This is a genomic window from Epilithonimonas sp. (genome assembly GCF_032055105.1).
Taxonomy (GTDB): Bacteria; Bacteroidota; Bacteroidia; order Flavobacteriales; family Weeksellaceae; genus Epilithonimonas.
On the sequence record NZ_DAMBRK010000013.1, the window covers coordinates 57,672 to 113,012 of the forward strand.

Genomic DNA, 55,341 nt, shown 5'->3' on the forward strand with positions numbered 1-55,341 from the left:
AATAGTTTCTAATCCAGGATATGATAACTAGATAATAGTATCTATCATAAATAAAGCCATCTCATTTTAAATGAGATGGCTTTTTATGTTAAAATGGTGATAGATGGTATTTGGATGATGTTAAAATTGTTATAATATGTAAATTATTTGTATTGGTTTGCTAGAGTGTGTTGATAACTACGTTAAAATCTACTTTTAAAAAAAAATGATAAATCTGTTAATATTTTAAATTTTTAATAAGATAAAATTACCGAATGAGGCTTATTTTTTAAGATGTACTAATCTTGTGCTAGAGTGGTTTTAAATAGGTTTTTTTAGTTTTTGTTAAGGGAGGATATCTAGATATGGGGTATTGTTAATTTGGTAATATTTTATTGCTATTTTGATGATTTATTAAAGCAAAATGCTTCAAAAATTGTGTTTAATGTAAGTTTTTAAGGAATTATTAACATTTTGTATTGCATATGTTAATAATGTTTTGCATTTTTGCTTATTGAAAAATTTGATTTGATATGAAAAAATTAACAACAAGCGTGTTGGCAGTAGTTCTTTCGTCGTCTTTTGCAATGGTTTCTGCGCAAACGGTAAAAGATACAGCGAATACGCAAGATATCGAAGGTGTAGTAGTTACGGCTTTGGGTATCAAAAGAGAAAAAAAATCTTTGGGATATGCATCTCAAGAGATAAAAGCAGATGCATTATCTGATGGAACAACTAACACGGGTAATATTGCTGCTCAATTATCAGGTAAGGTTGCTGGTCTTAATGTAACAACAAATACTAACTTTGGAGGTTCAGCTAACTTACTAATTAGAGGTATTAAAGGTGTTGGTGGTGGAAATCCATTAATTGTTATTGACGGATCTCCTGTGAATAATAATTCAACGTATGGGTCACAAATTGATTATGGTAACGCATTGTCAGATATCAATCAAGAAGACATTGAGTCCATAAACGTGTTAAAAGGAGCTGCAGCTTCTGCACTTTATGGAGAAAGAGGTTTGAACGGGGTTATCGTAATTGTTACTAAAAATGGTAAGGGTAAAGATGATGGTTCTTGGGGTGTAACATGGTCATCAACTGTGCAGGCTGGTTTTATAGATAAAAGCACTTTCCCTAAATATCAAACAAAATATGGAGCTGGTTATGATCCATCATTCACTTCTTCTGCGGCAGACGGAACACCGTATGCTAACTATACAGATGATGCATCATGGGGACCTGCATTTGATCCAAACCTTTTAGTTTATCAATGGGATTCTTTTGACCCGAGTTCTCCTAACTATGGAAAAGCAACACCTTGGGTAGCAGCAAAGAATGGGCCTATTGAGTTTTTTAACACGCCAATAACTTATACAAATACGGTTAGTTTAGAGAAAGGTCAAAAAGGTAAGAATATCTTATTTAGCTATGATAATATGACAGCTGATGGATTAATGCCTAATTCTCACATTGCAAAAAATACAATGTCATTAAAGGTAAATTATGACCTTACTGATAAATTGCATGCTTCTTTTTATTCTACATTAACACTTCAAGATACAAAAGGGAGAAATACTACTGGTTATAGTGATAACTTAGTTGGTGGCTTTAGACAATGGTGGCAAACCAATGTAGATCTTAAGGATTTGGAGCGTGCTTATCAATATGGTATCAACAATGCCACAGCTGCAAATAATTATGGAAATGTAACTTGGAACCGTACAAGTGCTGCAAACGGAGAGCCAACTTTCTGGAATAATCCATATTTCCAAGCTTATGAAAGCTACACTTCTGATAAAAGAAATAGAAGTTTTAGTTATGGGCAATTGGTTTATGATTTTAACAAAAATTTCAGCTTAACGGGTAAGGTATCTTATGATAGATCTACATTGTCTATTGAAAATAGATTGGCACAAGGTTCTCTATTGCAAGCTTTTGGCGCTTCTGGTAACAATGTAGGATCTGGTTATGCTAGACAAGATATTACTCAAACAGAGACTAACTATGATGTTTTCTTAAATTATAAGTTTAATATCACAGATAATATCAATGTAAGCGGTATTGCTGGAGGTAATATTAGAAGAAATTATTTAAATTCAATTTATGCTTCTACAGAGGGTGGATTAGTAGTTCCAGGTATTTATGCTGTAAGTAATTCAGTTTTATCGCCATTGGCGCCAGCAGAAAGATTAGAAATTTCTCAAACTAATAGTTTGTATGCCACTGCATCTGTGGATTTTTACAAGACTTTCTATTTAGATGCTACTTTTAGAAGAGATCAAAGTTCAACGCTTCCTGCAAGTGATAATTCATATTACTATCCGTCAATTACGGGATCGTTCATTGCTTCAGAGCTAATTAAGGCAGATTGGTTAAGTTTTTGGAAAATTAGAGCTAACTATGCCGAGGTGGGTGGAACAGCTCCTATATATTCTTTGATTAATACTTATACTTCTGCTGGAGTTTTCAGCAATGGAGAGTCTAGTGTAGGACTTTATAATTCTGTAACAACCAATAATAATCAAGAGCTTAAGCCACAAAGATCAAAAGAATTTGAAATTGGTACAGAAGTTCATTTCTTAAAAGATAGAATTACGTTAGATCTTGCTTATTACAAAACCAAAACTATTGATCAAATTATTGCTTTGCCAGTTTCTTCTGCAACAGGATTTACAACTCAGTACATTAATGCAGGACAAATTGATAACAAAGGTTATGAGGTTAGTTTAGGATTAGTTCCTTTCAAAACTCCAAATTTCACTTGGAATATGAACATCAACTGGTCTAAAAATGAGAACAAAGTTGTTTCATTAGCAGGAGATTCACAAAATTATTTATTAGCTTCTTTCCAAGGAGGAGTTTCCATGAATGCAAGAATTGGTGAGGCGTGGGGTACGCTAATTGGATCTGATTATGTTTACTTAGATGGTCAAAAGGTAGTTAATGCTACTACAGGTAGATATCTTAGAGAAAATAATAAAGTTATTGGTAATGCTACTCCAGATTGGATTGGTGGTATAAGAAATAGTTTTAATTATAAAGGTTTTTCACTTAGCTTCTTGATTGATGTTAGAAAAGGAGGTGATATATTTTCTCTAGATCAATATTATGGATTAGCAACTGGTTTGTATGAAGGTACAGAAAATTATAGAGAAAGTGGAGTTGTTTGGGAAGGTGTAAACCCTAATGGTCAAACTAACACAACTGTAACAGCTAACCCTTCTGCATTTGGTTCATTGGATGGTTATGCTCGTATGCCTGCTAAGAGATTTGTTTACGATGGGTCTTATGTTAAACTAAGAGAAGCTAGCATAGGTTATTCTTTACCAAAATCTTTACTTTCCGGAACTTTTGTTAACGAAGCTAAAGTGTCTATTGTAGGTAGGAACTTATGGATTATCCACAAAAATTTACCTGATGCAGATCCAGAAGCTATGGTGGGTGGAGGTCTCCGCTCTTACGGATATTCAATCGGTTCTCTTCCAACAACTAGAGATATTGGTCTAAACGTAACATTAAAATTCTAAATTATAAAAATGAAAAAGATATTTAATATATTAACAATCGGTGTTGTAGCTGCAATGAGCTTAACATCATGTGAAAGAGATTTAACCTCTTTAAATGACGATCCCAAACACCCATCTGTATTGCCATCCCAGAATCTATTGGCAATGGGGTTGCAACAGTCTTCTTATTATATGTTTACGGGAAGTGTAAATTTTAATAACTACAGATTCTTTACTCAACAATGGGCGCAGACTACCTATACAGATGAAACTACTTATAATCTAGTAACTAGAAATCAGCCAAGAAATCATTTTAACAGGATGTATGTTTATTCGATAAACAATTACAAAACTGCAAAAGTGAATCTTGAAACTGAAGCCAACTCTGCAGCTGTAAAAGCTAACAAACTTGCTTCATTAGAAATTTCTGAAATTTTTGTATGGGAGAACCTTGTAGATACTTTTGGTGATATTCCCTATAGCGAGGCTTTTAAAGCTAATGAGCAAGTATACTCACCAAAATATGATGATGCAAAAGAAATTTATGTGAGTTTATTAAGCAGGATAGATGCCGCAATAGCTACTATAAATGAGTCTAGCAACGGATATACCGACGGGGGAGATATTGTGTATTCAGGAGATATGACAAAATGGAAGCATTTTGCAAATTCTATAAAACTAAGATTAGCGATGAACTTAGCTGATGTTGATCCAGCTTTGTCAAAATCTGCAGCAGAAGCAGCTATTGCTAGTGGTGTAATTTCTAGCGAAGATGAGTCTTATGTATTCAAATTTGATGGAGGTACATTTATTAATCCTAATTACGACGATCTAGGTCCTAGAAATGATTATGTTCCTTCGGAACTTATTATCAATACTATGAATACTAATAACGACCCTAGACGTGCAGTTTGGTTTACTCAAGTAGATGGTGCTTATGTAGGAGGTGTTTTTGGAGAGCTTAACACGTTCCCAGATTTTTCTCATATGAGTGATGTCTTCAAATCATCTAGCGCTCCTGCTAACTTACTTAGCTATGTAGAAGTTTTATTTTTGAAATCTGAAGCAGCAGCAAGAGGTTATTCTGTAGGAGGAACAGCAGCAAGCTTTTATAACGCTGCTATAATTGCTTCTATGTCAGAAAACTCTGTTTCTACAGCAGATACTACAGCTTATTTAGCTGCTAATCCTTATGATGCTACTAATTGGAAGCAATCTATTGGTGTGCAGGCTTGGGTTGCAATGTTTAACAGAGGTTTTGCTGCTTGGAGTTTTTCTAGAAGATTGGATTATCCAGTTTTTGTAAATCCAGAAAACTCTCAACTTGAAGGAGTGCCTGTAAGAATGCCTTATTCTGATCAAGAATATGTACTTAATGCTCCAAACGTAACAGCTGCTGCTACAAAAATAGGTGGAGATAAAGCTATTACAAAGTTATTTTGGGATGCTAACTAATTAAAGTTATATTTCTAAAAAAAAAAGAGACTGTCGGTGGCAGTCTCTTTTTTTTATTTGTATTTTTGAGTATGTATAAGAAAGTATATTTTTTATTTTTTATTTATATAAACGTATTTGCATATGCTCAGTTAGATTTGGAGCATTGGTTTCCTCCCTATTTTAGAACTTCTCCTTATGATATTACGCAGTTGAGTGTATACATATCTACTGATAAAGAGGATAGTTTTCCCGTCAAAATATATAATAATAATACCCTAATCTCTACAATTACCGTTTCAAAGGATTCACCTGTGGAGTTTCCAGTGCCTAAAATATCTATGATAGAAGCAAGTTCTGTATTAAGGACAATGGTGCCTACAACCATGGGGTTGCACCTCACAGGGCAAAAAAGTTTTTATGCAAGTTTAAGACTTGCTGGATGCAGAAGTGGATGTAAATCCGAGATTATTGCGTCAAAAGGTAAAACTGCTTTAGGTAAAGAGTTTTTTGTAGTTAATGATCAAATTATATTGTACGGAAATAGTCCAGCGGGAAAGCATTATCAAGCTTCTATCATGGCAACAGAAGATAATACAAATATTAGTATTTCAGATTATGATTCGAATTTAATATTTATTAATGGAGATAAAAGTAATGAATTAAATATCACTTTAAATAAAGGTGAATCTTATTTACTTGTTGCAAGAAAACAGGATAATCCTAATCCGCAGGTTATTTTAGATGATTGGGATCCAAATCTAATTGGAGCAAAAATAACTTCGGATAAATCAATTATAGTTACTAATGGCAATTTCCTTAGTCAAGATTTAGGAGAAAGTGATTTCGGTGGAATTAACATGGATCAAAGTGTCCCTACAAGTAAAATTGGGAAAGAGTACTTTTTGGTCAACGGGATGACTAAGACAGAAACCGCAATGGAAAAGTCTATTATTGTTGCAACAAAAAATAATACAAAGATTTTTTTTAATAATGAAAATCAACCCTTTGCAACACTTAATGCTGGTGAACATTTTATTGGTCCCTATGGAAAACAAAAATTTATAGATGGTAATCAGCCATCATTTACAAATCCTCAAAGTTTAGTTATTCCTACACGAGGTATGTATATTAGAGCATCGGAACCAGTGTATTTATATCAACTTATAGGTGGATTCAATTTTGTAATAAAAGGACCAAGCCCCGATTTTACTTTGAGTAGTAGCGGAATGACTTTTTCATATCCTTTGGACAAAGACTATTTTCCTAATCCGTTACTAGGGTTAAAAAATATTTTAAAAATACCCTCAGTTGATAGGCTGGGAAGTATTGTTGGACAATCAAAATTATCTATAAAAACGCCAGTGGGTGCTAATGTTAAATTAAATGGATCTTTAATATCAAATAATCTATCACCTATGGTAGGAAAAGATGGATGGGGGTATTATACGGTTGTTCCAATTTCAGGTGATGTAGAAATACAGTCGGACAAAGGTTTTAATGTCGATCTCGTAGGCGGATTTGAGTATGCAGGCTATGGTAGTAGTTATACTGGTTTCTCTAATGATCCATACATTTTAGTTAATGGAAATTGCATACAGGAAAGTGTATATTTGAAATTAAGTAACCAAGATTTTATGACATTTCAATGGCAATTGGATGGCGTAGATATACCCGGAGCTAATAGTTATGATTACCACCCTTTAGTAGAAGGCAATTACCAATGTGTGGTTACTTATACAGGATTTAGTTTTACGACAACTCCCGTTTTTGTTCCCAATTGCCCATACAATGTTTATGACGTTGATATTGGAAATGTTTGCGCAAGTTTTGAAATAGATACAAAATTTACAGAAGCAGGTCATGTTTTTTCGCAACTAGAAATACTTACACAGCCTAATAATGGAATTGCAACGATTAGTGATAGGAAATTAATTGTTAAGATGACAGATTCATTCACAGGAACCGATAGATTAATTTACAAAATTACTGCCACAGATGGTTATTATGAGGTTTATAAAGCCAATTTCTTTATTCTTCCAAGTCCAATAGCAGATATAAAATCAGAAATTCAACCAAAATCTTTTCTAGACGACGTCTATTATTTTGATTTGAACTCAGCCATTAATAATGAAAATAACGAAACTTTCGATTTTTATTCAGCTTTGGATGATGCAGAAAATCAACAAAATCAACTAATTGACCATTTATCTAATTTCTCGGAGCTGCTTAATGTGGTTTACGTAAGAATCACAAATCAACATGGTTGCTATGTTATCAAAAAAGTTGATCTTGTTAGGCCCGCAGTAATCCCAGAGTCAGTAACATTACCAAACGCATTTTCACCAAATAATGATGGTTTTAATGATGTTTGGGATTACTCATTACTTAATGTTTTTCAAGATCTTGAACTTAAAGTGTATGATAGATATGGAAAGTTGCTTTTTACTCATACCAAAGATTATTTTTGGAATGGAAAAGTTAATAATATGCTTTTAACAACAGACTCATACTGGGTAGTATATTCTTATACAAATAAAGGAACAAGGGTTTCTAATAAGACAATGTGGTTACTATTAAAAAACAGATAGTTTGCTTTATAAAAAAGACCTTTTCAAAGTTGAAAAGGTCTCTTTTGTAATTTTAAAATTATTTATTATCTCCCAAATAAACCGCCACCCATTCCAGGCATATTTGGCATTTTGCTCATCATTTGCATCATTTGTTTACCTTGAGGACCTTGCATCATTTTCATCATTTTGCCCATTTGGTCAAATTGTTTCATCAAGGCATTCACCTCTTCTAGTTTTCTTCCTGCACCTTTCGCAATTCTTTGTTTTCTGGAAACATTGATGATAGAAGGTCTTCTTCTTTCGTCAGGAGTCATTGAGTGGATAATCGCCTCAATGTGTTTGAAAGCATCGTCATTGATGTCCACATCTTTGATAGCTTTTCCAACACCCGGAATCATCCCCATTAGGTCCTTCATATTACCCATTTTCTTGATTTGATTGATTTGCTTCAAGAAGTCATCAAAACCAAATTCATTCTTAGCAATTTTCTTATGAAGTTTCTTCGCTTCCTCTTCATCAAATTGTTCCTGAGCTCTCTCAACTAAGGAAACAACGTCTCCCATTCCAAGAATTCTGTCCGCCATCCTTTCCGGATAGAAAAGGTCAAGAGCTTCCATTTTTTCTCCGGTAGAGATGAATTTGATTGGTTTTTCAACCACAGAACGGATTGTTAATGCAGCTCCACCACGTGTATCACCATCCAATTTCGTAAGAACAACTCCGTCAAAATTCAAAGTGTCATTGAAGGCTTTTGCAGTATTTACCGCATCTTGCCCTGTCATCGAGTCTACTACGAAAAGTGTCTCAGTCGGTTTAATCGTTTGATGAACAGACTTGATTTCGTTCATCATTTGTTCATCAATCGCCAAACGACCAGCCGTATCCACGATGATGGTGTCAAATCCATTTGATTTTGCATAATTAATGGCATTCTCAGCAATCGCAACAGGATTTTTATTTTCTTCTTCCGTGTAAACAGGAATATTGATTTGAGTTCCAAGAACTTTCAACTGGTCAATCGCCGCAGGTCTGTAAACGTCACAAGCTACCAAAAGAGGTTTTTTGCTTCTTTTTTGTTTCAGATAGTTGGCTAATTTTCCTGAGAAAGTTGTTTTACCGGAACCTTGAAGACCGGCAATCAAAATCACAGTTGGCTTTCCGGAAAGGTTGATTCCTTCTTGAGAACCTCCCATTAGGTTTACCAATTCGTCGTGAACAATTTTCGTCATCAATTGTCCCGGCGTTAGCGATGTCAAAACGTTTTCACCAATCGCTTTATCCTGAACTCTTTTAGTAAGGTCTTTTGCAACTTTATAATTTACATCGGCATCCACCAATGCTCTTCGGATTTCCTTTACCGTTTCTGCAACGTTGATTTCCGTGATTTTTCCACGTCCGGAAATATTATGAAGCGCTTTATCTAGCTTGTCTTGTAAACTGTTGAACATAACTTTAAAAAGATATTTAAAGTTGCAAAAATAAGAAATTTTTATAGAAAAATCACGAATAGGTTGATTGATTCAAAAGTCATAAATTTGCCAATTATGCATAAACTAAAAAACTCACTACTTTGCCTTGTTTCATTTTTGATAATTGGGTTTTTCTGTACATTGTTTGTATATCAATTTGGACAAGAATATAAGATTAATAATAAACTTCAACTAGGGTTATTTTCTGTTCATCTCATTGGATTTTTGATTATTTTAGGATTTTATAATTTTACAAAGTATAAAGAAATTGGGTTTGTTTTTCTAGGATTAGTTGTTTTTAAGTTTTTTGCTGTTGCATTTTTGTTTTATCAATTCAAATCCGATTTTGTTTCTAACACGGTTGTTTACTTTGTATTCTATTGGATTTATTTGACTGTTGATATGTTTCTTGTTTTGAGGTTGTTGAAAAAACAAGATTAATATCATCTAATTAATTTTATAGGTTACTGTCGTATGTTATATTAATTTCATATTTTTGCAAAAAATTAAGAATTATCTGGCTATGAGTCTTAAAAAAATATACATCGTTATTACTGTTTTTATTTTCGGGCAAATTTTTGCGCAAACTTTGGGTGAAGAGCTTTCTGAAAAGGAAAAAAAATACAATCCGGTTCCTTTTATTATGCATCACGTTCAAGATTCGCATTCTTGGCATTTGTGGGGAGAGGGACATGATTCTTTTGGTTTTTCCTTGCCTGTGATTTTAATAGATAATGGTCTTAAGGTTTTTAGTTCAGAGAGATTTGGTCATGATGAGGAAGGAGTAGCTGAAGTTGATGGGAAGTATTATAAAATACATCACAATAAAATATATCAAACAAATGCTGCTGGTGATATAACTGAACATGATGGACATCCAACTAATAAAATGCCTATAGATTTATCTATTACAAAAGTAGTAGCACAGATGTTTGTTGCGGGGGTATTGTTGCTAATTATCGGTTTCTTAACTGCTGCTAGCTATAGAAAATCAAATATTCCTTCTGGATTGGCGAAGTTTATGGAGCCGTTGATATTGTTTGTAAGGGATGATATTGCTTTGCAAAATATAGGGTCTGTAAAATATCAAAGATATGTGCCTTATTTGGTGACTTTGTTTTTGTTTATATGGATTCTTAATATTATTGGACTTTTCCCAGGTTCTGCCAATACAACTGGTAATATTGCTTTTACTTTGGTGTTGTCAGTATTTACCTTGTTGGTAGTTAATTTGAGTGGGAAAAAGACGTATTGGATGCATATGATAGATCCATTAGGGAAAAATATGCCATTTGCAGGGAAAATATTGGTTTATATAATCTTGGTTCCTGTTGAACTTTTAGGTATTATTACAAAACCATTTGCATTAATGATTCGTCTTTTTGCTAATATGACAGCAGGGCATATCATTATCATGAGTTTGATATCTTTAATATTTATACTAGGCACGTATGCTATTACGCCTGTGTCTTTAGGATTGGCCTTGTTTATTTATGTACTAGAAGTTTTAGTCGCAGCATTACAAGCCTATATTTTTACAATGCTTACCGCGTTATTTATTGGTAGTGCCGTAGAAAGTGCTCATGATCATTAATAAAATAAAATAATTAATCTTTAAATTATAAGTTATGACAGGTAGTATCGCAGCAATCGGAGCTGGTTTAGCAGTTCTAGGAGTTGGATTAGGAATTGGTAAAATTGGTGGTTCAGCAATGGAAGGTATTGCAAGACAACCAGAGCAATCAGGTAAAATCCAAACTGCAATGATTATCGCAGCTGCTCTTATTGAAGGAGCTGGTCTTTTCGGTATCGTAGTAGCATTACTAGGAAACGGATAAGAAAATTATAAAGTATTCTGTGAACGGTTGGTTCATAGAATACTTTTTTAATAATTTATTTTTAAGAACAAATAACTAAATATTAAAATAAATAATGGATTTATTAACTCCCTCTATTGGTAATATATTTTGGACAGCAATCGTATTTTTATTTCTTGTTATATTACTAAGAAGTTTTGCTTGGAAGCCTATTTTAAAAGCGGTTAACGAAAGAGAAGTTACTATTATTGATGCTCTTAACCAGGCTAAGCTTGCAAAACAAGAAATGACTCAGCTAAAAGAAGATAATGAAAGGATTCTTCGTGAAGCTAGAGCCGAAAGAGATGGTATTCTTAAAGAAGCAAGAGAGCTTAAAGATAAAATAGTAAATGAAGCTAAAGATAACGCTAAGGTAGAAGGTGAAAAACTAATTGCTGCAGCGAGACAGTCTATCCAAAGTGAAAAATCAGCAGCAATGGCTGATATAAAGAATCAGATTGGTTCTTTGTCTGTTCTTATTGCCGAAAATATCTTAAAAGAAAAATTGGACGACAATGGTGCTCAAAACGCTTTGGTAGAAAATATTCTTAACAAATCTAACCTTAACTAATCAGGATGTTAACATCTAAAGTAGCTAAAAGATACGCACAGGGTTTATTGGATTTCACTCAGGAGTCCGGTAACACAGAAACTGTTTTCAGTGAAATGAAAGATATTGTGAAAATCATGACTTCTTCTAAAGAACTGAATCATTTTGTGAACACCCCAATCATTGATGCAAGAAAGAAAGAAGCAATTGCTTTAGAAATATTCAAAGATTTTTCTCCAGTTGCTAAAAACATTATCAGACTTGTTATCAAACAGGGAAGAGAAGGTCAGCTTAAGAATATTGCTCAAGAATTCATCAATAAAGTAGAAGATATCAAAGGTACTCAAAGAATTACTTTGGTTTCGGCAACGGCTTTGTCTCAAGATAATATTAATAAAATCATTGCTGATTCCAAAATGGTGAATGTTTCTAACTATGATTTGGAAACTATTATCAAACCAGAGATTCTTGGAGGTTATATCTTAAGAATCGGTGACCAGCAAATTGATGCTTCAGTGAGAACTAAGCTGGGCAATATCAAAAAAGAATTTCAACTTAATTAAGAAAAAACAACCATATAATGGCAGAAATAAATCCGGCAGAAGTATCAGCGATACTGAAGCAGCAATTAGCAAATTTCGATACCCAATCTAACGTAGAAGAAGTTGGTACTGTTCTTACGATAGGTGACGGTATTGCTCGTGTTTACGGTTTGGAGAACGTACAGTACGGAGAATTGGTAAAATTCGAGGCTGGAGTAGAAGGTATCGTTCTTAACCTTGAAGAAGATAATGTTGGGGTTGCACTTTTGGGTGAATCCAAATTGGTAAAAGAAGGTGATACTGTAAAAAGAACTCAAAGAATCTCTTCTATCAAAGTTGGTGAAGGAATGCTTGGTAGAGTTGTTGATACATTAGGAAACCCAATCGATGGTAAAGGACCTATCGGTGGTGACCTTTATGAGATGCCATTGGAGAGAAAAGCTCCAGGTGTTATCTTCCGTCAGCCGGTAACTGAACCATTACAAACTGGTATCGTTGCGATTGACTCAATGATTCCTGTAGGAAGAGGACAAAGAGAGTTGATTATTGGTGATAGACAAACTGGTAAAACAGTTGTGGCTATTGATACCATTATCAATCAAAGAGAATTTTATGATGCTGGACAACCAGTATATTGTATATATGTTGCAATCGGACAAAAAGCTTCGACTGTAGCTCAAATCGTTAAAACATTAGAAGACAAAGGTGCTTTGGCTTACACAGTTGTTGTAGCTGCTAACGCTTCTGACCCAGTTCCAATGCAGGTTTATTCCGCAATGGCAGGTGCATCTATCGGTGAGTTCTTCAGAGATACTGGTAGACCAGCTTTGATTGTTTATGATGATTTGTCAAAACAAGCGGTTGCTTACCGTGAGCTTTCTCTTCTATTGAGAAGACCACCGGGACGTGAGGCTTATCCAGGAGACGTTTTCTACCTACACTCAAGATTGTTGGAAAGAGCTGCGAAAGTTATCGCTGATGATACTATTGCTGCTCAGATGAACGACCTTCCAGAATCTCTTAGACCAATCGTAAAAGGAGGTGGTTCTTTAACTGCGCTTCCAATTATCGAAACTCAGGCGGGTGACGTTTCTGCATATATCCCAACAAACGTAATCTCTATTACAGACGGACAGATTTTCTTGGAGTCTGATTTATTCAACTCTGGGGTTCGTCCAGCGATTAACGTTGGTATCTCTGTATCGAGAGTAGGAGGTAATGCTCAAATTAAATCAATGAAAAAAGTGTCTGGTACTTTGAAACTAGACCAAGCTCAATATAAAGAATTGGAAGCGTTTGCTAAATTCGGTTCCGACCTGGATGCTGCAACTCTAGCAGTAATTTCTAAAGGAGAAAGAAACGTGGAGCTTCTTAAGCAGCCAGTTAACTCTCCACTTCCAGTAGAAAATCAAGTTGCTATGATTTATGCAGGAACTGAGAACTTATTGAGAAATGTTCCAATCAGAAAAGTTAAAGAATTCCAAGTGGAATATGTTGACTTCCTGAAGAACAAACACCCAGAAGTAATGTCAGCACTTAAAGCTGGTAAGATTGATGACTCAATCACAGGTACTTTGAAACAAGTTGCAACTGACCTTGCAGCGAAGTATAATTAAAAAAATTCAATGTTCAGAGTTTAATCAACGTTAAACTCTGAATTTTAAACTTTGAATATTTAGAATGGCAAACTTAAAAGAAATACGAGGCAGAATTTCATCTATATCTTCTACGATGCAGATTACAAGTGCGATGAAAATGGTTTCCGCTGCGAAACTAAAAAAAGCACAGGACGCAATCGTAATGCTGAGACCTTATTCTGAAAAACTTCAGGAGATTATAGAGAATGTAAGTGCAGCATCTGATGCAGAAAACATCTCTGAGTTCGCAGTAGAAAGAGAAGTGAAAAAAGTCCTTTTCATTACCGTAACTTCCAACAGAGGTTTGGCTGGAGCTTTCAACTCTTCTGTTATCAAAGAATTGAACACTCAATTCGCAGCTAACGAAAACGTAGAAGTTGAAGTTTTAACCATCGGTAAAAAAGCTTTTGATGCGTTGAGAAAAAACAGAACGGTTTACGAAAACCACAGTTCTCTGTTTGACAACCTTTCTTTCGACTACGTTTCAAATATGACGGGCAAAGTAATGGCGGATTTCAAAGCAGGAAAATTTGATAAAGTTTATGTTGTTTACAACAGGTTTATCAATGCTGCAACGCAGGAAGTGGTTACTGAGCAGGTTTTGCCAATTTCTGTTTCAACGGAGAAAACCACTTCTGAGGTTAACGTAGATTACATCTTCGAACCTGGAAGACAAGAGATTTTGGAAACATTGATTCCTAAATCTATCAAAACTCAAATCTTCAAAGCTGTCTTGGATTCTGTAGCATCAGAACACGGTGCAAGGATGACAGCAATGCACAAGGCAACCGATAATGCAGAAGCGCTTAGAAACGAACTAAGAATCTTCTACAACAAAGCAAGACAGGCTGCCATTACCAATGAGATATTAGAAATTGTTTCTGGAGCAGAAGCTCTTAAGAACAGTTAAGAAAAATAAGTTAAAGTTAGTAGTTAGTTATAAAAAGCATTGGAGGTCAAACTTCAGTGCTTTTTATTATTTTGGGCAGCTTAATCCGCCTTCCGCTCCCAATATTTTCACTCCACTGCGTTGCGTAAAAAGGATTTCCGCTCAAGTCGGGCTGCGAGTATTCAGCGTTTCAGTCATTTTCTCAGACTTAATACACATTACAAATTCAAATTAAAAAAAATATCTATCTTTGCAGATATTGTATATAAACACATTAAATGGACCCCGATAGTTTAGTCAAACTTCTCATTGCATTATTTTTAGTTCTTCTGAATGGCTTTTTCGTAGCCGCCGAATTCTCAATCGTCAAAGTACGATACTCCCAAATTCAGCTAAAAGCCGCCGAGGGAAACACAATGGCTAAACAAGCCGAAAACATTATCAAAAATCTTGACGCTTACTTGTCAGCAACTCAGTTAGGAATTACCCTGGCATCATTAGCACTAGGTTGGGTTGGAGAAAGCGCTTTACATCATATCATAGAATCTATTTTCCATTCATTGAATATAGAACTAGCTCAAACAACAGTAACCACAATCTCTGTAGTTTGTAGTTTCTTATTGATTACTGTGATGCATATTGTTTTTGGAGAGTTAGTTCCAAAGTCGATTGCTATTAGAAAGTCTGAAGCTACAACACTTTTCATTGCTTATCCGTTGCATTTATTTTACAATGTTTTCCGTCCATTCATTTGGTTAATGAATTCATTGTCTAACGGATTTTTGAGAGTGATTAAAATTCATCCAGCTTCGGAACACGATATTCACTCTACAGAAGAACTTCAGTTGTTGGTGAAACAATCTGCTGACAGCGGAGAAATTGAAGAGGAAAATTACGAAATCATAAAAAATGCATTTGATTTTACAGACCACAATGCAAAGCAAATTATGATTCCGAGACAAAATATCTCTTCTATCGATATCGAAGATAGCACGGAAGAAATTATTTCTCAGATAATGGACAGCGGCTATTCTCGTATTCCTGTTTATGAAGGTTCTATTGATAATATTGTAGGTATTTTCTATACCAAAGAAATCATCAGAGAATACATCAAAAGCAAAGGCGAATTGACTCACGAAGATTTGAAAGGGCTTATGAGAGAAGCTTTTTTTGTTGTTGGAAGTAAGAAGATTTCTGATTTGTTGAAGGTATTCCAATTCAAGAAACAACATATGGCAATTGTCATTGATGAATTTGGTGGAACCGAAGGTATCATTACGCTGGAAGATATTTTGGAAGAGTTGGTTGGAGAAATCCAAGATGAGGAAGATGATGAAGAGAAAATCGTTGATAAAGTAGGAGAGAATACTTATTGGATTCAGGCTACACAACCTTTGGACGAAATCAACGAACAATTACCAAGAAAAATTCCGCTTTCTGAAGAAGGAGAATATAACACGTTAGCAGGTTTTATCTTGAATGAATTGCAAGATATTCCTGAAGAAAATCAAGAATTCGATTATGACGCTTATCATTTTAAGATTCTTAAAATGCAGAATAAAAGTGTGGAATTGGTGGAATTGTTCTACAACAAATCCTTAATTGAAGATATTACAGACGAAATTACAGAAGCTTAATGAAAATCTATAATAATAAATCTTACGACCAGCCAAAACGCCAGTACGAGGAAGAAGTATTGGTGATGGAAGAAGAGGATGAAGTATATAAAATAGTGCTTCATAATGACGATGTCAACACATTCGATTTTGTGATAGAATGTTTGATTGAGATTTGTGAACATACTTTGGAACAAGCGGAACAATGTACAATTCTAGTTCATTACAAAGGAAAATGTACCGTTAAAACAGGCGCATTAGAAAAACTTAAACCTATGAATCAGGCGTTGCTTGACAGAGGTTTGAGTTCAGAAATAGTATAAAATAAAAACTACCAATTTTGGTAGTTTTTTGTTTTTAATGAAATCTATAATTGGCTTCGGGCAAGATATTATTCTTCAGAAATTCCTCATATTCTGGCGAAAGTGTTGCTCTTCCATAAGTGTTTTTTCCAGACATTGTGCCCAGACGAATTTTGTCTTTTCCATATTTTGAATTAAGCTTGTCAATCGCTTTCATAATCGGAATATGTTTAGAATCGATGTCTTCTTCAAAAAGGTTAATCAATCTTTCGTTATCTGGAACAAAACTCGAAACCATAACACCGGCTTTTTTATAATAAAATCCTTCTTTGAAAATCGCTTCAAAAATCGAATTAGCATATTTCGCCAAAACAATAGACGAACTGCTTGGATTCGGCAAAACAATAGAAAATCCATCTTTATATTCGCCCAATTCTTTTCGGAATCGGTTGGTTTGAATAAAAACGCTGATGACTTTACAGCAAGAATTTTGCTTCCTCAATTTCTCCGCACAATAGATGGCAAAAGTTTCAATTCGTTCTGCGATTTCTTCTTTTTCGGTAATCATTTTCATAAAACTTCTACTCACAACAATCGATTTTTTTGCAGACGGAGAATCGAGTTCTAGTTGAGGAATCCCTTTCAGTTCATTGATCATTCTAATACCTTGGATTCCCATTATTTTCCGGATCCACATTTCAGGTTTATCGAATAAATCCCAAGCTTTATAAACGCCGTGGTCCATCATTTTTACGGCAGTTCTTCTACCAATTCCCCAAACATCACCGATGTCCAAATTTTTTAATGCAGATTCTATTTTTTCTTTTGAATCCATAATGTAAACGCCATCGGAATATTTTTCGGTGTCTTTTTTTACTATATGATTGGCAATTTTACAAAGCGTTTTAGTTGGAGCTAAACCGATACTGACAGGAAGCTTGAGTTCGTCTTTAATCTGTTTTCTGATTTGACAACAATATTGATTCAAATCAAAATATTTGAAACCGTGGAAGTCAAGAAATAATTCGTCGATGCTATAAATTTCATAATCTAAAACAAAGCTTTTTGCCATTTCCATTACTTGCTGACTATAGTAATTATAAAGCTCAAATTTTGCAGAAAATGCCTTGACATTATGTTGTACAAAAAAATCTTTGTATTTGAAAGCGGGAGCTCCCATTGGAATTCCAAGAGCCTTAGCTTCGTTGCTTCTGGAAACCACGCATCCATCATTATTAGACAAAACAACCACAGGCTGATTCTCCAGCGTAGAATCCAGAGTTCTTTCGCAGGAAACAAAAAAGTTGTTACAGTCTAGGAGTGCGTACATATCAAAAATAATGGATTGAATTTCTTAATGTCAAAATTAGTTACATTTTAAAACATTATTATTATATTTGTTGTTATAAATTATAACAATGTCTATTTTTTCAGATAACATCAGGTTTTTGAGAGCTAAGAAAATGACAACTCAACAAGAGCTGGCGGACACATTAATTATCACAAGGTCGAGATACGTTTCCTATGAAGATGGACGTTCCGAACCTCCGTATGATGTTCTCATTACAATGTCTAAGTTTTTTCATATCAGTATTGATTTGCTTTTAACAGTGGACATCAGAAAATATCCTCTGGAAGAAATGATGAATCTGCCGGATAACAGAATTGTACTTCCCATTATGGTTGATGAATCAGGAAATAACAGCATCGAAATTATTCCTCAAAAAGCTTCGATGGGTTATTTGTCAGGTTACAGTGACCCAGAATATATAGAAAGTCTTCAGAGAATTTCTTTGCCCTTTTTGACTAATGGAAAATACAGAGCTTTTCCTGCACAAGGCGATTCTATGCCACCTTTCAAAGATGGTTCGTTTATTATTGGGAAATATGTTGAAGATATTGAGGATTTGAAAATTAATAAAAGCTACATTTTCGTGACTTTGAATGATGGGATTTCTTACAAACGATTCAAAGGTCAAAAGAAAAAATCTATAGAAGTTTCGGCAGACAATACTTTTTATAAACCTTATGAAATTCCGTTAAGTGAGATTGTGGAAATCTGGCAATATGCATCGGGAATTTTTCCTGAGGATTTTGAACCCGATAATTTTGATAATTACAATCTCAAAGATATGTTTTTGGAAATTAGAAGAGATATCAAAGAATTGGACAACAAAGTTTCAAATGCAAAATAATTTTAGAACATATAGCACAAATATGCAACTCAGTTTGTTTGATGCAGGCGAATATTATCAGTTTCCTAGTGAGTTATTAGATTACACAGAACATTTTTTGTCAGAGGAAAGAGCCACAGAAATCGAAAAAAATCTTATAAAAAATGTGCCTTGGAAACAAAGTACACAGAAATTATTTGATAAAGAAGTTCTGACGCCACGTTTGACAGCTTGGTATGGTGATGATGAAAAATCTTATCATTTAGGTGGGAATGAATTCAGTGTGAATGCTTGGACGCCTGAACTTCTGGGCTTGAAATATAAAATTCAAAAGCTGACAGGACATCAATTTAATTCTGTTTTGCTCAATTTTTATAGAGATGGTAATGATTCGGTCGCTTGGCATCGCGATAAAGAAAGTGAATTAGGCAATCGTCCTGTGATTGCGTCAGTTAGTTTTGGGGAAGTAAGGAATTTCGATTTTAGGAAAAAAGATAATCATCAGAATAAATATTCTTTGCCACTTCAACACGGTTCTTTGCTTATTATGAAAGGTGATTTGCAAACCCATTGGGAACATCGTATCGCCAAATCTACCAGACCAATGAAACCTCGAATTAATTTGACGTTTCGCCAAATCCGTGAATTGTAAATATAAAAAAAAACCGATTGAATTATCAATCGGTTTTTTCATTTGGTTAGAATTTTACTGTGAAGACTTTTTCTTCTCCGTTACGTTTTACGGTTACAGGATGTTCTTCTCCAGAATTCATTTTTGCCAGACAATCCATATAAGAATAGACTTCTTTCACCTCGCAAGTTCCGATTTTTGTGAGAATATCACCTTGTAGGATTCCAGCATTGGCTGCTGGTCTATTATCTATTACACCATCGATTCCCATTCCGTCTTTGGTGTCTGCGTAATTTGGCATAATTCCTAGACTTACTTTGTATTTTGGGACAGATTTGGTTGCGGCAACTTTGGTTTTGGTGAAAGGAATTTCTTTCTCATTCCCTAAAGCATTCGCTAAATTGAAAACATAATTAGTGATAGTTTTTTGTCCAGGATAATTAATTTTTTCAGCATCATCAGTTGGTTTATGATAATCTGTATGAGTTCCTGTAAATAAAAACAAAACCGGGATATCTTTCAAATAAAATGAAGTATGATCGCTTGGTCCAACACCAGATTCATCAAGAGATAAGTTAATACTTTCTGGTTTATATTTTTTCACCAAGTCAGGAAGAATAGGAGAGGTTCCAACACCACCAACTGTTAGATTGTTATCTTTATTCAGGCGTCCAACCATATCCATATTAATCATAAAAATGATATTTGGATAGTTGGTTTTGATGGTTTCTGCTAATTTTTTAGAACCCATTAATCCATCTTCTTCGCCTGAGAACAAAGCGAAAATATAATTGACGTTTTCCTTGGTTTTATTTTGCGAAAATAGACGTGCTAATTCCAGAACAGCTGCAGTTCCAGATGCGTTATCATCAGCACCATTATGGATTTGTCCTTGTGAGTTTGCTAATGTCGAATTATGGTGTTCGTTAAGTCCAAGATGATCGTAATGTGCGCCAATTACAATTGTTTTCTCCGCTTTGTTGTCTAGAACGGCGATTACGTTTTTTCCTTTTACTGTTGTAGATGTTTTATCATCGTGTGGATTTAGTTTGACACTATATTCAAAATTTTGGATGAATTCTTTTCCTTCATAAGGTTTTAATCCTAATTTTTTGAACTCTGCTGAAAGATATTTAGCAGCCTTTGTTTCGCCTTCAGAACCTGTCAGTCTTCCTTGTAATTCATCGGAAGCCAAATAATAAATATGTCTCTTTAAGTTATCTTCGTTGGCTTGTTCTGGATTAATTTTCTCCTGAGCAAAATATAATGTAGAAATTCCTAATAATGAAAGTGTTGATACTTGTTTTAGTTTGGTTATTGATAAAAACATCTTGTCTAATTTTTATTAAGAACAAATCTAATATTTTTGGACGATTTCTTATCCCAATATTTATAATAAAAAAAGCCCGAGATATTTCTTAGGATTAATATTTGAAAGCATTTTAATTATTCAATAATAATTTTCTTAGTGATCTTTTTGTTTTCAATGGTTATAGTTCCAATGTAAACGCCAGGTTTCAGTTGAGAAATATTTATTTGATGACTATTGTCTTTACTAGTCAAAATTTGAGTTCCATTCATATCAGTCATTTCAAACGTAAAATTCTTAACTGAGTTATCAATTTTTAAATTCAAAATATTCTTAGCGGGATTTGGATAAAACTCTACAGATTCCAATTTTTTTGATATTGACGAATCTTCTACAACCAAAGTCGTAGTAGAAGCTACTGCAAAATGCTGTATTGAACCAACCGCGGATTTGCCAACATTCAAAACGTAAACAGGATCCATATTGACTAAAAGATCATTGGATGTATGAACGTAAGGATTGTTGTAACCGCCTTCATATTCCCAATAACCTGTAATGATTTCCCCGTTCTGCTGAAAAGGAACATAGTCTGTACTTTCTGCCGGGTCAAAATCTACTGCTAATGGAGAATATAATAAAGTACAATTAGCCAATTCCTGAACGGCAATTGCTGCGGCTGCATTATTACTTGATGGATTACTTTGATCTTTGTCGTGATAAAGTTTTGTATTCGCTTTTGTTGCTAAACCGCCAACTTGGTCTAGATTTACAACCACTTTTATATCCATTTTTGGACTCGTTCCATTCACAATTTGGGAAACATATCTGGAGCTTCCCAAAAGCCCTTGCTCTTCACCAGAAAAATGAATAAACTTGATAGAATACTCAGTTGGGACATCTTTCAGAATTCTGGCTAATTCTAAAATGATAGATGTTCCACTTCCGTTGTCATTAGTTCCAGGACCATTAATTGAATCAAAATGTCCACAAACAATTACAAATTTGTTGGGATAAAGAGTTCCCGTTTTGGTAACGATAAGGTTTTTAGAAGAATAGCCACTTGCTGTCCAAGAATGCTCAAAAAAATCTGCTGTTGTATAACCTAAAGCTGTGTATTTGGTTTTTAACCAATTGAACGCATTAGTATTTTGAGTCGTTCCGGTTCTTTTTACTCCGAGAGCCTCAAATTCTTGCAAATAAGTATTGATATTAGTTTGAGAAATCTGATTAGCCCTGTCTTTATATGCTTGTATGAAAGTTTGTGCTTTGGAAATCTGAACAGATGCGATTAATATAAAAGAGAAAATAGTTCTTTTTATCATTATTGGAAATTTGTTGACAAAAATAAAAAAATCCTGAGATATTTCTCAGGATTTGATATTGATAACAAAGATTTGTAATTATTTTACTTGATCTACAACAGCTTTGAAAGCTTCTGGATGATTCATTGCAAGGTCTGCAAGAACTTTTCTGTTAAGCTCGATGTTGTTTTTCTTAAGAGCTCCCATAAACTGAGAGTAAGATAATCCGTGCTCTCTAGCTCCCGCGTTGATACGAGTTACCCAAAGGCTTCTGAAGTTTCTTTTCTTCTCTTTTCTACCACGGTAAGCATATTGCATTGCTTTTTCTACCGCGTTTTTAGCTACAGTCCAAACGTTCTTTCTTCTACCGAAAAAACCTTTAGCTTGCTTAAGTACTTTTTTTCTGCGCGCTCTAGACGCTACAGCGTTTACTGATCTTGGCATAATGTTAATTGTTTTTTTGAAATGTGCGGTAACTATTTCATTACTCTTAGTGGCTCCATTTCAGGGTTAAATTCTTGAATTTGTTTTGAATTCTTATAAACCGAATATAGATTTATAAAAACTACTTAATTGCTAATTGTCTCAAAACACTCTTAGTGTCCACAGCAGCAACGTAAGAAGTTTGCGTTAGATTTCTCTTTTGCTTAGTTTCTTTCTTTGTCAAGATGTGGCTTTTGAAAGCATTCTTTCTTTTGATCTTACCTGTTCCAGTAAGAGCAAAACGCTTTTTAGCACCTGATTTCGTTTTTAATTTTGGCATTGTTCTGCTTTTTATAGTTTGTTATCAATATTCTTTTTCTGATTCCTAATATAATTAGGAATAATAGTTTGCAAAATTACAAAAAAATTCTGAAACCATAACTTTAATAATTATGGAACAAATGAAAAACCTCAAAAATTAATTCGAGGTTTTCTATATCATTGAATTTTATCAATATTATTTTGCAGGCTTCTTAGGGCTCATCATCATAATCATTCTTTTTCCTTCAAGCTTTGGAAGCTGATCTACTTTTCCAACATGTTCCAATTCTTGAGCTAATTTCAAAAGAAGAATCTCTCCTTGATCCTTGAAGATGATAGAACGTCCTTTGAAGAAAACATATGTCTTCAGCTTAGAACCTTCCTCCAAGAATTTTTCAGCGTGCTTTTTCTTGAATTCATAATCGTGATCATCAGTCTGAGGACCAAATCTGATTTCTTTTACAACTACTTTTACTTGCTTCGCTTTTAATTCCTTCGTCTTTTTCTTTTGCTCGTACAAGAATTTTTTATAATCCAATATACGGGAAATGTACGGTTCTGCTTTATCAGAAATAACCACAAGATCCAATTCTTGTTCTCTTGCTATTTCTAAAGCTTTTGCTAATGGATAAACTCCTGGTTCAACGTTTTCTCCCACAAGACGTACTTCTCTTGCACGGATTTTATCGTTGATTTGATGAAGGTCTTCTTGGACTGGACGTCTCATCGGACCTCTGCTGTTGTTTCTTTTTAGTGCTATGGTTTTAAAATTTTAAAATTAATATTCTTTATAAGGTTTTGTTAGTTTGAGCCTAATTCAAATGCTGGTTTTGCCTGCTCTTTGAAATAGGTGATGAATGCATCAATCGTCATTTCTCCCAAATCTCCTTCGCCTCTTCTTCTTACAGAAATCGTACCGTTATTTTCCTCATTTTCACCTACAATAAGCATAAATGGAAGTTTTTTTAATTCGGCATCACGGATTTTTTTACCTGTTTTCTCGTTTCTGTCGTCAATCAATCCGCAAATATCGTGAATTTCCAATGATTCTGAAACTTTTTTTGCATAATCTGCATACTTTTCACTGATAGGCAAAATCGTAAACTGCTCAGGGCTTAACCAAAGTGGGAAATCTCCCGCAGTATTTTCAATCAGAATCGCAATGAATCTTTCCATAGAACCAAACGGCGCTCTATGAATCATCACTGGTCTGTGTTTCTCATTATCATTTCCGTTATACCAAAGGTCAAATCTTTCAGGTAAGTTGTAATCTACTTGGATTGTTCCAAGCTGCCAACTTCTTCCCAAAGCATCTTTTACCATAAAGTCAAGCTTCGGACCGTAGAAAGCGGCTTCACCGTATTCAGTTACAGTTTTAAGACCTTTAGCTTTAGCTGCAGTTACGATGGCGTTTTCTGCTTTTTCCCAGTTCTCATCCGAACCGATATATTTTTCTTTGTTTTCTGGGTCTCTTAATGAAATTTGAGCCGTAAAATCAGCAAATCCAAGGGAACCAAAAACATACAATACAAGGTCGATAACTTTTTCGAATTCCTGCAATAATTGGTCAGGCGTACAGAAAAGGTGAGCATCATCCTGAGTAAACCCACGAACTCTTGTCAAGCCGTGTAATTCTCCGGACTGCTCATATCTGTAAACTGTTCCAAACTCTGCGTAACGTTTTGGCAAATCTTTATAAGACCATTGCTGCGCTTTATAAATCTCGCAGTGGTGCGGACAGTTCATTGGTTTTAATAAAAACTCTTCACCTTCATTCGGAGTTTTGATTGGCTGGAAGCTGTCTTCACCATATTTTTCCCAATGTCCAGAAGTGATATATAATTCTTTTGCTCCAATATGGGGAGAAATCACGAATTCATAACCTTGTTTTTTCTGAGCTCGAGAAAGGAATTCTTCTAATTTTTTTCTAAGTGCTGCACCTTTTGGTAACCAAAGTGGAAGACCTTGACCAACTTTTTCTGAGAACGCAAAAATTCCTAATTCTTTTCCTAGTTTTCTGTGGTCTCTTCTTTTAGCTTCTTCTAGTCTTTCAAGATATTCGGTTAACTCTTTTTGCTTAGGGAAAGAGATTCCATAAACTCTTGTCAACTGAGGATTTTTCTCATCACCTCTCCAATAAGCTCCAGCTGCATTTAAGATTTTTACAGCTTTCACAATTCCTGTGGAAGGGATGTGTCCGCCTCTACAAAGGTCTGTGAAGTTATCGTGCGTTACGAAAGTGATTTCACCATCAGGCAGATTTTCAATCAATTCAGTTTTGAAAGGGTTGTCTGCATATTCTTTTAAAGCATCGGCTTTTGAAACTTCTCTAAGGTTGAAAGTAGAATTTTTCTTAGCGTTTTCTAAGATTTTCTTTTCCAGTTTTTCGAAGTCCTTTTCAGACAATGGCTCTCCTCCGAAATCTACATCGTAATAAAATCCGTTGGCGATTGCAGGCCCGATTGTCAGCTTTGCGTCAGGATAAAATTCCATAATTGCCTGAGCTAACAAGTGAGCAGAGGAATGCCAGAATGCTTTTTTACCCATATCGTCATTCCACGTCAAAAGCTGCACTGTAGAATCCTCCGTTATCGTGGTTTCTACTTCTGTCTGTTTTCCGTTAACGATTGCAGAAATGGTATTTCTTGCCAAACCGTCACTTATACTTTGCGCAACTTGTAGTGGAGTAACTGCTCCTTCATATTCTCTGATGCTGCCATCAGGAAGTGTAATTTTTAGCATTATGACTGAAATTTTTTAAGATGCAAAAATAGTGATTTTTTTAAAGAAAATTAATATTTATTTGGTCTTAACTTTCTCTTTTATAATCTCAATAACATCTACATTTCTCACTTTCGATATTATCCATCCGTGGATATCGATGTACATCAGCGTTCTTTTGTCGTATCGGTTTTTTTCGGATTCTTCCAGTTGTGTTTCGAATTCTTTGAAAGCCAACATCTGTTCAGTCGAATTTTTATCACTGATTTGCTTGAAAAAATTCACAATATTGAAATGTAAATCCGAAGGGTTTTTCATCTTTTTAGCAAACTTCAACGTGTTTTTTACAAAGTCATCATAATCGTCATCAAAACCAGCTTCGAATTTTGCCATCAAAATCAAAATTCTAGTATGGAAAAGCAAATCCTCCTGAATATTCCCTTTTGAATTAATGATTTTCAAACCGTATTTTATGGTGTTCTGATAGTTTTTACTTCCAAAATACATCGATGCAATTTTCAGATAAAGGATTAATAAATGATGTTCATCTACTTTATCACGGAATTTTTCCATTTTCAATTCCAATTCGGGAATCAATTTTGTGCCTTTGAAAAAATCTCCTTTGATGAAATAGAGATTCATCAAAGTATTATAATAATTAAGGAAAATCAAGGATTGAGAGTTCTCATTATGAACAAAAATCTCAGATTTCACCACATTATTGAATTTCTCAAAACTCTTCTCAATTCCTCTGATACTTCCATAGATAAACAAAATCTTGAACAGATAAGTATTCCCTTTGATGTACCAAACAGGATGACTTTTTATCATTTCAGGATTCTGATGAAACAATTCTACCCATTGATAAGCATATTTCAAAGTGTATTTATAATCCTGTAAAAGCTGATTTTTCCAAACGTGCGCTTTGTAATACCAAAGTTTTTCTGTGAAATTCAGTTTATTAAGGTCAATTTTTGTGACTTTTTTATCAAAGAAATCAATGGTTTTTTCTCGGTCTTCATCATTTTTGATGTAACCGTGCGTCAGCATTTCGCTGTATAATTTCAAAGACAAATTAGATAGTCTGGTTGCATATCTGTTTTGCTGACTTATTTCGCTGGATTGTCGGATAAGTTCGTCCGCTCGTCCATCGATGCTTCGTGTAATGAATTGAGATTCAATTACTTTTTCAAGTTCTATGATTTCGGAAGCGATTGTTTTTTCATCCAATTCTAAAGCCGATTGTTTAGCTTTATCCAAGATTTTCAAGGCTTGTTTGTGTAAACCTTTTTGATAAAGAATATTTGCAAAATCAAGCTGTTCCCGAAGTTGCATTCTATTATTCTGATGACTTGGATTGAGTCTCAGACTTACTAAAATCTGCTTGTAAAGATGCGCTTTTAGATTCGAAAGCTGTTGTTTCGAGGATATTTTTTTCTCAAGAATGATTTCCTCATTGTATTCTTTCATTTTGTCCAATTCAGAAAAAAGCAGAAGAAATTTTGCATCGACATTAATTCCGAGACGATTGACATAGAGCTTAAATTGTCGCTTTTCCGAGGTCGAAAGTGACTTAATAAGGACAAATAAAAAATCTTTCTGTAATTCTGACATTGTAAAAATTAAATATTTAAATACTTGATAATTAATTTTTTATAAATTATTTTGAGCAAATCGAATATTGTATTTTTTGAAGTGTTTCCGTAATAAACAATAAATCAAATTCTACTTTTGAACATCAAAATTAGATAAAAACTCTATTATGAATCCTGAAAAAATTGAAATTTTTGATACGACACTGAGAGATGGGGAACAAGTCCCGGGATGTAAACTGAATACGGAACAAAAATTAGTTATCGCAGAGAAACTCGATTTTTTAGGTGTTGATATTATAGAAGCAGGTTTTCCGATTTCCAGTCCCGGCGATTTTCAGTCGGTTCAAGAGATTTCAAAAATCGTGAAAAATGCCAAAGTCTGCGGATTGACGAGAGCGAATAAAAAAGATATTGAAGTTGCAGCGGAAGCGTTGAAATTTGCGAAACGACCAAGAATCCATACAGGAATCGGGACTTCGGATTCTCATATCAGATTCAAATTTAATTCTACAAGAGAAGAGGTTTTGGAACGTGCTGTTGAAGCCGTAAAATATGCCAGAAATTTTGTAGATGATGTTGAGTTCTATGCAGAAGATGCAGGAAGAACCGACAATGATTTCTTGGCAAAAGTTTGTGAGGAAGTTATCAAAGCAGGAGCAACGGTTCTTAATATTCCTGATACGACAGGTTATTGTCTGCCAGAAGAATATGGAAGAAAAATCAAATATCTGAGAGATAATGTAAAAGATATTGATAAAGCGATTTTATCTTGCCATTGTCACAACGATTTGGGAATGGCAACTGCTAATTCTATTTCCGGAATTATCAACGGAGCTAGACAAATCGAATGTACTATCAACGGACTTGGCGAACGTGCCGGAAATACCGCTTTGGAAGAAGTAGTGATGATTGTCAAACAGCATCCTGACCTTAATTTCTTCACTGATATCAATTCCAAAATGTTGAACGAAATGAGTTATCTCGTTTCAGACTTGATGGGAATGCCGGTTCAACCGAACAAAGCAATTGTTGGCGCGAATGCATTTGCTCACAGTTCAGGAATTCATCAAGATGGTGTCATCAAAAACAGAGAAACTTACGAAATCATCGACCCAAGAGAAGTTGGAATCAACGAGTCTTCTATTGTCTTGACGGCTAGAAGCGGACGTTCGGCTTTAGCTTATCGATTCAAAAATATTGGTTTTGATGTGACAAAAGTGGAGTTAGACTTTTTGTATCAGGAGTTTTTGAAAATTGCCGACACCAAAAAAGAAGTTAATAATGATGATTTAAGCTATATGATGAAATCATTTAATCAAAAAATTGGATAGAAATAAAATGAGCCAAAATAAAACATTATTTGATAAAGTTTGGGATGCACACGTTGTAGAAACCGTTCCGGATGGACCTCAGGTGATTTATATAGACAAACATTTGATTCACGAAGTGACCAGTCCGCAGGCTTTTGCTGAATTGGAAGCGAGAGGTTTAGAAATCTTTCGCCCGAATCAGATTGTTGCAACAGCAGACCATAACGTTCCGACTTTGGGACAAGAACTGCCTATAAAAGACGAATTATCCAGAACTCAAGTTCAGCAATTGACAGAAAATTGCGAGAAAAATAATATCGAATTATATGGACTTGGGCATCAATATCAAGGAATTGTTCACATTATCGCACCAGAATTGGGAGTCACTCAGCCGGGAATGAGCATTGTTTGTGGTGACAGCCATACTTCCACGCACGGTGCTTTTGGTTCTATAGCTTTTGGAATTGGGACAAGTCAGGTTGCGCAGGTTTTTGCAAGCCAATGTTTGTTGATGAATAAGCCAAAATCTATGCGTGTTTCCGTAAAAGGAAAACTGAATAAAGATGTTCAGGCAAAAGACGTGATTCTTTACATTATTTCAAAAACGGGAACCGATGCAGGAACCGGATATTTCTGTGAATATGCAGGAAATGTCTTTGAAGAAATGTCGATGGAAGGAAGAATGACAATCTGTAATATGAGCATCGAAATGGGAGCTAGAGGCGGAATGATAGCGCCGGACGAAACTACTTTCAATTATATCAAAGACAGAACCTTTGCGCCAAAAGGAGAGGAGTGGACAGAGAAAGTAGCGTATTGGAAAACTTTAAAGTCGGATTCTGATGCCGTTTTTGATAAAGAATTCGAATTCTCAGCAGAAGATATCAGACCAATGATAACTTACGGAACCAATCCGGGAATGGGAATTTCCATCGATTCTAAAATTCCGAACGCTCAAAATGAATCTGAAGAAAAGGCCCTAAAATATATGGGATTGAACGCTGGACAATCAACTTCAGAAATTAAGGTCAATTACGTTTTTATAGGAAGTTGTACCAATGCGAGAATCGAGGATTTCCGTTCTGCCGCAGATTATGTCAAAGGAAAGCAAAAGGCTGAAAATATTGTGGCTTGGCTGGTTCCGGGTTCACAGCAAGTGGCAAAACAAATTTATGATGAAGGATTGGATAAAGTATTTAATGATGCAGGTTTTCAAATCCGTCAGCCGGGATGTTCGGCTTGTTTGGCAATGAATGAAGATAAGATCCCAGAAGGTGAATATTGCGTTTCCACTTCCAACAGGAATTTCGAAGGTCGACAAGGGCAAGGTGCAAGAACACTTTTAGCAAGTCCGTTAACTGCGGCGAAAGTAGCAGTGGAAGGTAGAATCCCTGTTTTTGAAAATTTGAATTAAAATGTCAACCATAGAATCTATTAAGTCAAAATTCAATGCGGTATCAGAAAAATATGATAAGCAAAGAAAAGAACTGATACCTTGTTTTGATGATTTTTATAAAATACCAGTCGAATTATCGAATCAAATAAAAATCGTTGATAGCATATTAGATATAGGAGCTGGCACAGGTTTGATGAGTGCTTTTTTTCTTGAGAAATATAATGAAGCCGATTTTACACTGGTAGATATTTCAGAAGAAATGCTTAAAAAAGCTAAGGAAAGATTTTCAGGATTTTCAAATTTTGAATTTCTTATTCAGGACTTGGAAGATTTAGCTTTAGAAAAAAACAAATTTGATTTGGTGATTTCCGGTTTAGCAATTCATCATTTGGATGATGAAGCCAAAAAGCAGCTTTTCAAAACAATCTATAACCTTTTGAAAGATGGTGGATTATTTATCAACGCAGATCAGGTTTTGGGTGAAAATGATTTTTCGGAAACACTTTACACTTCTAGTTGGAGAGAGAAAGTTACAGCGAATAAAACTTTGACATCAGAAGAAAAAGAAGCAACATTTGAAAGAATTAAATTGGATAAGATGAGTCCGCTTAAGGAGCAGCTAAAATGGTTGGAAGATGTAGGGTTTAAAAATGTTGCAAACTTATATCAATACTATAATTTTGTTGTTTATAACGCGAAAAAATAAATGCAGAAAAACATCTATTTGATGATTACTTTTTAAAAGAATAAAAGATGCAAAAATTAGTTTTAATCAATTCTCAGGCTGTACCATTGCCGAGTGAAAATATAGATACAGACCAGATTATCCCTGCACGTTTTCTGAAAAGCATTAGCAAAGAAGGTTTCGGAGAAAATCTTTTCAGAGATTGGCGATATAATGTTCATACTAATGAACCAAACGCTGATTTCGTTCTGAATAATTCTAAATATTCCGGAGAAATCTTGGTAGCAGGAAATAATTTTGGATGTGGAAGCAGTAGAGAACACGCAGCTTGGGCGTTGACAGATTACGGTTTTAAGGTTGTAGTTTCAAGTTACTTTGCGGATATTTTCAAAGGAAATGCACTTAACAACGGACTTCTTCCTGTGAAAGTTTCTGAGGAATATCTTAAAGATTTAATAGAAACTATTACTCAAAATCCGTCAACTCAAATTACTGTGGATGTTGAAAATCAGACTATTTCTTTTGATGGAAAAACAGAAAATTTCGAGCTGGATTCTTACAAAAAAATATGCCTGATGAACGGCTACGACGATATTGATTTCTTAACAAGTAAAAAAGATGCTATAAAAGCATTTGAACAAAAAGCACAAAAAGTATATGAGCAAGAATTATAAAATTGCCGTTTTACCGGGAGATGGAATCGGTCCGGAAGTTACCAATGAAAGTGTAAAAATATTAAAAGTAATTGCTTCGGTTTTTAACTATAATTTCCAATTCAATTATGGAGTTATGGGAGCGGAAGCTATTTATCAGACAGGAAATCCTCTGCCTGATGAAACTTTGGAATTATGCAAAAATTCTGATGCTGTTTTGTTTGGAGCAATTGGTGACCCAGCATTTGACAATAATCCTGATGCAAAAGTTCGTCCGGAGCAAGGTTTGTTGAAATTGAGAAAAGAATTAGGATTGTTTGCGAACATCAGACCGATAAAAACTTACGCTTCTTTGATTAAAAAAAGTCCGTTGAAAAAAGAAATCGTAGATGGAACGGATATTCAAATCTATCGTGAGTTGATTAGCGGAATTTATTTTGGAGAAAAATTCACAGAAGAAAATGGAGATTACGCTTACGATCTTTGCAAATATTCAAAAGAAGAAATCATTGGAATTACACATTTGGCATTCCAAGATGCGCAGAAAAGAAAGAAAAAACTAACATTGATTGACAAAGCTAATGTTCTAGATACATCCAGACTTTGGAGAAAAATTGTGAAAGAAATCGCTGTGGAATATCCAGATGTTGCCTTAGATTTTATGTTTGTTGACAATGCAGCAATGCAGATGATTCTTAATCCAAAACAGTTTGATGTGATTCTTACAGAGAATATGTTTGGTGATATTATTTCAGACGAAGCCAGTGTAATTGGTGGTTCTATCGGATTGTTGCCATCAGCTTCTATTGGTGAAGATAATGGACTTTTTGAACCAATTCACGGTTCTTATCCTCAAGCCAAAGGAAAAGGAATTGCAAATCCGATTGCTTCAATCTTGAGTGCTGCGATGTTGTTGGATTACCTTCAATTAAATGTCGCTGCAGAGAAATTGCGTCAAAGTGTAGAACACGCCATCGAAAGCAAATTTGTAACCGTTGATTTGAATGCTGAACAAAATTACTCAACTTCAGAAGTTGGAGATTTCATCGCAGATTATATCAGTTTCTCGGAGAAATCTTATTATAATTACGAAAATATCCAATTGGGAAAATCCACAATTGTATAAATATTAATATGAAACCAATAAAAAAGAACCGAAGAAATTCGGTTCTTTTTTTGCTATTTATAAAAATTACTCCCTTCAGGGTTGGGGAAATAATTTTTTAATCTTTATTTCCCAAAGAATCCATTTCATCTACCATTCCTTCTTGTATAGTTGTCGTCGCTTTTCTGTCATCTGTGAAATACAAATCATTTTTAGCCTTGGCAATGATTCTTGCTTTTTTTGATTCGGAAATGGGATATTCTGTATGAGTATTTGGATGTTTTCCAGCCAAGTAACCTCTGGTTTTTTCTTCCACATCTATTGCGCCATTATTGTCTAGGATTGCTTTTGCTGCATTGGCATCTTCTTCGGTTTCTGTGTAAACTGTAATCGTATTGCTGTCGATACTCGCATATTCGTAACGGTCTTTCTCGACAACATCTCTATCAAATAACCAGTCAAAAAAACTTGGCTTCTTCTCAGTATCAACTTTTTCCAGCGCTTCGACTTCGGATTTCGAAATCGTATATTCGTACAAACCAGCGTCTTCCAGTTTTGTAATCACATCTCTGCTTTCTGTTTCATTGGGGAAAATCCCTATAATCGTGTAAGACATAATAATATTTTTTTGGTGTTAAACATATTTGTCATTTGTTAAACAAAAATTGTGGCAGAAAGCAGAAATTCATTATTATTTAACAAATTTTAAGGTTTTGGGCACCTTTATCCGTCCTCAGTTGTCGCTTTGTCACTGTCTTAGGTGCTCTTAATCATTTTACTTGAATTTTGTAAATACCAATCCATCGATTTCATCAGATATTCTTTTTTCATGATGAGAGTGTGGTTTTCTATTGTTTGTAAAGAATAGATTGTTCTTAGCTTTTGCAATGATTTTGGCATTTATACTTTCAGAATTCGAATAATTCTGTAACGTTTCGGAATGATTTTCAAACATATAGTCTCTAGTTTTTTCTTCTACATTCACTGCGCCATTGTTGTCTAGGATATCTTTCACGATGTGAGCGTCTTGTTTTGTTTTCAGATGTACGGTAATCGTGTTGTGGTCGATACTTGCGTATTCGAAACGGGCAATGTCGAGATGATTATCATCGAATAACCAATTCCAAAACCCATTTTTCTTCTCAATGGCTGCATTTTGTGAAATTTCCTCGTCAGAATGAGAAAGAATGTAGTCATTGTAACCTGCGTTTTCCAATTTTAAAAGGACTTTATCAGCTTCCATCTGATTCGGAAAAAGTCCTACTACAATATAAGACATAGCTGTAATGTTTTTAAGTGAAACGGAATTTAAAGAACACAGCGAAATCAAATTGTTAACGTTTGATTTTCAGTATTAAATATACATTAATTTCTTAAACAAAATCAATTTTACTAAACTTTTTATGGTTTTTGGATTAATCAGATGTTTTATTTTGATAATTTTCAATAAAAAATCCTTTCAAAATTTTGAAAGGATTGATGAATTATTTTAATAAATAAATTACTTTTCTGTATTCTCGGTTTTTCCGTCTTTATTGATTTTGGAACTTTTGTCAATATCTTTTTTATTAATATCAGGCGGATTCTTTTTATCAGAAGCAGCAGGAATATTTTTAAAATCTTCGGTCTGCTTTTTATTTTCAGAATTGTTACTGTTTTCGGTTTTTTTATCAGGATTCATAACGATGATTTTTTATAATTCGGTGGAAGGAAACGTATTCGTTTTGTCTTCTATCGAATAATGCAAGGCTTTTGCCAAAACAAAAATTTCGTTAAGATTTTCTTTCAGTTGTTTTTTACTTTGCTGTTTCAAGTTTTCCTGATTCACACTTTTTGCCATATTTTTCTTGGCAGATTCCATAATGCTGTTGATATCACTTTGTTTGAATCTATTCACCGCATAATCATCCATAAAATGAATTTTCACATCCGGAAAAATCTTGATTTCAGGTTGAGGTAATTCATTAATAATAACTTTTTTGCTAACTGTATCCACATCGATTTTCATTCTTTTCAAGTCGTAAGAAACCTGAGCTTTTGCAGTTGTATAGAGAACCATCTCTCTTGGTAAAATATCGAATCCTGCAACTGTCGCCGCAGAACTTTTATGAGTTTGGAAACTTGAAAAATCCTGTTCCAAAACTACCATTTTATTCATTTTTTGGATTTGATTCGTAATCAGGTAATAATCTTGATTTACGAGTGCGCCTTCATCTTTTTTGTTGCAACTTCTCCACGACAGAAAAACGAAAACCGTTAAAATGATTCCGAAAATAAATGAAAGTAGTCCTGTGTATTTATTCATTGATTTAGAATTTATCAGCAATGTTTAATTAATAAAAAATATAAAACCACATAGGCATATAGAAAAAATAATTCTAAAGAAAGATTAAAAAGAAATAAAATACTATTTAATCTTTTAGCTATGAGTCTATGTGGTAAAAAAAAATATTTTTGAATAATTTAGTTTTATTTAAACAAGCCTGAATTATTATCTTTTTCCAGAATGTTAAGCAAATCTCTTTCCAAATATCCGGTTTCTGGCATTTCCGTGATTCTTCCGATCTCTTTTCCAAATCTTTTAACGATGATGGTAGGGACTTTTGTAATGTTGTACAATCCTTCTTCTCCGGCTGGTGATTCTTTTTTCCTGTTAACAGCTATGATTTGCATTTTGTTGGGATTGTACTTCAATTTGTCCAAGATTTTTATCAGTCTAGGGAATTCTCTGTGGCTGTCTTCACACCAGCTTCCAACAAAAACGACCAAACTATAAGATTTGAGTTTTTCTTTTTTTAGTTCAGCTAAATTTGTTTCGTCAATTTGATAACGATTGTACTCTTCATCAAACCAAGTTTTGAAAGGTTCTTTTCTGAATTGATCTAGCGTCTGAGTTCCAAGCAACATTTTACCGTCATTCTTGGATTCTACTTCACGATTCACGATTACCCTTTCCGCACAAGAATTGAATAATGTTAAAATCATAACTCCTAAAACAATCGAAATTTTTTTCATCTTGAGTTTTTTTATTTTAATAATGAAGCGATGTCTGCTGCAGAATAATATTTGTTTTTCAAAACCTTATTATCCGCAACTCTATGAACATTGTATTTGTCGCCCGACTTTTCGTAATAAGCATCGGTTCCTTTGTCTTTGTAGAATTCTACAGTTTCCTGAGCCTGAACTTCATTATCACAAGCTTTTGACATATTAGAACGCTGAACTTCATTGAATAATTTCACGAATTTTTCTCCCAAACCAAACTCCAAAACAGCACCGCTCAAAACATACTGCAAATCGCAAAGTGCATCCGCAACTTCTACCAAATCATTATCTTCAATTGCTTTTTTTAGCTCATCTAATTCTTCTTGTAAAAGACTAACTCTCAAAGCTGCACGTTCTTTTGAAGGAATCTGAGGCGTGTCAAGAATTGGAGCGTTGAAGGTTTTGTGAAATTCGGCTACCTGATTCAGGCTATCTAATTTTTCCATTATTTTTCTAAAATTTTAACAAATATAAAAAATGCCGTCCAAGGAGACAGCATTTATAAATTTTTATTTTTTGTATAATTCGTTACTTAATTTGGGGTAATTTTTTGAAAGAGTGGTATCATCCATTTTTTCGTCATCATTATTATCCCCATACTCAAAACCCATTTCTAATAAAGAATTAATCTCTTGTTTTTGATTGTAATTCAAATGTTGAGACATCTTTATAAAATCATTTTCACCAATCTTGTTTAAAGTTTGTGACAAAACAGAACCTAAATCATAACAACCAGCGCCGCCACCACAATCAAAAGTCGAAATTTTAATTAATCCGCTCGGTTTCTTATTTAAGATTTCGTTGATTATTTCTTTCAATTCATTATTTTTTGTTGTTGTTTGATTTTCATACAAATCAGTACCAATATGGATTCCTCTATATTCATTTTGATTACAAGAATTTAAAGTTATACAAATTAGAATAACAGTATATTTCAAAAATTTAGTCATTTTTTTAAAGCTTTTGTGCCTTTTGTGGTTTATTAAAACATATGTTAATCACAAATATCTCTTCCGATAACCAACCTTTGGATTTCAGAAGTTCCTTCTCCAATTGTACAAAGCTTAGAATCTCTGTAAAATTTTTCAGCAGGGAAATCTTTTGTGTAACCATAACCTCCGAAAATTTGCAAAGCATTATTTGAAATTCTAACACAAGCTTCAGAAGCATACAATTTTGCCATTGCACCTTCGCGGGTCATTTTTTGTTTTGCATTTTTCAGGTCAGATGCTCTTCTGATTAACAATTCTGACGCATCAATTTCTGTTGCCATATCAGCTAACATAAAATTAACGGCCTGAAAACTTGAAATTGCTTTTCCGAACTGATGTCTTTCCTGAGCATATTTAAGAGCGGCTTTGTAAGCACCTCTCGCAATTCCCAAACTCAATGCAGCAATAGAAATACGACCGCCGTCCAGAATTTTCATTGCTTGTTTGAAACCGCTTCCAACTTCTCCCAATCTGTGAGAATCCGGAACGCGTACATTATCGAAAATCAATTCTGCTGTTTCGGAAGCACGCATTCCTAATTTATTTTCTTTTTTTCCAGAAGTGAAACCAGCCATTCCTTTTTCCAAAACAAAAGCTGTGGAATTATTTTTTGCGCCTTTTTCTCCTGTTCTTGTCATTACCACTGCAATGTCTCCGGAAATAGCGTGAGTAATAAAGTTTTTTGCACCGTTGATAATCCAATCATCACCGTCTTTTACAGCAGTTGTGGACATTCCGCCTGAGTCCGAACCTGTGTTATGTTCAGTCAATCCCCAAGCTCCAATTACTTTTCCGGAAGCTAATTGAGGCAGCCATTTTCTTCTCTGTTCTTCGTTTCCGAATTCATAAATGTGATTCGTGCAAAGTGAATTGTGCGCAGCAACAGATAGTCCAATAGAAGGATCAACCTGAGAAATTTCATCCAAAATGGTCACATATTCCTGATAACCAAGCCCGGAACCGCCATATTCTTCAGGGATTACAATTCCCATAAAGCCTAGTTCTCCCAATTGATGAAACAATTCTATAGGAAAAGTCTGGCTCTCGTCCCAATCCATAATGTTTGGGCGAATATTTTTTTCAGCGAAATCTTTGGCCGTTTCGGCTATCATTTTTAAGTTGTCCATAGTTGGGTTTTCCATATTTTTATCTTTGTGCCCAAATATAGAAAAATTAGGCTAAGCACAATTTTTTTTTAAAGTTTGTTTTTTCTTCTTTAAGAATCGAGGTTTTCATTATTTTAGCATAGAAATTTTTCACAATGAAATCGCCATAATTTGGAAAAAAAAACACCGATGAAGGTACCGCGATAACATACGACAAATAAAAAACAATAAATATCTACATATGAATCCAAAACTGAAAACCCTGTTTTTCTTTCTCATCGGAGCATTTGCCGGAATCTCGGTAATGTATTTGATTTCGAATTATAGAATCGAAAGGAAGTCTGATGATGGAAGTCTGAAGACAGAAGTTGGAAGTCCAATATCCGAAGCTAAACAAAGTTCGATTTTGGAAAATTCTTCTGATGGTAATTCGATTGATGAATTAACGAAAGATGAAAAAGTGATTGCGTATGTAAAATCTAATCATCAATTACCAGATTTTTATATCACAAAATCCGAAGCTAAAAGCAAAGGCTGGATTCCGTCCAAAGGAAATCTATGTGATGTTTTAAAAGGGAAAGCAATTGGTGGAGATAAATTCAGTAATCGTGAAAAACAATTGCCAAAAGGCGAACAATATTACGAAGCTGACGTCAATTATAATTGTGGAAACCGAAATGCAGACCGAATTGTTTTTACTAAAAATGGCGACGTTTGGTTAACGAAGAATCATTATAAATCGTTTGAAAAACAATAATTAGAAAAATGAAAGAAATATATATCGATTTCGTCAACATTGGCGATTACGAAGATTTTTATGAACAACTGAAATCAAAATTGGAATTGCCTGAACATTTCGGAGATAATCTGGATGCACTTTCGGATGTGATTTCCGGAGAATTGGAAATGCCACTTCATATCGAATTTGTGAATATGAGTGTTGACCAATTGGAGCTTTTCGAAGACCTTTTGACAACTTTGGAAGACTTGGAAGATGAAGTGGAAGAATTTAGTTTTAGTTATTATCTTGAACAATACGAAGATGAAGAATAATATCAGAAAAGCGACTCAGGAAGATTTAGTGCAATTGTCGCAATTGTTTGATGAATACAGGATGTTCTATCACAAAACATCAGATTTGTCAGGAGCACAACAATTTTTATCAGAAAGATTGGAAAAAAAAGATTCTGAAATATTTGTTGCAGAAGATGTAGAGAAATTGGTTGGATTTGTTCAATTATATCCATTGTTTTCATCAACAAGAATGAAGCGTTATTGGTTGCTGAATGACTTATATGTAAATTCAAATTCTCGCGGAAAAGGTTTTTCTAAAGCTTTGATTGAGGAAGCAAAAGAACTTTGCAGAACATCCAATTCTTGTGGAATGTATCTGGAAACAAGTAAAGAAAATATGATTGGAAATCAGTTATATCCAAGTGTGGGTTTCAAAAAATATGATGAAGTGAATTTCTATGAATGGGAAGTTGGTAATTAATTATGAATGATAAATTATAAATGATTATTGATTTTATTCATATTGAAAGGGCTTCGAGAGCCTTAGCCTGACAACAGACAACAATCAACCAACAACTAAACTATGACAGAATTCGAAAAATATATACAACGTTATCTTGATTTGGTTCCTTCAGAAAACTGGATTGAAGAGATGAAAATAGCTTCAGACGCAACTTTAGAAATCTATGAATCACTTTCTGAAGAACAAGGAAATTATGCTTACGCAGAAGGGAAATGGAGTTTGAAAACACTCTTACAACATTTGATAGATACGGAAAAAGTATTTGCTTATCGAGCTTTGAGATTTTCCAGAAAAGACCAGTCTCTAGTTTCGGGATTTGATGAAGAAGCTTGGGCAGATAATTCTTACGCGGATAGTAGAACTTTGAAAAGTCTGATTAAAGAATTCAAATTAACCAGAAAATTATCCATTAAATTCTTTAAAAATCTTCCCGAGGAAGCGCTTCAATTAATTGGAATCGTGAACGGAAATAATATCAAAGTAGAAACAATCGGGAAATTAACCGTTGGTCACAATATTCACCATTTGAATATTATTAAGGAGAGATATTTACCGAATCTTTGAGTTTGGGAGTCGGAGAGTTTTAGAATTTTAGCGTTGCTTTTGCATTCGGGTTGGTTTCGGAGTACAAAATTTCAATTTATTACTAAATTCAATAGAAGGGCAGAGCTTCAAATTTGTACTTTAGCCACCTGATGCAAAACCTGTATTATGTGGCGTTTTGTTTTTTTTATTACCATTCGTCAAACTCGTGAAATTTAAAATCTTTTTCATTTATTGATTTTTCATACTCTAACGCTTCTTTGTGTGCTTTTTCCACTATGTTTTTGTTCTCATACCAAATGTCGTCTGCAGGATAACAACAAACACCGTTTGTTAACTCTGTCAATATAGCACTTGTCATAGAAGCTAAACGAAGCTCAAATGTGTCACTTGAATGCCAAACAAAAGTTACAACTTTATTACAGTCTTTAAGTCGCTTTTCAATTTCAGGTTTTACAAATTCAACGTCTTGTTGTTTCTTTCCGAGTAGTTTGTCAAAAAATGAAGGTTTTAGCTTTAAGTTGTCTTTGGTCTTCTGCAAATCAAAGTCGTCAATATAAATTTCAAAACCACTTTTCAAGTCCTTGTTCTTTAATTTTTCGAAGTAAGGATTTTTTAATCGGAATTTGAAAGACACAAACCCAGTGTCGTTTTCTTGGTCAAGTTTAAAGTCAGGATGAACTTCAGCGACAATATCAAAGTCGTTAAGCCGTTTTGCAATTTTCGGAACTAAGTCAGCCGAAATATTTTTGCAATATACGTTAATGTCTAAACTCATTTTCTGTCTGTTGTTTTTTGGATTGTCTTAAAATGCCACATAACTCTCCAACTTATTATTTCTTCCTCGTCAAATATTTTCTACCAGGAATAAAAAGTAACAAGGCTCCAATTACGAAAAGACAAAGTCTGGAAAGAAAATCTCCACTTTTGGTGTAGAACGTTTCTTTGTCAATCAAATTAACTTTTGCTGTCAAAGCCCCTTTTGCACCATAAGGTAAATCATCTACGATGTCTCCTCTGGAATTAATATGAGCACTTGTTCCACTGTTTGCTGCTCTTGCAATTTCTCGTCTTGTTTCTATTGCTCGCAATTTTGCGTAATCCAGCAATTGTTTATGTCCTTGTGAATATCCCCACCAAGAATCGTTCGTTACAATCGTTAAAAGGTTTGCGCCTTTTTTGACATAATCTGTCACAAATTCTCCATAAATACTTTCGTAGCAAATAATCGGCGCAATTACAGATTTGTTGTAAGGATTGGCGAAAACTTTTCTTTCTTTAGAAACTCCAAGAGAGCGAGTTGTTCCACCTAAATCTAGCATTACATCACCCAAAATAGGTTTGAAAAAATTGATATAAGGAAAAATTTCAACACCGGGAACGAGCATTGCTTTGTGATAAACTTCCGGCTGTTGATTAGGGATGATTTGAATTGCTGAATTATATTCATCAACCCAGATTCCTTGTCTGTCGAGATAGCTTGCTGTTACAGGTTTTTCTTCGTTTTCTTTGTAAACATAATAGCTGGAAATCCCGCCTGAGAAAACAGATTTTGGATGTTGAGAAAGAAATGCCTTGATGTTATTAATCAACAAACTATTATGAAAACCTCTTTCGCTGAAACCGCCAATTCCTGGAAGTGACGTTTCTGGCGAAAGATATAAATCGATTTTTTCAGTTTCTTTTCCTCTTAGTTTTATAATCGAGTTTTCGGAAGCTAATTTCAATAAGTCATTTTCAATCGTCAAACTGTCTTTCTGATATTTTTCATTGTAAGGATCAAGTGCAGGTTGAAGCATCGTTACATTGATTGAACCAACAGTTTCTGGCGAATAATTATAATATTTAACCAAAGAAATAATCATCGGTAAAACAATAAAAGCAACAGACATCACAACATTTTTAATCAATGATTTTCTAACTCTTCCTGCTTCCCAAATTCTTATCGTATAAAAAACTAAAACATTACAAACCAAAATCCAGAAACTTCCACCTGTTGCGCCCAAAGTATCATACCATTGGATAAACTGATGATAATCTGCAAAAACATTTCCGAGATTCAGCCAAGGCCAAGTGAATTCCCAAACAAGATGTAGCTTTTCAAAACACATCCAAATTGCCACAAAAAATACCAATCCAAAATAAGTCCCCTGACTTTTCTTGTAAAAATGATAAGCCAGGAAAACCAAAGCCATAAAAAATGAATTGGTCAAAACTGGAAACAAAACCGCTAACAGAGATTTGCTTCCGTCCGGCAATTGTGAATTGTAAAGCCAACCTGTTGTAACGGCATTCCAAATCAAAAAAGTAAGATAGGAGAAACCAAAAACGGCCAAGCTTTTTTTCTTGATATTACTGAACTTGGTAATGTTATGTTCTGCCATCAAAAGCGGAACCCAAGCAAAAAATATCAAAAACGGAATCCCATAAGTCGGCCAGCAAATGGCTAACAAAACTCCGGAAATTAAAGCTAATAAAAGGTTTTTCATAATATGTTGTTTTGAATATACAGAAATCCTTCGACAAGCTCAGGATGACATCTCTAATACTATCTATTATATTTATTTTTGTCAGGTTGAGCCTGTCGAAGCCTTTGCATTTACGAAAACATTTTCTTTCTAAGGAAATAAAAGACAGCTCCCAAAACTCCCAAAATTCCTAAAGGTAAAAGCAGATTAATCCATTGCCATTTTGAGCGTTCTTCCTCTATTCTTTCTCGATCTAGTAAACGGATTTCAATCGTTCTGTTTCGGAGTTCCATCAGATTGCTGTCATCCAAAAGATAGTCTAATGCATTTCTTAAGAATTGCGCATTGCCATATTGAGCTTTGGTCAAAAGATCTTCTCCCAAAGGAAGCGATTTTCCTTTCCAGATTTGGTTTCTTGCAACATCGCCATCGGCAATTACGAGCATTTTGTTTTCTGGACTTTGAGCTTTGAAATTAGGATAAGAATTTTTCTCGCTTCTCGTTGCATAAGCCGATTTGAATTTTCCTTCCAAAGCCACAGCAAAAATTTTCGGAGGTGTAGGACGTTCCATTTCTCCGATGCTGTCTGTTCTTACGATTTCAGAAAGTGCAACATAATTCGGAACAGTTTTGCTAATAGTTCTTTCGCTGGATTCGAAAAGAACTTTGGTTTTGATATTTGGTCTTCCCAAAGTATCAATCGAAGTTGGAAACTCGAATTTTACAGGATTGATGTTTTTCGTAATTGGATTTTTGGTTTCAGCAATTCCTAATGGAAAATATGGCCAAAGAAAACTACTATATTGCGGATTGCCGGCAATTTCACCAGAAACAATTCTTACTAAAGCCGATTTTTTCATATCCTTGGTCAATGCAGGATTGATTCTCAGGCCATAATTGAACATAAAATCAGTCAGATTAAGGTCAAGCGGATAAGCCATTATTTTCTTGGCTTGGAAAAGAGTGTCCATTTCCGCATTCACGGCATCAATCATCCAAAGTGTTTTTCCGCCCTTCATAATATATTGGTCGAGAATCACTTTTTCATTATCTGTAAAAGCTTTTCTAGGTTTCGCGATGACAAGGGCGTCCATTTGTTTCAGCTTCGGAACATCGGCTAGAGACAATTCGGTTTTGTTTTCAGGGATTATTGGTCCAATGTTATAGTTTTCCATCGCAACATCCAAGAATCCTCGGAACTCATCTGGGCCCAACTCCTGCTGATTTACTAAAAAACCTACATTTTTCACCGTTTCTTCGGTCATTCCTTTGATGGTGGAAATGAAGTTGTATTCGAGGTTTTCAATGGATTTATTAAGCTGAGTCGGCGCGTCAATTCCAGATTGCTGAACCATTAGAGGAATAGAAGTTCCATAACCATTGTATTTTACCGCTGCGTAAGGATAAAGAATAATCTGAGAATCTTTTCCTGCTTTTTTATCTACCAGTTGAGAAGCTTGAATTCCCATTGCCTGCAAAGTGTCCATCGGGATTTTCTCAGCAATTGGATCACGGAATTTATAATCGATTTTCGGATTGATTTTTCGGAACTCGTCCAGCATAAATTTGGTTTCGTTCTGAAGCTGTTTGAAAGAAGCTGGAAAATCACCATCCAAATAAACTTCAAAAGTCATTGGTTTGTTGATGCTTTTCAAAACTTTAACAGTGGAATCGGAAAGTGTGTAGCGTTTTTCTGCCGTGAGATCGAAACGTTTATATATAAGTCCGCTCATCCCGATAATCAGAATAACAGTGATGATAATGAGCGTGATTTTATTTTTTTTATTCATTTTAATATTAGTTGACAGTTGTTAGTTGTCGGTTGATGGTTTCGTTTTCTTCTGTTTTGATTTACTTTTTTCTCCAGACAAACCAGCTTGCTAATCCTAATCCTAAGAATATGACAAAAAGAAAATAGAAAACATCTTTTGTATCAATCTGTCCTCTCGTGAAAGCCAGAAAATGCTGGTAAAATCCGATATTTTGTAAGATATAATCTGCTCCTCCTAATAGCTTGTAACTCGCTAATTGTTCTATCCCAAAGTATGAAATGAAACAAATAAAAACGCCTAATAAATAAGCAGTAATTTGATTAGATGATAAAGATGAAGCCAAAATCCCAACAGCGGAAAATGAGGCAATCAGAATAATTAATCCAACATAACTTCCGAAAGTCATACTTCCATCGATATTCCCTTCTGGAACGCCCAAAACATAAACTGTGTAATAATAAACCAAACTTGGCAATAAACATAAAACACCAACCAGCCAAACGGAAAGAAATTTCCCTCCAACAATGTCTGTGATTTTTACAGGTTGTGAAAATAGCCAGAATAATGTTCCCGACTGCTCTTCCTCAGCCAAAGTTCTCATACTGATAGCCGGAATGATGAACATAAAAAGCCAAGGCGAAAGCACAAAGAAACTTTGTAAAGTAGCACTTCCGATATCGAAAATATTAAAATCGTTCTCGAAAAAAAATAGGAACAATGCGGAAATAATACTGAAACCAGCGATGATAATCCACGCGCTCCAGTTTCCGAAAAAATTCCAAAGTTCTTTTTTGAATATAGCTAGCATAAATGGGTTGTAGAGTTTGAGTGTATTAGAGTTTTTTGTTTAGTTCCTTTTTTTTGTCAGGCTGAGGTTCTCCAAGCCATTAATCTTGATTCTTTTGCCTTTTTTCTTTTATCTTATTTCTATTGACCAATTTGACAATGGATGTTATCAGGAAAATAATTCCGAAAAATCCGAGTAGTAATTGCCACCAATATTCTATAACGTAATATTTGAGAATAACTGTAAAAACAACAGCGAATAAAATAAAAGTTGCAATCTCATTGAATTGTCTAAGCTTAATATTAGGAGTTTGAAGAGTGTTCCCGTTGAGTTTTTTGAGTTCTTTCACTTTTTTCCAACACCAGAAATGGTAAATTCCCAACCCAACCAGAAATGTTAGTTTCAAATGAAACCAAGGGGTTTTCATTAATCCTGAATTAAGGAAAATCATCGTCAATCCGCTTAATAACATTAAAACTCCTGCAGGAACAGTAATAATATTCCAAAGTCTCACAGCCATAAAACTATATTGATTTCTGAGAATATTTTGTTTCACTTCATCAAATTCATCGGTGTCCTTATAATAGACAAACAATCTCACCAGATAAAAAATCCCGGCAAAATAACTTACCATAAAAATAATGTGAATCGCCTTAATAATAGAATACAGCATTGAAGCAATATTTTTTTTTGCAAAGATAGCTTAATGTACAAAAAACTAACACATATTTATTATTCAATATTTAGAATGTTAAAAATGATATATTCTTGGTTTAATTGTTTAATAATTGCTTTTTTTGTAAAGATTTAAAAAAAAAGTTTATATGAAAAGAATTTTACAGCTGTTTTTAACGGTTTTTGTTTTTATTCTTTTTTCTGCGCAGGCTGGTTTAAAACCTATAGCAAAAGAAGTAAAGGATTTTCAAAACAAGAAAGTAGTATTTAAGAAAGTCAATCCATTCACGTTGGATAAAACAAGTGGTAAGCAGATGGTTTATCAACAAGCTGCGAGAGATGCTAAGGTGTTAAAGTTGGATAAAAAACAATTAACAAATTTGGTAAGTGAAAAACCTGAAGCATTGGAGATGGATTTTCCTTTTGAAGATAGGCAGCTTACAGTAGAAATGGTAAGGGTTGATATTTATTCTCCAGAATTCAAAGCTGAGACCAACAAAAGACAAATTACTAATTATAAAAAAGGGGTTTTTTATAGAGGGATTATCAAAGGAGACAATACATCTGTAGTTGCATTTAGTTTTTTTGATAATGATGTAGTAGGTATTGCTTCTGCAAATAATATTGGAAATGTGACTTTGGGAAAAGCTGTTAACTCAGAAGATTTCGTAGTTTATAATGACCAAAAATTAACTGGGAAAAATCCATTTATCTGTTCTGCTGATGAATTGATGGAAAATGAAACTCAAAAAGTAAGATTCGATCCGCAAGTCTCTAAAGCACCTCAGATCACAGATGCTTGTGTAAGAGTTTATTATGAGATTTGTTACAAGCCTTTCCAACAAAATGGAAGTGATGTGACTAACACAATCAATTGGATATCTGCTGTTCACAATAATATCAATACATTATATGTAAATGATGGTGTTAAAATGTCTCTAAAGACCGTGTATGTTTGGGAAACGACAGATCCTTATACAGGTAGTTACAGTGCAAACTTATCTGCATTCCGTTCAAATAGAACAACTTTTGAAGGCGATCTTGCCCATCTTGTAAACTATCCATCTACGACTAGTGTAGCATATCTTAACTCCTTGTGTACAAACAATCGTTATGCATATTCAGGAATTAATATGACTTTTAATGATATTCCAACATATTCTTGGACGGTTATGGCAATGACACACGAGATGGGACATGCTTTAGGTTCTCCTCATACGCATGCTTGTTCATGGAATGGAGATGGCACTGCTATCGATGGATGTGCTCCAACTTACAACCCTGATCTTGCTGAAGGTGATTGCCCTATTGGCCCAATCCCAAGTGATGGAGGTACTATTATGAGTTATTGTCATTTGGTTTCAACTGGAATCAATTTTACAAAAGGTTTTGGTGAACAGCCAGGAGCTCTAATAAGACAAACGGTTGACTCTAAGGCTTGTTTGAGTGGGAATTGTGTGACGGCTTGTTCAACTACAGTTACAGTATTATCTGTTGCTAATGTTGATAAGACTACAGCGTCGGTTGCTATTACTGATGCTACTTCTACTGAATGGAAATATCGAGTGAGTTTAATGGATGGAACTGTTGTTCAATCAGGTAATACAATAGAGAAAAATTTCAATATTCAAGGTCTTTCCCAAGGGACTTTTTATAAAATAGAAGTAGGTACGGATTGTTCACCAGCATATCAAAGATCTCAAATTATTTTGACAGATGATGATTGGTGTGGAAAAACAATAACAGATACTGGTGGTGCTGATGGTAATTATTCTGATAGCGAGACTTGGAGCAAAACATTCTATCCAGATAATGATATTCAAAAATTAAAAATAACTTTCCAAGAATTTAATTTGGAGCAAGGTTATGATTTCTTGACTGTTAGAAACGGTCCTTCTACAACTTCACCTATTTTTTCGGGATCTAATAATATGTCTGGAACCACAATTAGAGGACCTTTTGAATCTACACATGAGACAGGCGCAATTACATTGGTTTTTAGATCTGATGCAATGGTCAATGAAGCTGGTTTTAAAGCGATATTAGAGTGTTCTGTATTAGGGTTAAATGAGGCTTCTACTCAAAAATTAGTTTCAATATCTCCCAATCCAGTTAAAAATCAATTTAAAATTGATGGAATACAAAAAATTGAAAATGTAAAAGTTTTTGATCAATCAGGTAAACTGGTAAAAGAGTTTAATTCTGACTCAGTTTCGAGGAATAATTTTGATGTTTCAAGATTAAAGACAGGAACATACATTGTAACAATTAAATCTCCAAAAGGAACTCTTAATAAGAAATTAATCAAGCAGTAATGTTTATTTTAAATCAATAATATTAAAACCGACAGCCATGTCGGTTTTTTTTATTCAAATTCTACATAGATTTTTTCACCTGTGCTCATCCCGAAAAGTGTAGAAGCGCCGTTCAAAACGCTACCTTTGTAAATGGTGATTTCCAGCAAATCTGTATCGTTGAAGATCACAGACGACTTCCCGTGAAACTCCTGTTCTCTGTTCCAGTCGGTTACGACATCAGTATATTGGTCTAATATTTTGGATGTCACTATATTCCTGAATTTAACTGTGAAGTTTTCAGAAATTGAAGCGTATTTTTCAAAAAATTTTCGACTGATATTAGACACAACATTTCCAAAGTTGTCAATATACATTACTTCTCCGATGATCATTTTTTCTCCTTCATTATAGATTGCTTTAGGAAAAGAAATATCTTTGATTGTTTTGATTTTTCTGCCAATTACTTCTGGTAATCCGCCTTTGTAGATGTGCATTGCAGCTGGTACAAATATATCGGTTGCGGGGAAATTGACTTTATCATCAAAACGATTATTAAGTGTTATTTCATAGATAGCTTCTGGCTTTATATCAAAAAAAATCAGATTTGTGATTCCGTTATCAGCGGAAATAAAATAATGTCCATCTATTTTTGCAATGATATTTTTTCTAGATTTATGATAAAAACTATCAACAGCAATGATATGAATGCTGCCTTCTGGGAAAAACTTGTAAGCATTGCGCACGATGTAAGCTGTCTGTAAAAGATTGTAAGCCGATATGTTATGAGTAATGTCAACTACTTTTACCTCCTCGCTCCAGCTTAGTATTTTACCTTTGATACTTGCGACGCGATGATCTACAAGTCCATAATCTGAAGTAAGAGTAATAACCGACATTTTATAATATTTGTTGCAAATTTAATATAATTCAATTTTTAAAGACGAATATCATATCAAATCTATTCATATATTTGTTAGACTAACCACTATTATAATCTATGTTCGAAATCAATTATGAACTTGAAGGCGTTGACAACAAAACGTTTTACGGTGTCCAGAATCAAAATTTTAATCTGATAAAATCTAGCTTTCCAACACTTAAGATTACAGGTAGAGATAACTTTGTTTTCGCAATGGGAAATAGGGAAACTCTTGACTTGTTGAAGAAAAAATTGGATGATATTTCAGATTATATTTCCAAGCACAATTCTCTTGAGATAAAACAATTGGAATCTCTTCTTAAACTCAAAGATGAATCTGAAAAGCATCTGGTATTTGATCAAGATATTATAGTAAAAGGCGTCAACGGAAAGGTTATTAAGGCTAAAACTACCAATCTTAAAAAACTAGTAAAGGCATCTGAGAAAAAAGATGTGGTTTTTGCTATCGGTCCAGCTGGAACGGGGAAAACATACACTAGTGTTGCTCTTGCAGTAAGAGCTTTGCGAGATAAAGAAGTTAAAAGAATCATTTTAACAAGACCAGCGGTAGAAGCAGGTGAAAGTCTAGGTTTTCTTCCAGGAGATTTGAAAGAAAAACTAGATCCTTATATGCAACCACTTTACGACGCTTTGCGCGATATGATTCCGCATGAGAAGTTGGAAGGTTATATGGAAAAAAGAGTCATAGAAGTTGCGCCTTTGGCTTTTATGAGAGGTAGAACTTTGGATGAAGCTTTTGTGATTCTAGATGAAGCGCAAAACACTACCCATTCTCAAATGAAAATGTTTCTTACCAGAATGGGGATGAATGCCAAATTCATCATTACTGGTGATCCGAGCCAAGTGGATTTGCCTAAAAATCAACAATCCGGACTTAAAGAATCTATGACTATTTTAAAAGATGTCGAGGAGATTGGATTTGTGCATCTTTCAGAAGAAGATGTGGTAAGGCATCCTGTTGTGAAGAAAATTATTATGGCTTATAATAATGTTGAGAAAAAATAAAATCTTGTTTTGGTATAAATCTTGGTAAGGATAGTTTGAAAAATTTAAATTTTTGAAACTATGAAAAAGATTTTTTTAGCTGCAGCTATTGCAGTTTTTGGTTTTACACAAGCACAGGAAGGTTTTAAATTAGGTGCTCACATCGGTGCACCAACTACGGGTAATTCTCCTTTTACATTAGGTTTGGACGCTGCATATAGATGGAATCTTGCAAAAGGTTTTGACTTAGGTGTGGCAACGGGATATTCCCACTACATTGGTAAAAGTTATGATTATCCGGGAGGAGGTGTAAAATCGGACGATTTTGGATTTATTCCTGTTGCAGTTTCGGGTAAATACTCATTCTCTGCTGCTCCAATAGCAGTTGGTTTAGATCTTGGATACGGGATTTCTACTAATGATAATGTGAATGGTGGGTTTTATGCAGTGCCGAAATTTATGTATAATATTCCTGCAGGTGAATTGTATGTAGGTTATCAAAGTATCTCAGGCGATAATAGAAGGTATTATGATGATCGTCCTGTTGTAGGAAAAGAATCAGTTGGAGCTGTAATTGTAGGTTTCAATTTTAATTTGAAATAGAATCAATTCTTAAAGAAATAAATAGTAGGCTGTCTCAAAAGGACAGTCTCTTTTTATTTATGAGTTTTATCAAGTATTAAAAGTTGTTAATTATATATAATTCTTTTTTCTTAAGTTATATTCAGTCTGCATTTATTGGGTTTACACATAAAAAATCTGTATTTTCGCATTAAAGTAAATCTTAAATAATGAGCAAATCAATAGAAGAGCTGAAAAGCCTTTCAACGCAGATTAGAAGAGACATTCTTAGAATGGTTCACGCTGTAAACAGTGGTCATCCAGGAGGTTCTCTTGGTTGTACAGAATATTTCGTAGCACTTTACGGGGAAATAATGAACTACAAATTACCTTTTACAATGGAAGGTAAAAATGAAGATTTGTTTTTTCTTTCAAACGGGCATATTTCTCCAGTGTTTTATAGTACGTTGGCGAGATTCGATTTCTTTCCGGTTGCAGAATTGGCAACTTTTAGAAAACTGAATTCAAGATTACAAGGTCACCCAACAACGCACGAAGGTTTACCAGGAATCAGAGTAGCTTCTGGTTCATTAGGTCAAGGTTTGTCGGTTGCTTTAGGGGCTGCTCAAGGTAAAAAATTAGACGGAGACAACTCTTTAGTTTATACACTTCACGGTGACGGTGAGTTGCAGGAAGGGCAAAATTGGGAAGCATTAATGTATGCTGCAGCCAAAAAAGTAGATAATATCATTTCTACGATAGATTATAACGGAAGACAAATTGATGGAGATACAGACGATGTATTGTCTTTAGGAGATTTGAGAGGGAAATTGGAAGCGTTCGGATGGTTGGTTCTTGAAGAGAAAAACGGAAACGATTTGGAAGCAGTTATTGCAATTCTAAATAAAGCGAAATCAGAAACAGGCAATGGAAAACCTGTTGCGATTCTTCTTCATACAGAGATGGGAAGTGGTGTAGATTTTATGGTTGGCAGTCATGCTTGGCATGGGAAAGCACCTAATGATGAGCAGTTGGAAACAGCTTTCAAACAATTGTATTTAGAAGCACCAGCTGATTATTAATCCGTTTTAATTAAGATCAAAATGAAATATACATACACAGAAAAAAAAGATACACGTTCCGGTTTTGGAGCAGGATTGGCAGAACTAGCTGATACAAATCCAAATGTAGTTGCACTTTGTGCTGACCTTATTGGCTCTTTGAAAATGGAGAAATTCATAGAAAAAGCGCCGGAAAGATTTTTCCAAACAGGTATTGCGGAGGCTAATATGATTGGGTTAGCAGCAGGTCTTACAATCAATGGAAAGATTCCTTTTGCAGGAACATTTGCCAACTTTGCAACATCTAGAGTTTATGATCAGATTCGTCAGTCTGTGGCGTATTCTGGAAAGAATGTGAAAATTGCAGCTTCTCACGCTGGGGTAACTTTGGGTGAAGATGGTGCAACGCACCAAGTTTTGGAAGATATCGGAATGATGAAAATGTTACCAGGAATGACGGTTATCAACCCTTGCGATTATAACCAGACAAAAGCTGCAACATTAGCTGCTGCTGCTCACGAAGGTCCAGTTTACTTGAGATTTGGACGTCCTGTGGTTCCAGTTTTCATTCCGGAAGATATGCCTTTCGAGATTGGAAAAGGAATTCTTTTACAAGAAGGGACTGATGTTACAATTGTTGCAACCGGACATTTGGTTTGGGAATCTTTGTTAGCTGCTGATGAATTGGAAAAAGAAGGGATTTCAGTAGAAATTATCAATATTCATACAATCAAACCTTTGGATGAAGAGATTATCTTGAAATCTGTAGAAAAAACAGGGAAAATTGTTACTGCTGAAGAGCATAATTATCTTGGTGGATTAGGAGAATCTGTTGCTGGAGTTTTGGCAAGAAGAAGACCAATACCTCAGGAGTTTGTAGCTGTACACGATACTTTCGGGGAATCTGGAACACCAGCAGAATTAATGAAAAAATATCAAATTGATGCAGAAGCTGTTGTAAAAGCAGTGAAAAAAATCATCGAAAGAACAAAATAATTTTTAAGAATTATATCATAAATAAGATCCATCGTTTTTACGGTGGATTTTTTTATTTTTGAAAATGCTTCAAATCTCGGAATATAAAATCCCAATTGTCGAAATCAAAACTGATTTTGATGTTCAGATTTTTATCAAAAGAGAAGACCTTATTCATCCGAAAATTTCTGGAAACAAATTCTGGAAACTCTTTTTCAACGTCAATCAATATCTGGATTCGAAACCTGAAAATCCTTTGCTAATTTCTTTTGGAGGTGCTTTTTCTAATCATATTGCGTCGGTTTCTGCATTCGGGAAACAATTTGATATTCCGACGATTGGAATCATCAGAGGAAATGAGTTAGAAAATAATTGGCAAAACAACCCCACACTTTCCGAAGCTTCAAAAAACGGAATGCAATTCTTTTTCGTTTCCAGAGAAGATTATAAGAATAAAGAAAAATTAACACAAAAATTTTCCGAAAAATACCCAAACGCACTTATTATTCCGGAAGGTGGAAGTAATGAAATGGCGATTGAAGGTGTCCAATATATGTTAGGAAATGACACCAAAGATTTTGACTATCTTTGCACTGCAGTTGGAACCGGAGGAACAATTGCAGGAATTTCGAAGTTTGCAGAAGAGAATCAGAAAGTTGTCGGAATCAAGGTTGTAAAGGATGATTCTTTGAAAAAATCAATTTCGGAATGGAGCAAGAGAAGTAATTTTGAATTGATTGATTCGGATGAAAACAGATATGGGAAAATATCGGATGAGAATATTCGTTTTATAAATTGGTTTTATAACGAATACAAGATTTCGCTTGACCCAATCTATACTGGAAAGATGATGCAGAAGATTTTTGATTTGGTAGAGAAAGGTTTCTTTCCAAAAGGTTCAAAGATTCTGACATTTCATACGGGCGGATTGCAGGGAATCAAAGGAGCGAATCAGTTTTTGAAAAGTAAAAATAGACCGTTGATTGATTTTGAAAATTCGATTTTTTTAGGAAAAGTGAATTGATGTGGAAACCCATAGCCCCGATAGTAGCGGCATCCTTTTTCTTTTTTAGAAAAAAAAGGAAAAGATATAGCGGATAGCGGGATTAAGCTCCTGAAAATAAGAAGATAAATATTTTAAAATATTGAAAATGAGAAAATTATTTGGAATTGGTTTGTTGTGTGTTCTGGGATTTGTGAAAGCGCAAACTTGGAAAACCGAAGACCAATACATCCAAAAATTTGCACCTTATGCGGTGGAAGAAATGGAGAAATATAAAATCCCTGCTAGTATCACGCTTGCTCAAGGGCTTTTGGAAACTGGTGGCGGACAAAGCCGTTTGGCACAATTGGGGAAGAACCATTTCGGAATCAAATGTAAGGAAGATTGGACGGGAAAAACAATGAGCCACACAGATGACGCTCCCAACGAGTGTTTCCGAGTTTATGAAGACCCGAAGCAGTCTTATGAAGACCATTCGATTTTTTTGGCAACGAGAAAATATTACACCAAATTGTTTGACCTAGACCCAAAAGATTACAAAGCTTGGGCACACGGACTTAAAAAAGCTGGATATGCGACCAATCCCAAGTACGCACATATCTTGATAAGCAAAATTGAAAAGTATAAACTTTATGAATTTGATAATACCAATAAAGATGAGGTTTATTATGCTATTTTGAAATTGTATCCGGAGCTTAATAGCGATGCGGTTTTTATGGCTCAGCTTGGTCAGGAAAAACAGAACGAAAAAGTGGCTCCGCCAACTGTAAAAGTAGATTATTCTCAAGGTTCTTATGCTAAAAAACAAGCTGAAGTTTCTGATATTGTAGATTCAAAAACTAAAGCTAATCTTCTGAAAAATATCTTGGTGAAAAATCATCCCAATAACAATTTGAAATTCTTTGTAATGCCTGTAGATGCGGATGCGGAAGATATTGCGAAAAAATTCTGGATTAGTGAAAAACGCCTGATGAAGTATAACGAATTGGACAATTCTAAACTTCATAAAAATGATATTATTTTCCTTGAAAGTAAAAGTTCATCGGGAAACATCGCCACTTACAAAGCTGGAATTGGCGAAACAATGCACGATATTGCTCAGAAATTCGGAATCAAATTGAAAAAGCTCTATTCTAAAAACAGAATGGAAGCCGGACAAGAACCAAAAGCCGGACAATTGATTTATCTGCAAAGCAAGAAACCAAGGTAATTGTACAATATATTATGTACAAAGTATAAAGTAATAAACAACAATCAACAATAATGTTATACCAAAGAAGTTCAGCGCTTTTTGAAGAAGCGTACAAATATATTCCGGGCGGTGTTAATTCGCCTGTTCGTGCTTTCAAGTCTGTTGGAGGTGTTCCGATTTTTATGAAATCTGCAAAAGGTGCTTACTTTACAGATGAAGACGACAGAACTTACATCGATTATATCAATTCCTGGGGACCTGCAATTCTCGGTCATACGCATCCTGAAGTTTTGGAAGCTCTGAAATTGCAGGCTGAAAAAGGATTTTCTTTTGGAGCACCGACAGAATTGGAAACTGAGATTGCAAAATTTATAGTAGAAAATGTTCCTAATGTTGACCAAATCAGAATGGTTTCTTCCGGAACTGAAGCTTGTATGAGCGCGATTCGTTTGGCTAGAGGTTATACAGAAAGAGAAAAAATCATCAAATTCGAAGGCTGTTATCACGGACATTCGGATTCGTTTTTGATTCAGGCGGGAAGTGGAATGGCGACTTTTGGAAGTCCAAATTCTCCAGGCGTTACTCAAGGAACGGCGAAAGATACATTACTTGCCGAATACAATAATATCGAACAAGTTGAAGACCTTTTCAGAAATAATCCTGACCAAATTGCCTGCATTATCGTAGAACCGATTGCCGGAAATATGGGTTGTATTTTGCCGGAAAATCAGTTCCTACAGAATCTTAGAAGAATATGTGACGAGAATGGTGCATTATTGATTTTTGATGAGGTAATGACAGGTTTCCGTTTGGCTTTTGGTGGAGCGCAGGAAGCTCTCGGTGTGAAAGCGGATTTGGTGACTTATGGAAAAGTGATTGGTGGCGGATTGCCGGTTGGAGCATTTGCCGGAAGAAATGAAATTATGAATTGGCTTTCTCCAAGAGGACGCGTTTATCAAGCCGGAACTTTGAGTGGAAATCCTTTGGCTATGAGAGCCGGACTTAAAACGTTACAATTGATAAAGCAAGATGCGGATTTCTATAAAAAATTAGATAAAACAACAGAAACTCTGGATTTCGAAATCGGAAAAATTCTTAATGAAAAAGGAATCCGACACAGAATTAACAGAAAGGGAAGTATGATGTCGATTTTCTTTGATGTGACTTCTGCAAGTAATTTTAATGAGGTGAATAATTCCAATATTGGTTTGTTCAACAATCTGTTTCATCAGGTTTTGGAGCAGGGGATTTATCTTCCGCCAAGTGGTTATGAGACTTGGTTTATTTCGTCCGCAATTGGCGATACAGAGATTCATAAAACGCTGGAAGCTTTCAGGAAGTTTCAGTATTAATAATAAAAAAACTCTCTTTTAGACTGCACCCAAAAGTTTAGACAAAATTAAATAATATTTTGATAGGAAAG

General features: G+C 34.6%; 55 protein-coding genes (1 of these 55 cut by a window edge). 32 read left to right on the forward strand and 23 right to left on the reverse strand.

The window, feature by feature from the left end:
• The 4 genes from RTY06_RS11715 to RTY06_RS11730 all read left to right on the forward strand — a co-directional run.
• Window positions 1-31, forward strand: the 3' portion of a protein-coding gene (locus RTY06_RS11715) for a RagB/SusD family nutrient uptake outer membrane protein (RefSeq protein ID WP_312825074.1). Its footprint begins 1,334 nt before the window's first position; the window shows 31 of its 1,365 coding nt (coding positions 1,335-1,365); the start codon falls outside the window, past its left edge; the stop codon is at window positions 29-31.
• A gap of 481 nt (window positions 32-512) precedes the next feature.
• Window positions 513-3,509, forward strand: coding sequence for a SusC/RagA family TonB-linked outer membrane protein (locus RTY06_RS11720; RefSeq protein WP_312825076.1), 2,997 nt, complete (start codon window positions 513-515; stop codon window positions 3,507-3,509).
• A gap of 9 nt (window positions 3,510-3,518) precedes the next feature.
• On the forward strand, window positions 3,519-4,943 hold the full coding sequence (locus tag RTY06_RS11725; protein ID WP_312825078.1) for a SusD/RagB family nutrient-binding outer membrane lipoprotein: 1,425 nt from the start codon (window positions 3,519-3,521) through the stop codon (window positions 4,941-4,943).
• Window positions 4,944-5,014: 71 nt separating this feature from the next.
• Window positions 5,015-7,513 carry a T9SS type B sorting domain-containing protein gene (locus RTY06_RS11730; RefSeq protein WP_312825079.1) on the forward strand — a complete coding sequence of 833 codons (2,499 nt, stop codon included), beginning with the start codon at window positions 5,015-5,017 and terminating at the stop codon, window positions 7,511-7,513.
• Between the two features lie 65 nt (window positions 7,514-7,578).
• On the opposite strand, the gene ffh is transcribed toward RTY06_RS11730, so the two are convergent.
• On the reverse strand, window positions 7,579-8,943 hold the full coding sequence (gene ffh, locus RTY06_RS11735) for a signal recognition particle protein (RefSeq protein ID WP_312825080.1): 1,365 nt from the start codon (window positions 8,941-8,943) through the stop codon (window positions 7,579-7,581).
• A 96-nt stretch (window positions 8,944-9,039) separates the two neighbouring features.
• Here ffh and RTY06_RS11740 point away from each other — a divergent pair, with 96 nt between their 5' ends.
• The 9 genes from RTY06_RS11740 (at window position 9,040) to RTY06_RS11780 (ending at window position 16,377) form a co-directional block, all read left to right on the forward strand.
• Complete coding sequence (locus RTY06_RS11740; RefSeq protein WP_312825081.1) at window positions 9,040-9,405, forward strand: hypothetical protein; 366 nt, start codon at window positions 9,040-9,042, stop codon at window positions 9,403-9,405.
• An 82-nt stretch (window positions 9,406-9,487) separates the two neighbouring features.
• On the forward strand, window positions 9,488-10,558 hold the full coding sequence (atpB, locus tag RTY06_RS11745; RefSeq protein WP_312825083.1) for a F0F1 ATP synthase subunit A: 1,071 nt from the start codon (window positions 9,488-9,490) through the stop codon (window positions 10,556-10,558).
• 34 nt (window positions 10,559-10,592) lie between these two features.
• On the forward strand, window positions 10,593-10,802 hold the full coding sequence (gene atpE / locus RTY06_RS11750) for an ATP synthase F0 subunit C (RefSeq protein ID WP_034675836.1): 210 nt from the start codon (window positions 10,593-10,595) through the stop codon (window positions 10,800-10,802).
• Between the two features lie 94 nt (window positions 10,803-10,896).
• Window positions 10,897-11,391 carry a F0F1 ATP synthase subunit B gene (locus tag RTY06_RS11755; protein ID WP_312825085.1) on the forward strand — a complete coding sequence of 165 codons (495 nt, stop codon included), beginning with the start codon at window positions 10,897-10,899 and terminating at the stop codon, window positions 11,389-11,391.
• A 5-nt stretch (window positions 11,392-11,396) separates the two neighbouring features.
• A complete protein-coding gene (gene atpH / locus RTY06_RS11760; protein WP_312825086.1) occupies window positions 11,397-11,933 on the forward strand; it encodes an ATP synthase F1 subunit delta in 537 nt (178 codons plus the stop codon).
• A 17-nt stretch (window positions 11,934-11,950) separates the two neighbouring features.
• A complete protein-coding gene (atpA, locus tag RTY06_RS11765; protein ID WP_312825087.1) occupies window positions 11,951-13,528 on the forward strand; it encodes a F0F1 ATP synthase subunit alpha in 1,578 nt (525 codons plus the stop codon).
• 64 nt (window positions 13,529-13,592) lie between these two features.
• Entirely contained in the window at window positions 13,593-14,459 is an 867-nt protein-coding gene (gene atpG, locus RTY06_RS11770; RefSeq protein ID WP_312825088.1) for an ATP synthase F1 subunit gamma, read from the forward strand.
• Window positions 14,460-14,716: 257 nt separating this feature from the next.
• Window positions 14,717-16,075 carry a hemolysin family protein gene (locus RTY06_RS11775; protein ID WP_312825090.1) on the forward strand — a complete coding sequence of 453 codons (1,359 nt, stop codon included), beginning with the start codon at window positions 14,717-14,719 and terminating at the stop codon, window positions 16,073-16,075.
• Window positions 16,075-16,377 carry an ATP-dependent Clp protease adaptor ClpS gene (locus RTY06_RS11780; protein ID WP_312825092.1) on the forward strand — a complete coding sequence of 101 codons (303 nt, stop codon included), beginning with the start codon at window positions 16,075-16,077 and terminating at the stop codon, window positions 16,375-16,377. Before RTY06_RS11775 ends, RTY06_RS11780 begins: the two co-directional genes overlap by 1 nt.
• Window positions 16,378-16,411: 34 nt before the next feature.
• Here RTY06_RS11780 and RTY06_RS11785 read toward each other — a convergent pair whose 3' ends face one another.
• Window positions 16,412-17,686, reverse strand: a complete 1,275-nt coding sequence (locus tag RTY06_RS11785) for an SOS mutagenesis and repair protein UmuC (RefSeq protein ID WP_312825094.1) — start codon at window positions 17,684-17,686, stop codon at window positions 16,412-16,414.
• An 88-nt stretch (window positions 17,687-17,774) separates the two neighbouring features.
• Here RTY06_RS11785 and RTY06_RS11790 point away from each other — a divergent pair, with 88 nt between their 5' ends.
• Both RTY06_RS11790 and RTY06_RS11795 read left to right on the forward strand, forming a co-directional pair.
• Complete coding sequence (locus RTY06_RS11790; protein ID WP_312825096.1) at window positions 17,775-18,551, forward strand: XRE family transcriptional regulator; 777 nt, start codon at window positions 17,775-17,777, stop codon at window positions 18,549-18,551.
• Window positions 18,552-18,573: 22 nt separating this feature from the next.
• Window positions 18,574-19,182, forward strand: a complete 609-nt coding sequence (locus tag RTY06_RS11795) for an alpha-ketoglutarate-dependent dioxygenase AlkB family protein (protein WP_312825098.1) — start codon at window positions 18,574-18,576, stop codon at window positions 19,180-19,182.
• Window positions 19,183-19,228: 46 nt separating this feature from the next.
• On the opposite strand, the gene RTY06_RS11800 is transcribed toward RTY06_RS11795, so the two are convergent.
• From RTY06_RS11800 to RTY06_RS11830, 7 genes are all read right to left on the reverse strand, one after another.
• A complete protein-coding gene (locus RTY06_RS11800) occupies window positions 19,229-20,491 on the reverse strand; it encodes a M20/M25/M40 family metallo-hydrolase (protein WP_312825100.1) in 1,263 nt (420 codons plus the stop codon).
• A 116-nt stretch (window positions 20,492-20,607) separates the two neighbouring features.
• The gene (locus tag RTY06_RS11805; RefSeq protein WP_312825102.1) at window positions 20,608-21,792 is read right to left on the reverse strand and encodes a M28 family peptidase; all 1,185 of its coding nucleotides are present in this window, start codon (window positions 21,790-21,792) and stop codon (window positions 20,608-20,610) included.
• Between the two features lie 78 nt (window positions 21,793-21,870).
• The gene (gene rplT, locus RTY06_RS11810; RefSeq protein WP_074233035.1) at window positions 21,871-22,215 is read right to left on the reverse strand and encodes a 50S ribosomal protein L20; all 345 of its coding nucleotides are present in this window, start codon (window positions 22,213-22,215) and stop codon (window positions 21,871-21,873) included.
• Window positions 22,216-22,336: 121 nt separating this feature from the next.
• Entirely contained in the window at window positions 22,337-22,534 is a 198-nt protein-coding gene (gene rpmI, locus RTY06_RS11815) for a 50S ribosomal protein L35 (protein ID WP_027384637.1), read from the reverse strand.
• A gap of 177 nt (window positions 22,535-22,711) precedes the next feature.
• A complete protein-coding gene (gene infC, locus RTY06_RS11820; protein WP_312825103.1) occupies window positions 22,712-23,242 on the reverse strand; it encodes a translation initiation factor IF-3 in 531 nt (176 codons plus the stop codon).
• Between the two features lie 74 nt (window positions 23,243-23,316).
• The gene (gene thrS, locus RTY06_RS11825) at window positions 23,317-25,257 is read right to left on the reverse strand and encodes a threonine--tRNA ligase (RefSeq protein ID WP_312825104.1); all 1,941 of its coding nucleotides are present in this window, start codon (window positions 25,255-25,257) and stop codon (window positions 23,317-23,319) included.
• A gap of 57 nt (window positions 25,258-25,314) precedes the next feature.
• Window positions 25,315-26,850: a hypothetical protein gene (locus tag RTY06_RS11830; RefSeq protein WP_312825105.1), complete on the reverse strand. Its 1,536-nt coding sequence runs from the start codon at window positions 26,848-26,850 to the stop codon at window positions 25,315-25,317.
• Between the two features lie 148 nt (window positions 26,851-26,998).
• On the opposite strand from RTY06_RS11830, the gene RTY06_RS11835 reads away from it, so the two are divergent.
• The 5 genes from RTY06_RS11835 to leuB are packed head-to-tail and all read left to right on the forward strand — an operon-like array spanning window position 26,999 to window position 32,001.
• Complete coding sequence (locus tag RTY06_RS11835) at window positions 26,999-28,162, forward strand: 2-isopropylmalate synthase (RefSeq protein WP_312825106.1); 1,164 nt, start codon at window positions 26,999-27,001, stop codon at window positions 28,160-28,162.
• 7 nt (window positions 28,163-28,169) lie between these two features.
• A complete protein-coding gene (leuC, locus tag RTY06_RS11840; RefSeq protein WP_312825107.1) occupies window positions 28,170-29,555 on the forward strand; it encodes a 3-isopropylmalate dehydratase large subunit in 1,386 nt (461 codons plus the stop codon).
• A 1-nt stretch (window position 29,556) separates the two neighbouring features.
• Entirely contained in the window at window positions 29,557-30,243 is a 687-nt protein-coding gene (locus tag RTY06_RS11845; protein ID WP_312825109.1) for a class I SAM-dependent methyltransferase, read from the forward strand.
• A 47-nt stretch (window positions 30,244-30,290) separates the two neighbouring features.
• Window positions 30,291-30,896, forward strand: a complete 606-nt coding sequence (gene leuD, locus RTY06_RS11850; protein WP_312825111.1) for a 3-isopropylmalate dehydratase small subunit — start codon at window positions 30,291-30,293, stop codon at window positions 30,894-30,896.
• A complete protein-coding gene (leuB, locus tag RTY06_RS11855; protein WP_312825113.1) occupies window positions 30,880-32,001 on the forward strand; it encodes a 3-isopropylmalate dehydrogenase in 1,122 nt (373 codons plus the stop codon). Before leuD ends, leuB begins: the two co-directional genes overlap by 17 nt.
• A 97-nt stretch (window positions 32,002-32,098) precedes the next feature.
• On the opposite strand, the gene RTY06_RS11860 is transcribed toward leuB, so the two are convergent.
• The 8 genes from RTY06_RS11860 to RTY06_RS11895 all read right to left on the reverse strand — a co-directional run bounded on the left by RTY06_RS11860 (window position 32,099) and on the right by RTY06_RS11895 (window position 37,159).
• On the reverse strand, window positions 32,099-32,596 hold the full coding sequence (locus tag RTY06_RS11860) for a hypothetical protein (RefSeq protein WP_312825115.1): 498 nt from the start codon (window positions 32,594-32,596) through the stop codon (window positions 32,099-32,101).
• 159 nt (window positions 32,597-32,755) lie between these two features.
• Entirely contained in the window at window positions 32,756-33,259 is a 504-nt protein-coding gene (locus RTY06_RS11865; RefSeq protein WP_312825117.1) for a hypothetical protein, read from the reverse strand.
• Window positions 33,260-33,481: 222 nt separating this feature from the next.
• A complete protein-coding gene (locus RTY06_RS11870) occupies window positions 33,482-33,661 on the reverse strand; it encodes a hypothetical protein (protein ID WP_312825118.1) in 180 nt (59 codons plus the stop codon).
• Window positions 33,662-33,673: 12 nt separating this feature from the next.
• The gene (locus RTY06_RS11875) at window positions 33,674-34,285 is read right to left on the reverse strand and encodes a DUF4230 domain-containing protein (RefSeq protein ID WP_312825119.1); all 612 of its coding nucleotides are present in this window, start codon (window positions 34,283-34,285) and stop codon (window positions 33,674-33,676) included.
• Window positions 34,286-34,449: 164 nt separating this feature from the next.
• Window positions 34,450-34,995 (reverse strand): thioredoxin family protein, encoded by a 546-nt coding sequence (locus RTY06_RS11880; protein WP_312825120.1) that lies wholly within the window; start codon window positions 34,993-34,995, stop codon window positions 34,450-34,452.
• An 11-nt stretch (window positions 34,996-35,006) separates the two neighbouring features.
• Window positions 35,007-35,471: a nucleoside triphosphate pyrophosphohydrolase family protein gene (locus tag RTY06_RS11885; protein ID WP_312825121.1), complete on the reverse strand. Its 465-nt coding sequence runs from the start codon at window positions 35,469-35,471 to the stop codon at window positions 35,007-35,009.
• Window positions 35,472-35,534: 63 nt separating this feature from the next.
• Window positions 35,535-35,975 carry a hypothetical protein gene (locus RTY06_RS11890; protein ID WP_312825122.1) on the reverse strand — a complete coding sequence of 147 codons (441 nt, stop codon included), beginning with the start codon at window positions 35,973-35,975 and terminating at the stop codon, window positions 35,535-35,537.
• A 44-nt stretch (window positions 35,976-36,019) separates the two neighbouring features.
• Window positions 36,020-37,159, reverse strand: coding sequence for an acyl-CoA dehydrogenase family protein (locus RTY06_RS11895; protein WP_409450853.1), 1,140 nt, complete (start codon window positions 37,157-37,159; stop codon window positions 36,020-36,022).
• Window positions 37,160-37,364: 205 nt separating this feature from the next.
• Here RTY06_RS11895 and RTY06_RS11900 point away from each other — a divergent pair, with 205 nt between their 5' ends.
• The 4 genes from RTY06_RS11900 to RTY06_RS11915 all read left to right on the forward strand — a co-directional run bounded on the left by RTY06_RS11900 (window position 37,365) and on the right by RTY06_RS11915 (window position 39,224).
• On the forward strand, window positions 37,365-37,880 hold the full coding sequence (locus RTY06_RS11900) for a ribonuclease domain-containing protein (protein ID WP_312825123.1): 516 nt from the start codon (window positions 37,365-37,367) through the stop codon (window positions 37,878-37,880).
• Between the two features lie 8 nt (window positions 37,881-37,888).
• Complete coding sequence (locus RTY06_RS11905) at window positions 37,889-38,176, forward strand: barstar family protein (RefSeq protein WP_312825124.1); 288 nt, start codon at window positions 37,889-37,891, stop codon at window positions 38,174-38,176.
• On the forward strand, window positions 38,166-38,618 hold the full coding sequence (locus RTY06_RS11910) for a GNAT family N-acetyltransferase (RefSeq protein ID WP_312825125.1): 453 nt from the start codon (window positions 38,166-38,168) through the stop codon (window positions 38,616-38,618). Before RTY06_RS11905 ends, RTY06_RS11910 begins: the two co-directional genes overlap by 11 nt.
• Before the next feature lie 102 nt (window positions 38,619-38,720).
• Window positions 38,721-39,224, forward strand: coding sequence for a DinB family protein (locus tag RTY06_RS11915; protein WP_312825128.1), 504 nt, complete (start codon window positions 38,721-38,723; stop codon window positions 39,222-39,224).
• A gap of 169 nt (window positions 39,225-39,393) precedes the next feature.
• Here the strand turns inward: RTY06_RS11915 and RTY06_RS11920 are convergent, their stop codons facing one another.
• The 5 genes from RTY06_RS11920 to RTY06_RS11940 all read right to left on the reverse strand — a co-directional run bounded on the left by RTY06_RS11920 (window position 39,394) and on the right by RTY06_RS11940 (window position 44,903).
• On the reverse strand, window positions 39,394-39,981 hold the full coding sequence (locus RTY06_RS11920) for a hypothetical protein (RefSeq protein WP_312825130.1): 588 nt from the start codon (window positions 39,979-39,981) through the stop codon (window positions 39,394-39,396).
• A gap of 55 nt (window positions 39,982-40,036) precedes the next feature.
• Window positions 40,037-41,692 carry an apolipoprotein N-acyltransferase gene (lnt, locus tag RTY06_RS11925; RefSeq protein WP_312825132.1) on the reverse strand — a complete coding sequence of 552 codons (1,656 nt, stop codon included), beginning with the start codon at window positions 41,690-41,692 and terminating at the stop codon, window positions 40,037-40,039.
• 110 nt (window positions 41,693-41,802) lie between these two features.
• Window positions 41,803-43,461, reverse strand: a complete 1,659-nt coding sequence (gldG, locus tag RTY06_RS11930) for a gliding motility-associated ABC transporter substrate-binding protein GldG (RefSeq protein ID WP_312825134.1) — start codon at window positions 43,459-43,461, stop codon at window positions 41,803-41,805.
• Between the two features lie 61 nt (window positions 43,462-43,522).
• Window positions 43,523-44,251: an ABC transporter permease subunit gene (locus tag RTY06_RS11935; RefSeq protein WP_312825136.1), complete on the reverse strand. Its 729-nt coding sequence runs from the start codon at window positions 44,249-44,251 to the stop codon at window positions 43,523-43,525.
• A 79-nt stretch (window positions 44,252-44,330) separates the two neighbouring features.
• Window positions 44,331-44,903 carry a CopD family protein gene (locus tag RTY06_RS11940; RefSeq protein ID WP_312825138.1) on the reverse strand — a complete coding sequence of 191 codons (573 nt, stop codon included), beginning with the start codon at window positions 44,901-44,903 and terminating at the stop codon, window positions 44,331-44,333.
• Window positions 44,904-45,054: 151 nt separating this feature from the next.
• Here RTY06_RS11940 and RTY06_RS11945 point away from each other — a divergent pair, with 151 nt between their 5' ends.
• Window positions 45,055-47,220, forward strand: coding sequence for a M12 family metallo-peptidase (locus tag RTY06_RS11945; protein WP_312825140.1), 2,166 nt, complete (start codon window positions 45,055-45,057; stop codon window positions 47,218-47,220).
• A 50-nt stretch (window positions 47,221-47,270) separates the two neighbouring features.
• On the opposite strand, the gene RTY06_RS11950 is transcribed toward RTY06_RS11945, so the two are convergent.
• Window positions 47,271-48,098, reverse strand: a complete 828-nt coding sequence (locus RTY06_RS11950; protein ID WP_312825142.1) for an SAM-dependent chlorinase/fluorinase — start codon at window positions 48,096-48,098, stop codon at window positions 47,271-47,273.
• A 101-nt stretch (window positions 48,099-48,199) separates the two neighbouring features.
• Between RTY06_RS11950 and RTY06_RS11955 the strand changes: the two genes are divergently transcribed.
• From RTY06_RS11955 to hemL, 7 genes are all read left to right on the forward strand, one after another.
• A complete protein-coding gene (locus tag RTY06_RS11955; RefSeq protein WP_312825144.1) occupies window positions 48,200-49,147 on the forward strand; it encodes a PhoH family protein in 948 nt (315 codons plus the stop codon).
• A gap of 60 nt (window positions 49,148-49,207) precedes the next feature.
• The gene (locus RTY06_RS11960) at window positions 49,208-49,729 is read left to right on the forward strand and encodes a hypothetical protein (RefSeq protein WP_312825146.1); all 522 of its coding nucleotides are present in this window, start codon (window positions 49,208-49,210) and stop codon (window positions 49,727-49,729) included.
• A 188-nt stretch (window positions 49,730-49,917) separates the two neighbouring features.
• Entirely contained in the window at window positions 49,918-50,769 is an 852-nt protein-coding gene (locus tag RTY06_RS11965) for a transketolase (protein ID WP_312825147.1), read from the forward strand.
• A 21-nt stretch (window positions 50,770-50,790) separates the two neighbouring features.
• Window positions 50,791-51,744, forward strand: coding sequence for a transketolase C-terminal domain-containing protein (locus tag RTY06_RS11970; RefSeq protein ID WP_312825148.1), 954 nt, complete (start codon window positions 50,791-50,793; stop codon window positions 51,742-51,744).
• A gap of 64 nt (window positions 51,745-51,808) precedes the next feature.
• Window positions 51,809-52,747 carry a pyridoxal-phosphate dependent enzyme gene (locus tag RTY06_RS11975; RefSeq protein ID WP_312825149.1) on the forward strand — a complete coding sequence of 313 codons (939 nt, stop codon included), beginning with the start codon at window positions 51,809-51,811 and terminating at the stop codon, window positions 52,745-52,747.
• 127 nt (window positions 52,748-52,874) lie between these two features.
• Entirely contained in the window at window positions 52,875-53,936 is a 1,062-nt protein-coding gene (locus RTY06_RS11980; RefSeq protein ID WP_312825150.1) for a glucosaminidase domain-containing protein, read from the forward strand.
• A 53-nt stretch (window positions 53,937-53,989) separates the two neighbouring features.
• Window positions 53,990-55,270 carry a glutamate-1-semialdehyde 2,1-aminomutase gene (gene hemL, locus RTY06_RS11985; RefSeq protein WP_312825151.1) on the forward strand — a complete coding sequence of 427 codons (1,281 nt, stop codon included), beginning with the start codon at window positions 53,990-53,992 and terminating at the stop codon, window positions 55,268-55,270.
• The last annotated feature ends 71 nt before the right edge of the window (window positions 55,271-55,341 follow it).

What these genes read in the sequence shown, in the direction of transcription:
- RTY06_RS11970 (WP_312825148.1), top strand. Translation starts at nt 50,791, where the DNA reads ATGAAATATACATACACAGAAAAAAAAGATACACGTTCCGGTTTTGGA.
- RTY06_RS11875 (WP_312825119.1), bottom strand. Translation starts at nt 34,285, where the DNA reads ATGAATAAATACACAGGACTACTTTCATTTATTTTCGGAATCATTTTA.
- RTY06_RS11785 (WP_312825094.1), bottom strand. Translation starts at nt 17,686, where the DNA reads ATGTACGCACTCCTAGACTGTAACAACTTTTTTGTTTCCTGCGAAAGA.
- RTY06_RS11790 (WP_312825096.1), top strand. Translation starts at nt 17,775, where the DNA reads ATGTCTATTTTTTCAGATAACATCAGGTTTTTGAGAGCTAAGAAAATG.
- lnt (WP_312825132.1), bottom strand. Translation starts at nt 41,692, where the DNA reads ATGAAAAACCTTTTATTAGCTTTAATTTCCGGAGTTTTGTTAGCCATT.
- RTY06_RS11890 (WP_312825122.1), bottom strand. Translation starts at nt 35,975, where the DNA reads ATGACTAAATTTTTGAAATATACTGTTATTCTAATTTGTATAACTTTA.
- atpA (WP_312825087.1), top strand. Translation starts at nt 11,951, where the DNA reads ATGGCAGAAATAAATCCGGCAGAAGTATCAGCGATACTGAAGCAGCAA.
- RTY06_RS11835 (WP_312825106.1), top strand. Translation starts at nt 26,999, where the DNA reads ATGAATCCTGAAAAAATTGAAATTTTTGATACGACACTGAGAGATGGG.
- RTY06_RS11880 (WP_312825120.1), bottom strand. Translation starts at nt 34,995, where the DNA reads ATGAAAAAAATTTCGATTGTTTTAGGAGTTATGATTTTAACATTATTC.
- atpG (WP_312825088.1), top strand. Translation starts at nt 13,593, where the DNA reads ATGGCAAACTTAAAAGAAATACGAGGCAGAATTTCATCTATATCTTCT.
- RTY06_RS11725 (WP_312825078.1), top strand. Translation starts at nt 3,519, where the DNA reads ATGAAAAAGATATTTAATATATTAACAATCGGTGTTGTAGCTGCAATG.
- RTY06_RS11805 (WP_312825102.1), bottom strand. Translation starts at nt 21,792, where the DNA reads ATGATAAAAAGAACTATTTTCTCTTTTATATTAATCGCATCTGTTCAG.
- RTY06_RS11780 (WP_312825092.1), top strand. Translation starts at nt 16,075, where the DNA reads ATGAAAATCTATAATAATAAATCTTACGACCAGCCAAAACGCCAGTAC.
- thrS (WP_312825104.1), bottom strand. Translation starts at nt 25,257, where the DNA reads ATGCTAAAAATTACACTTCCTGATGGCAGCATCAGAGAATATGAAGGA.
- RTY06_RS11905 (WP_312825124.1), top strand. Translation starts at nt 37,889, where the DNA reads ATGAAAGAAATATATATCGATTTCGTCAACATTGGCGATTACGAAGAT.
- RTY06_RS11830 (WP_312825105.1), bottom strand. Translation starts at nt 26,850, where the DNA reads ATGTCAGAATTACAGAAAGATTTTTTATTTGTCCTTATTAAGTCACTT.
- RTY06_RS11935 (WP_312825136.1), bottom strand. Translation starts at nt 44,251, where the DNA reads ATGCTAGCTATATTCAAAAAAGAACTTTGGAATTTTTTCGGAAACTGG.
- RTY06_RS11895 (WP_409450853.1), bottom strand. Translation starts at nt 37,159, where the DNA reads ATGGAAAACCCAACTATGGACAACTTAAAAATGATAGCCGAAACGGCC.
- RTY06_RS11795 (WP_312825098.1), top strand. Translation starts at nt 18,574, where the DNA reads ATGCAACTCAGTTTGTTTGATGCAGGCGAATATTATCAGTTTCCTAGT.
- leuB (WP_312825113.1), top strand. Translation starts at nt 30,880, where the DNA reads ATGAGCAAGAATTATAAAATTGCCGTTTTACCGGGAGATGGAATCGGT.
- RTY06_RS11915 (WP_312825128.1), top strand. Translation starts at nt 38,721, where the DNA reads ATGACAGAATTCGAAAAATATATACAACGTTATCTTGATTTGGTTCCT.
- rpmI (WP_027384637.1), bottom strand. Translation starts at nt 22,534, where the DNA reads ATGCCAAAATTAAAAACGAAATCAGGTGCTAAAAAGCGTTTTGCTCTT.
- hemL (WP_312825151.1), top strand. Translation starts at nt 53,990, where the DNA reads ATGTTATACCAAAGAAGTTCAGCGCTTTTTGAAGAAGCGTACAAATAT.
- RTY06_RS11975 (WP_312825149.1), top strand. Translation starts at nt 51,809, where the DNA reads ATGCTTCAAATCTCGGAATATAAAATCCCAATTGTCGAAATCAAAACT.
- leuC (WP_312825107.1), top strand. Translation starts at nt 28,170, where the DNA reads ATGAGCCAAAATAAAACATTATTTGATAAAGTTTGGGATGCACACGTT.
- RTY06_RS11940 (WP_312825138.1), bottom strand. Translation starts at nt 44,903, where the DNA reads ATGCTGTATTCTATTATTAAGGCGATTCACATTATTTTTATGGTAAGT.
- atpE (WP_034675836.1), top strand. Translation starts at nt 10,593, where the DNA reads ATGACAGGTAGTATCGCAGCAATCGGAGCTGGTTTAGCAGTTCTAGGA.
- infC (WP_312825103.1), bottom strand. Translation starts at nt 23,242, where the DNA reads ATGAGACGTCCAGTCCAAGAAGACCTTCATCAAATCAACGATAAAATC.
- RTY06_RS11845 (WP_312825109.1), top strand. Translation starts at nt 29,557, where the DNA reads ATGTCAACCATAGAATCTATTAAGTCAAAATTCAATGCGGTATCAGAA.
- RTY06_RS11920 (WP_312825130.1), bottom strand. Translation starts at nt 39,981, where the DNA reads ATGAGTTTAGACATTAACGTATATTGCAAAAATATTTCGGCTGACTTA.
- RTY06_RS11740 (WP_312825081.1), top strand. Translation starts at nt 9,040, where the DNA reads ATGCATAAACTAAAAAACTCACTACTTTGCCTTGTTTCATTTTTGATA.
- gldG (WP_312825134.1), bottom strand. Translation starts at nt 43,461, where the DNA reads ATGAATAAAAAAAATAAAATCACGCTCATTATCATCACTGTTATTCTG.
- RTY06_RS11720 (WP_312825076.1), top strand. Translation starts at nt 513, where the DNA reads ATGAAAAAATTAACAACAAGCGTGTTGGCAGTAGTTCTTTCGTCGTCT.
- RTY06_RS11960 (WP_312825146.1), top strand. Translation starts at nt 49,208, where the DNA reads ATGAAAAAGATTTTTTTAGCTGCAGCTATTGCAGTTTTTGGTTTTACA.
- RTY06_RS11755 (WP_312825085.1), top strand. Translation starts at nt 10,897, where the DNA reads ATGGATTTATTAACTCCCTCTATTGGTAATATATTTTGGACAGCAATC.
- RTY06_RS11955 (WP_312825144.1), top strand. Translation starts at nt 48,200, where the DNA reads ATGTTCGAAATCAATTATGAACTTGAAGGCGTTGACAACAAAACGTTT.
- atpH (WP_312825086.1), top strand. Translation starts at nt 11,397, where the DNA reads ATGTTAACATCTAAAGTAGCTAAAAGATACGCACAGGGTTTATTGGAT.
- atpB (WP_312825083.1), top strand. Translation starts at nt 9,488, where the DNA reads ATGAGTCTTAAAAAAATATACATCGTTATTACTGTTTTTATTTTCGGG.
- RTY06_RS11950 (WP_312825142.1), bottom strand. Translation starts at nt 48,098, where the DNA reads ATGTCGGTTATTACTCTTACTTCAGATTATGGACTTGTAGATCATCGC.
- RTY06_RS11800 (WP_312825100.1), bottom strand. Translation starts at nt 20,491, where the DNA reads ATGTTTTTATCAATAACCAAACTAAAACAAGTATCAACACTTTCATTA.
- RTY06_RS11965 (WP_312825147.1), top strand. Translation starts at nt 49,918, where the DNA reads ATGAGCAAATCAATAGAAGAGCTGAAAAGCCTTTCAACGCAGATTAGA.
- RTY06_RS11860 (WP_312825115.1), bottom strand. Translation starts at nt 32,596, where the DNA reads ATGTCTTACACGATTATAGGGATTTTCCCCAATGAAACAGAAAGCAGA.
- RTY06_RS11870 (WP_312825118.1), bottom strand. Translation starts at nt 33,661, where the DNA reads ATGAATCCTGATAAAAAAACCGAAAACAGTAACAATTCTGAAAATAAA.
- RTY06_RS11900 (WP_312825123.1), top strand. Translation starts at nt 37,365, where the DNA reads ATGAATCCAAAACTGAAAACCCTGTTTTTCTTTCTCATCGGAGCATTT.
- RTY06_RS11885 (WP_312825121.1), bottom strand. Translation starts at nt 35,471, where the DNA reads ATGGAAAAATTAGATAGCCTGAATCAGGTAGCCGAATTTCACAAAACC.
- RTY06_RS11865 (WP_312825117.1), bottom strand. Translation starts at nt 33,259, where the DNA reads ATGTCTTATATTGTAGTAGGACTTTTTCCGAATCAGATGGAAGCTGAT.
- RTY06_RS11730 (WP_312825079.1), top strand. Translation starts at nt 5,015, where the DNA reads ATGTATAAGAAAGTATATTTTTTATTTTTTATTTATATAAACGTATTT.
- RTY06_RS11910 (WP_312825125.1), top strand. Translation starts at nt 38,166, where the DNA reads ATGAAGAATAATATCAGAAAAGCGACTCAGGAAGATTTAGTGCAATTG.
- ffh (WP_312825080.1), bottom strand. Translation starts at nt 8,943, where the DNA reads ATGTTCAACAGTTTACAAGACAAGCTAGATAAAGCGCTTCATAATATT.
- leuD (WP_312825111.1), top strand. Translation starts at nt 30,291, where the DNA reads ATGCAAAAATTAGTTTTAATCAATTCTCAGGCTGTACCATTGCCGAGT.
- rplT (WP_074233035.1), bottom strand. Translation starts at nt 22,215, where the DNA reads ATGCCAAGATCAGTAAACGCTGTAGCGTCTAGAGCGCGCAGAAAAAAA.
- RTY06_RS11945 (WP_312825140.1), top strand. Translation starts at nt 45,055, where the DNA reads ATGAAAAGAATTTTACAGCTGTTTTTAACGGTTTTTGTTTTTATTCTT.
- RTY06_RS11775 (WP_312825090.1), top strand. Translation starts at nt 14,717, where the DNA reads ATGGACCCCGATAGTTTAGTCAAACTTCTCATTGCATTATTTTTAGTT.
- RTY06_RS11980 (WP_312825150.1), top strand. Translation starts at nt 52,875, where the DNA reads ATGAGAAAATTATTTGGAATTGGTTTGTTGTGTGTTCTGGGATTTGTG.